The organism is Cellulomonas sp. P5_E12 (assembly GCF_054049315.1).
Window position 1 is genome coordinate 1 of record NZ_JBFUMP010000030.1, and the last position, 55,478, is coordinate 55,478.

Sequence of the window (55,478 nt, forward strand, 5' to 3'; positions counted from 1 at the left end):
GAGCCGTCGAAGCGGCCGCGGGGGCGGCGGCAGGTGCCTGCGCGGCGGCCGGGGCCGGACGCGCGGGAGCCGGACGTGCCGGAGCCGGAGCAGCGGGTGCGGCCGGTGCGGCGGGCGCTGCAGCAGCGGCCGGCGCGGGGCGCGGAGCCTCGACCGGCGCAGCGGGTGCGGGTGCTGTGGGGGCAGCGGCGGCCGGGGCGGGCGCCGGGCGTGCCGGTGCCTTCGGGGCTGGTGCTGCTGCGGGGGCGGAACCTCCGCCACCGACCGGGTAGGTGTCACGCAGCTTGCGGACGACCGGCGGTTCGATGGTCGAGGATGCCGAGCGAACGAACTCACCGAACTCGTTCAGCTTGGTCATGATGGTCTTGCTGTCGACCCCGAGCTCTTTGGCGAGCTCGTAGACGCGGACCTTGGCCACATCTCTCCTGTCTCGGTCCGCCCGGACAGGGTCGGACCGTCGTTAGTGCTGGGTACTCATCGCTGGGTACTCATCGGTGCGTGCTCATCGGGCAGCCATCGGCTTCCAACCCGCTTTCCGTATCGACGATCGGCCTCGTCGCCGGGAACTACCCGACGACGTCCTGCTCCTGGTGCTCGAGGTGGCGGTGGACCGCGCTCGTGTCGGGCTGCCCCGCAACTCGCAGGGCACGCCCGAACGCACGTCGGCGTTCGGCCTTCTCGAGACATCCAGGATCGGGGTGCAGCCATGCCCCCCTGCCCGGCATCCGGCGACCGACGTCCACGACGAGTGCGGAAGCACTGTCCTTCGCGACGACCACCCTCAGCAGGGCTGACCTCGGGCCGGTGGCTCGGCACCCCACGCATGTGCGCACCGGACCCATGCCAGAGACATCGTTCTGCTTCTGTGGGGTCCGCCGGCTCGACGGGAGGAGCCGGACATCCGGCCCAGCCGCGGTCAGTCTACCGCGCCGAGGCACGGACGGCGTCACTCGTGAGGTCACTCACTGCCCGTCCGCGCCGTCATGAGCGCCGTGGGCGCCTTGCGACACGCTCTCTCCCGGCACCTCGGCGTCGGAGCGGATGTCGATGCGCCACCCCGTGAGCTTCGCCGCGAGGCGAGCGTTCTGGCCCTCCTTGCCGATGGCGAGCGACAGCTGGTAGTCCGGCACGACCACGCGCGCGGCGCGCGCCTCGGCGTCGACGACCGTCACGGAGAGCACGCGGGCGGGCGACAGCGCGTGCCCGATCATCTCCGCCGGGTCGTCCGAGTGGTCGACGATGTCGATCTTCTCGCCGTGCAGCTCCGCCATCACGGCGCGCACGCGGCCGCCCATCGGCCCGATGCAGGCGCCCTTGGCGTTGACGCCCGGGACGGTGGCGCGGACGGCCATCTTGGTGCGGTGGCCCGCCTCGCGCGCCATCGCCGTGATCTCGACGGTGCCGTCGGCCACCTCGGGCACCTCGAGCGCGAACAGCTTGCGCACCAGGTTCGGGTGCGTGCGCGACAGCGTCACCTGCGGACCGCGCTGCCCCCGGGCCACCTCGAGGACGTAGCCGCGGATGCGGTCGCCGTGCACGTACTCCTCGCCCGGCACCTGCTCGTGGGCGGGCAGGACGGCTTCGGTCCCACCGACGTCGATGAGCACGGTGCGCGGGTCGCGGCCCTGCTGGATGACGCCGCCGAGGACCTCACCCTCCTTGCCGCGGAAGGCACCCAGCACCTGGTCGTCCTCGGCGTCCCGCAGTCGCTGCACGATGACCTGGCGGGCGGTGGCCGTCGCGATGCGGCCGAACCCGTCGGGGGTGTCGTCGTACTCGGGGCCGTCGGGCCCCGGCGGCGGCAGGATCCCCTCGTCGTCCGGCTCGCCGACCGGCGCGGCCTCGCGGGCCCAGACGGTGACGTGCCCGGTCTTGCGGTCGACCTCCACGCGCGCGCGGGTCTGGGCACCCGGCGTGCGGTGGTAGGCGGACAGCAGCGCCTGCTCGATCGCGGAGACCAGCACGTCGAGGCTGATCTCCCGCTCACGCTCGAGCAGCCGCAGCGTGCTCATGTCGATGTCCATCTCAGCTCTCCTGTCCGGCGTCGTGGCCGGCTCTCTCGTCTTGGTCCACGTCCACAGGGCCGATGCCCGACAGGTCCACCTCGACGTGCGACTCGCGCACCTCGGTCAGGAGCACGCGGACCGGGTCGCCGACCACCGGCTTGCGGCCCTTGCGGCCCGGCGTGACCGGCACGACGACGATCACGTCGCCCTCCGCCTGGTCGGCACGGTCGACCTCGGTCAGCCGGCCGGCCAGCTTGGCGCCGTCCGACAGCGTGACCGTGACCATACGTCCCACGGCGCGCGTGTAGTGCCGGCGCTCCGTGAGCGGCCGGTAGACGCCCGGGCTCATGACGTCGAGCGTGTACTCGCCGACGATGACGTCGGCCGCGTCGAGCGCGTCGGAGACCGCGCGGGTCGCCTCGGCCACCCGGTCGAGGTCCAGCTCGCCCTCGTCGTCCTCGGTCACGTCGACGACCACCTCGACGACGGAACGCGTCCCGGACTTGCGCACGGTGACGTCCTCGAGCACGAGACCCCCGGCCACGACGGCAGGCTCCACGACGTGGCGGACCCGCTCTGCGTGTGCTGGCGCGACCATGTCAGCCTCCTGTCGGTCCAGCGGGTCGTCGGCGAGCGACGTTGCGACCCTGTGATGTTGTGGGTCCAGAGTAACGAGTCCGCGCGTGCCCGACGGCCGCGCGCCCGTGGCGTGGCAGGATCACCGGCGATGAGCGCGCGACCCGACCCTGCCAGCCCGCGGGATCTCGCGCGCCCCCTGGTCCGCGCGCTCGCCGCGGCCGTGATGGTTCTCACGCTCGCGGCCTGCGGCCTGCGGGCCGAGACACCCCCTCCGACGGAGCCCAGCCCCGACGCCGTCGAGCAGGTCCGCGCCCGCACGGTCGCCGACTCGCTCGCCCTCGCGCAGGCCGCGGGGGCCGCCGCCCTGCTGCCCGACGGCGCCGTGGAACCGGTCGCGCCCGTCCTCGCCGACGTTTCCGCGTTCTCGGACCAGCACGCCGACCAGCTGGGCGGCGTCTACGTCTCGGGCCTGCCGGCTCCCACAGGCTCCCCCACGAGCCCACCCCCCACGGCGGCCGCCACGGTGGCCGACGTCCTCGCGGAGCTCGCGACCGCGACCCGCACCGCCCTGGCCGACGCCGACGCCGTCCCCGACGGCCCGCTCGCGCGGCTCGTCGCGTCGGTCGCCACCTCCCGAGGAGAGCTGGCGACCCGCCTGGCACGCGCCGCGGGCGCGGAGGTGCCGCCGCTCGTCCCCGACGAGGCGCCGCCGGTCGACCCGTCGCCCAGCCCGACCGCCGGCGTCGACGGCCTGGGCACGGACGAGCTGGCGACCCTCGCGCTCGTGCACGACCAGGCCGGCTACGGGTTCGAGGTGATCGCCGCCAAGCTCTCCGGCGACCAGCGGACCGCCGCCTCCGCCGCCGCCGCGACGCACCGCGCGCGCAGCGAGGCCTGGGCGGGCGCCGCCGGCATCGACGGGGCCGCGCAGGACCCCCGGCGGGCGTCCTACACGCTCCCCTCGGGGCTCGACGACCCCGCGGTCGCGACCACGCTGGCCCGCACGCTCGAGACCTCGGTCGCCGACGCCTACGCGAACGCGATCGGGCAGGCCCCTCCGGGGAGCCGGGCGACGCTCATCGACGGCCTGCGCGCCGCGACCGACGCCGCCGCCGCGTGGGGCGCGACCCCCGTCCCGTTCCCGGGCCTCCCGGAGCGCGCCCAGCAGCCCACCGGCTGACCACAACGTCCGAGCAGAAGCTGGCCAGGGCCTCTGCTCGGACGTTGCGTGCTGCTCAGGCGGTCAGCAGCTCCGTGACCAGCGCGGAGACCCGGTCCGCGGCCTCGGCGACCGGGACCTGCTCCGTGGTGCCGCCGACGCGCGGGCGCACCTCGACGAGGCCCTCGGCCAGACCGCGGCCGACGACGACCACCAGCGGGACGCCCAGGAGCTCCGCGTCGGCGAACTTCACGCCGGGCGAGACCTTGCCGGGGCGGTCGTCGTAGAGCACCTCGACACCGCGGCCCGACAGCTCGGTGGAGAGCGCCTCGGCGGCCTCGAACACCGCGGGGTCCTTGCCGGTGGCCACGACGTGCACGTGTGCCGGGGCGACGTGGGCCGGCCAGGCCAGCCCGCGCTCGTCGTTGTTCGCCTCCGCCAGGGCGGCGAGCACGCGCGTCACGCCGATGCCGTAGGAGCCCATGGTGACCACCTGCGCCTTGCCGTTCTGGTCCAGCACCGTCAGGCCCAGGGCCTGGGCGTACTTGCGGCCGAGCGCGAAGATGTGGCCGATCTCGATGCCGCGCGCGAGCTCGAGCGGACCGGAGCCGTCGGGCGCCGGGTCGCCGGCGCGCACCTCGGCGGCCTCGACCGTGCCGTCGGCGGTGAAGTCGCGGCCCGCGACGAGGTCGAACACGTGCTTGCCGTGCTCGTTGGCCCCGGTGATCCACCGCGTCCCGTCGACGACCCGGGGGTCGAGCAGGTAGCGGACCGCGGTGCGCGCTGTGTCGTCGGTGCCTTCGGCACGTGGGACGTTCGGACCCAGGACATCGGGTCCCAGGTAACCGCGGACGAGCTCCGGGTGCGCGGCGAAGTCGGCGTCGCCGGCGGCCTCGACCTCGGCAGGCGCAACAGCCGCCTCGAGGCGCTTGAGGTCGACCTCGCGGTCGCCGGGCAGGCCGACGACGAGCAGCTCCCGCTCGCCGCTCGGGTGCACGAGCGCCAGCACGACGTTCTTCAGCGTGTCCGCCGCGGTCCATGCTCGGTCCGGCCGGGCGAAGCGCTCGTTCGCGACCGCGACGAGCGTGTCGATGGTCGGCGTGTCGGGGGTGTCCTCGACGTGGGCCGCCGGGGCGTCGTCGAACGGCACGGCGTCCGGCACGACCGTGGTGACGGCCTCGACGTTCGCCGCGTACCCGCCGGGCGAGCGCACGAAGGTGTCCTCGCCGATCGCGGTCGGCGTGAGGAACTCCTCCGAGCGCGAGCCGCCCATCGCCCCCGAGGTGGCGGCGACGATGACGTACTCGAGGCCGAGGCGGTCGAAGATGCGCTGGTACGCGTCGCGCTGCCGCTGGTACGAGGCCTCCAGGCCGGCGTCGTCGACGTCGAACGAATAGGCGTCCTTCATGATGAACTCGCGCCCGCGGATGAGCCCCGCGCGCGGGCGGGCCTCGTCGCGGTACTTGGTCTGGATCTGGAAGAGCGTCAGCGGCAGGTCCTTGTACGACGAGTACAGGTCCTTGACCAGGAGGGTGAACATCTCCTCGTGCGTCGGCGCGAGCAGGTAGTCGCCACCCTTGCGGTCCTTCAGCCGGAAGATGTTCGGCCCGTACTCCGACCAGCGGCCCGTCGCCTCGTACGGCTCCTTGGGCAGCAGCGCCGGGAAGTGCACCTCCTGGGCCCCGGCCGCGGTCATCTCCTCGCGGACGACCTCTTCCACCTTGGCCAGCACCCGCAGGCCCAGCGGCAGCCAGGTGTAGATGCCGGGGGCCGCGCGGCGGATGTAGCCCGCGCGCACGAGCAGCCGGTGGCTGGCGACCTCGGCGTCGACCGGGTCCTCGCGCAGGGTGCGGAAGAAGAGCTGGGAGAGGCGGATGAGCATAGGGAGGAGCGTAGTTGTCCCCGCCCGGTAGCTCGCACGGGATTGCCTCGTAGGACACGATGGGGACCGTGCCGGAGCTGCCCGAGGTCGAGGCGCTCGCGCAGTTCCTGCGCGGGCGGATGGCCGACCACGCCGTGACCGAGGTGTCGGTCGGGGCGATCAGCGCGCTGAAGACGTTCCGCCCGCCGCCCGACGCGCTCGTCGGCGGCACCGTCGTGGACGCCCAGCGGCACGGCAAGTGGCTGGACCTCATGGTCGCGACCCCGACGGGCGAGCCCCTGCACCTGGTCTGGCACCTCTCGCGCGCCGGCTGGGTGCGCTGGTCCGAGCAGCTGTCCACCAATCCGGTGCGGCCCGGGAAGTCGCCGCTGGCGCTGCGCGTCCGCCTCGACGACGGCTCGGGCTTCGACCTCACCGAGGCGGGGACGCGCAAGCGGCTCGCGGTGCACGTCGTCGAGGACCCGTCCGAGGTGCCGCAGATCGCGACGCTCGGCGTCGAGCCGCTCTCCGACGAGTTCACCGAGGACCGGCTGGCCGAGCTGCTGGCCGCGCGCAACCAGCAGGTCAAGGGCCTGCTGCGCGACCAGGGGACGATCGCCGGCATCGGCAACGCCTACTCGGACGAGATCCTGCTGGCGGCACGGATGAGCCCGTTCGCCATGACGAAGTCGTTCGACGCGGAACGCACCCGCACGCTCTGGGAGGCGATCCGCGAGGTCCTCACGGGTGCGGTGGAGTCGGCCTCCGGCAAGCCCGCCACCGAGCTCAAGGACGCCAAGCGGCGCGGCATGAAGGTGCACGGCCGGACGGGCGAGCCGTGCCCCGGGTGGAACGACGTGCCGTGCGGGGACACGGTGCACGAGGTGTCGTTCGCCGACTCGTCACTGCAGTACTGCCCGACCTGCCAGACCGGCGGCAAGCCGCTGGCCGACCGCCGGATGTCCCGGCTGCTGCGCTGAAGGCCCGACCCTCACACGCTCGCGAGCACCCGGTCGGGTTCGACCGCGGGTGCCGTCGACCGGTCGCCCGGCCACCACAGGTGGCGGCGTGCGAGCATCATCGTCGCGGGCAGCACCACGACCCGGACCAGCGTCGCGTCCAGCAGGATCCCGACCGCGAGCCCGACGCCCAGCTGCCTGAGGTCGACGTAGCTCTGCACCGCGAAGATCGAGAACACCCCGATCATCACGAGCGCCGCACTGGTGACGGTCCCGGCGGTGCGGCTCACCCCGTCGAGGATCGCGTCCCGCGTCGACATCCCGGACATCGCGTTCTCGCGGACCCGGCTCACGACGAACACGTGGTAGTCGATCGACAGGCCGCTGAGGATCACGAACACCAGCATGGGGATGTAGGCGACCACGAGCCGTGAGGTCGGGTCCGCCCACGGGCCCTGGAACGCCGCGGTCAGGATGCCGAACGTGGCGCCCATCGAGAGCACGTTCAGCAGCACGGTCAGGCCGGCCACCGCCAGCGAGCGGAACGCGACCAGCATCACCGCGAACGTCAGAGCGAGGACGACGAGCAGCACGATCGGCGTCGCGCGCTCCAGGTTCGAGGTGAAGTCGACGTCACTCGCCGTATCGCCCCCCACGCCCACGTCGGCGCCGTCGATCGAGCCCAGCGTCACAGGGACCAGCGAGTCGCGGAGCGTGTCGACCGCGCCCGGCCCGGAGTCGGTGGTGGCGAAGGCCACGGGCAGGACCACGGTGCGACCGTCCGTCGAGAACCACGGTGCATCGGTACCGGCGGCGAACACCTCGGGCCGATCCGTGACCGCGTTCTCCAGCGCCTCGACCTGGGTGACGAGCTCGCCCTCCTCGCCCACCGGGACCGTGGCCACGACGACACCGGCCGGCGTGCTCTGCGGGAACGCGGCGACCAGGCGGTCGTACCCCTGCATGGTGGACAGCTCCCGCGGGAAGTCGGCGACGCCCGAGTTGTGCAGCGAGATCCCCAGCAACGGCGCGGCCAGCGCGAGGAGCAACCCGACCGACGCGGTCGTCGCGACGGCGGGGTGCGCCAGCACGGGGCGCAGGACCGCCGGCACGACGCGGGGCTGCCGCGCGGCGCCGCCCAGCCGCCACAGCACCGGCACCCGCGGCCGGTCGACCCACCGTCCGACGACGGCGAGCAGCGCGGGCAGAACGGTCAGCGACGAGACCAGCGAGACCAGGACCACGAGGATCGCGCCGGTGGCGATCGCGGAGAACACGGGGTTGCCCGCGACGTACAGCCCGCCGACCGCGACCATGACCGCGACGCCGGACACCAGCACGGAGTGCCCGGCGGTACGGGCCGCCACCCGGATCGCGTCGACCTCGCCCTGACCGCTGCGGCGCTCCTCGCGGAACCGGCGCAGGTAGAACAGCGAGTAGTCGACCCCGACGGCCAGCCCCATCAGGACGAGCACGTCCGGCACCATGCCGGGATCGGGGATGAGCTGCGACGCCAAGGCCCACAGGCCCAGGCCGGATGCGACCGAGAACAGCGCAAGGACCAGCGGGATGCCCGCCATGACGATCGCGCCGAAGACCACCAGCAGGATCACCAGCGTGACGGGCACGCTGAGCACCGTCGCACCGCCCAGGCTCTGCCCGAGCCACTCCTGGAACTGCGCATCGATCGACGCCGGTCCGACCTCCTCGACCCGCAGGCCGGGGTGGGCCGCCTGGACCTCGGCCACGAGGGCCTGCAGAGCGGGAACGCGCGCGTCGGCCGTGTCCGGGTCGCCGGACATCGTCGCGCGGACCAGGATGGCGGAACCGTCGTCGGACGTGATGGGTCCCTGGACGGCGGACACCTCGTCCAGCGCGCCGAGCCCGGCCGACAGCTCGGCCGCCGCAGCGTCGGCGTCGGTCGCGTCCAGGGTGCCCGAGCGGGCCGTGAGCAGCGCATTCTCGACGAGGGGGTCGACGTGCCCGGCATCGGCGGCGATGCGTGCCGCGACCCCCGACTCGCCGACGCCCAGCTCGAGGGCGGTCGCCGCGTGCGTCGGCGTCAGCACGCTGAACGCCGCCGTCAGCGCGACGGCCGCCAGCCAGAGCCCGATCGCGGTCCACCGGTGCGTCGCGCTCCAGGTCGCGATTCGGGTCAGCGGGCCGTCATGAGTCGTCATGCGTCCATCGTCGAAGACGCGACGGCCCAGGTCAGGAGAGCCTGCACACGTCTTGGGGGTAGGGCTGGCTGGACCATGCCGGGTCCCAGCCGACCCCGACGCGACTCGCTAGAAGAGCACCGTCGCGTACGTGCCGACCTGACGGAAGCCCACCGCGCGGTAGGACGCGAGCGCGCGGGCGTTGTAGTTGTTCACGTACAACGACACCTGCGACGCGACCTCGCTGCGCGCGATCTGCACGACCGCGGCCATCCCCGCCTCGGAGATCCGCTCCCCTCGTCGGTCGGGGGCAACCCAGACGCCCTGCACCTGAGCCACTCCCCCGGCGACCGCGCCGAGCTCGGCCTTGAACACGACCTTGCCGGAGGGCCGCCGCACGAGCCGGCGGTCCTGCTCGACGGGTTCGATGCGGACGAACGACCGGCCCTGCGCGATGAGCCCGGTGACCCGCGTCTCGTAGGGCCCGCCGGGGCCGCTGACCGGCGAGTAGCCGACCTCCTCGGTGAACATGCTCACGCAGGCCGGCAGCACCACGTCGAACTCGTCGGGCCGCGACCGGCGGACCCTCGGGTCGGCGGTGACGAGCGGGGCGCTCTCGATGAGCATCGACGGCTGGTCGTCGCGGACCTCGCGAGCGGCGGGCCAGAAGTAGCGGAGCCGGCCCCACAGTCCGAGCACGGCCTCGGCCGGGCCGACGATCGACGAGCACCGCCTGCCCTGGCTGCGGGCGAGCCCGGCGAACGCGTCGAGCGCGCGGCTCACGGTCCGCGAGTCGTCCACCGGCACCACGGGGACCATGTTGGCGCCGGCGAAGCAGACGGCGAGGAGCTCACCGTCCTCCTCGTACCCCCACAGGGATCCTCCGGCCGCCCGCAACGACGTGCCCACCGCCTGCTCGAGCCGCGCGGTCGCCAGGACGGACCCGACCGCGTCCCGGGCGCAGACCGCCAGGGCGCTCGCGACGTCGACGTCTCCGAGGACTCTGCCCCCGGCCCGGCCGTCGAGCAGCGCAGCGCGGTCTTGCACCATGGGTAGATCCTGCACCACCCCGGCCGCGAACACCTGCTGTCGCGACGCGTCGATCGAGTGACCTGGGCGTCAGCACCCGTCAGCCGACGGTGACCACCGGGGAGCCGTCGCCCGCCTCGACGGGATCCATGCTCTCGGCGAGGCGCATGGCCTCCTCGATGAGGGTCTCGACGATGAGCGCCTCGGGGACGGTCTTGATGACCTCGCCCTTGACGAAGATCTGGCCCTTGCCGTTGCCCGACGCGACGCCGAGGTCGGCCTCGCGCGCCTCGCCCGGCCCGTTGACGACGCAGCCCATGACGGCGACGCGCAGCGGCACCTCCATGCCCTCGAGGCCCGCGGTCACGCGCTCGGCGAGCGTGTACACGTCGACCTGCGCGCGGCCGCACGACGGGCACGACACGATCTCGAGCTTGCGGGGCCGCAGGTTGAGCGACTGCAGGATCTGGATGCCGACCTTGACCTCCTCGACGGGAGGAGCGGACAGGGACACGCGGATGGTGTCGCCGATGCCCTGGCTCAGCAGCGCACCGAAGGCGGTCGCGGACTTGATGGTGCCCTGGAACGCCGGGCCGGCCTCGGTCACGCCGAGGTGCAGCGGCCAGTCGCCGCGCTCGGACAGCAGCTCGTAGGCGCGGACCATGACGACGGGGTCGTTGTGCTTGACCGAGATCTTGAAGTCGCGGAAGCCGTGCTCCTCGAACAGCGACGCCTCCCAGACGGCGGACTCGACGAGCGCCTCCGGGGTGGCCTTGCCGTACTTCGCCAGCAGGCGCGGGTCGAGCGAGCCGGCGTTGACGCCGATCCGGATCGACGTGCCGGCGTCGGTGGCCGCGCGGGCGATCTCCTTGACCTGGTCGTCGAACTTGCGGATATTGCCCGGGTTGACGCGGACCGCGGCGCAGCCCGCGTCGATGGCGGCGAACACGTACTTCGGCTGGAAGTGGATGTCCGCGATCACCGGGATCTGCGACTTGTGCGCGATGGCCGGGAGCGCGTCGGCGTCGTCCTGCGTGGGGACCGCGACGCGCACGATGTCGCAGCCCGCTGCCGTCAGCTCCGCGATCTGCTGCAGGGTCTTGTTGATGTCCGTGGTCTGCGTCGTGCACATGGACTGGACGCTGACCGGGGCGTCGCCGCCGACCTCGATCTTGCCGACCTTGATCTTGCGCGTCTTGCGCCGGGGTGCCAGGACCAGAGGGGGCGCCTCCGGCATGCCGAGGCTGATCGGGATGCTCACGTCGCCATCATCGCACCCGGCACGCGGCACGCCCGCCCGTAGGGGTCCGTGTGCACGAGATCACCATGGGTCGTCCCCGGCTGCGGCGTCAGATCTGCACCGGGTTGACGATGTCGGCGTACACCAGCAGCAGGCCGACCGCACCGAGCACGACGAACACCGAGTACGCCAGCGGGACGAGCTTGGCCGAGTCGAACGGGCCGGGTCGCGGCAGGCCGCGCAGGCGGGCGACCTGGCGGCGTCCGCCCTCCCAGAGTGCGGCGGCGACGTGGCCGCCGTCGAGCGGCGGGAGCGGGATGAGGTTGAACACGAACAGGGCGATGTTCAGCGCGGCGAGCATCTGCAGCAGCGAGGCCGCCTTGATCTGCCAGTCGACGGCGTCACTCGCGGCGATCTCCCCGGCGAACCGGCCGATGCCGACGACGCCCACGACGCTGTTGACGTCGCGGGGCGTGTTCTCGACCTCGGCCTGGACCAGGTCGACCACCCGCGCGGGCAGCGTGGCGACGACCGTGACGGTCTGCCAGGTGGTGCTCGCGACGACCCCGGGCACGCTGAGCACCGACTGCCGCTGGAGCTCGTTCGCGGGCGAGACGCCCAGGAAGCCGACGGGCTTGGTCACCGGCTCGCCGTCCGCGCCGAGGACCACCTCGCCGTTCTCGTCGTACACGGGCCGGTCGGCGACGACCGGCGTGACGGTGAGGTCGACCGTGGCGCCGTCACGCTCGACGACGACCGGGACGGCCTCCTCGCCGGTGGACCGGATGAGCGTCGAGAGCTGGTCCCAGGACTCGATCTCGGTGCCGTCGTAGGACACCACGGTGTCGCCGGGCTCGAGCCCGGCGGCGGCGCCCGGGGCGGCCTCGTCGGCGGCGGTGCACCCGCGGTCCTGCGCGGCGCTCGCGGGGATGACGCACTGCGAGACCGACTCGAGGGTGGTGCTCGTGCCGGGCAGCCCGAAGCCGACGAGCACGATGGTCATGAGCACGAACGCGATGACCAGGTTCATCACCGGCCCGCCGAGCATGACGACCAGCTTCTTCGGCGTCGACAGGTGGTAGAACGCCCGGGAGTCCTCGCCCGGACGGATCTCGTCGGCGCTGGCCTGACGGGCGTCGCGTGCGAGCCGGCCGGGCCACGACGTCGCGGGCGGGTTGCCGACCGCGGCGTCCGGCGGGTACATGCCGACCAGCCGCACGTAGCCGCCCAGCGGGATGGCCTTGAGGCCGTACTCGGTCTCCCCCTTGGTCCGCGACCACAGCGTCGGGCCGAAGCCGACCATGTAGTGGCTGACGCGGACGCCGAACCGCTTGGCGGGCACCATGTGGCCGATCTCGTGGAGCCCGATCGACGCGAGCAGCACCACGAGAACGATCAGCACACCGATCAGGTACGCCATCTACCCCTCCGTCAGGAACCCGCACGGCGCCGGAGCGCGTTCGGGGGCGGGTCCACCGACGGCCCGCGGCGCCCATCCTCTCCCGACAGCCTGGGAACCTTCTGAACGCGTGCCCGAGTCACCCGAACGGCCTTCGGTCGCGCCGCTCATGCCCGCAGCCGGATTCCGTCGGTGTCGTGCTTCCGGAAGCACGAGATCCGCAATAGCGTCCCTCCATGACCACTGTTTCCGCCCCCGTGAACCCCCTCGAGCAGCGGCGCGTCCTGCGCACGGCGATCCCCGGGCCGCGCTCGCTCGCCCTGGGCGAGCGGCGCCGGGCGGCCGTGGCGGCGGGGGTCTCCTCGACGCTCCCGGTGTACGTGTCGCGGGCCGCGGGGGCCGTGATCGAGGACGTGGACGGCAACGTCCTGATCGATCTCGGCGCCGGCATCGCGGTGACGTCGGTGGGTGCCAGCGCCCCGGAGGTCGCGGCCGCGGTGGCCGCGCAGGCGGCGGACTTCACCCACACCTGCTTCATGATCAGCCCGTACGAGGAGTACGTGGCCGTGTGCGAGGGGCTGGCCCGGATCACGCCCGGTGCGCACGAGAAGCGGTCGGTGCTGGTGAACTCGGGCGCCGAGGCCGTCGAGAACGCGGTGAAGATCGCCCGCCGCGCGACCGGCCGGGAGGCCGTGGTGGTGCTCGACCACGCGTACCACGGGCGCACCAACCTCACGATGGCGATGACCGCCCGGGCTATGCCCTACAAGACGGGGTTCGGCCCGTTCGCGGGCGAGGTGTACCGGGTCCCGGCGTCCTACCCGCTGCGGGACCCCGAGGGGATGACCGGCGAGCAGGCGGCGCTGCGCGCGATCGACGTGGCCGAGCGGCAGGTCGGCGCCGACCAGGTGGCCGCGCTCGTGGTCGAGCCGATCCTGGGCGAGGGCGGGTTCGTCGTGCCCGCGCCGGGTTTCCTGCCGACGCTGGCGGCGTGGGCCGCGGACAAGGGGATCGTGTTCGTCGCCGACGAGGTGCAGACCGGCTTCGCGCGCACGGGGGCGATGTTCGCCAGCGAGCACGAGGGCGTGGTCCCCGACCTCGTCGCGCTGGCCAAGGGCATCGCCGGCGGGCTGCCGCTGGGCGCCGTCACCGGCCGCGCGGAGCTGCTCGACGCCGTGCACGCCGGCGGGCTGGGCGGCACGTTCGGCGGCAACCCGATCGCGTGCGCGGCCGCGCTGGCGTCCCTCGAGATCTACGAGCGCGACGACCTGGCCGGCGCCGCCCGCGCCATCGAGGCGGCGGTGGTCCCCCGGCTCCGCGCGGCGTTCGCGGACGTGCCCGCGGTCGCCGAGGTGCGAGGGCGGGGTGCGATGCTCGCGCTCGAGCTGGTCCGGCCGGGCACGCTCGAGCCCGACAAGGCCGCCGCCCAGAAGGTGGCGGCCGCGTGCGCGGCGCAGGGCGTGCTGGTGCTCACCTGCGGCACGTGGGGCAACGTCCTGCGCCTGCTCCCGCCGCTGGTCATCGGCCGCGACCTGCTGGACGAGGCCCTGACCGTCCTGGAGGACGCGGTCCGCCGCCTCTAGGCCGAGGGAACCCGCTCCTCCAGCCCCCACGGCGAGCCGTAGCCCTCGGGCGTCGGCGCGGCGAGGAGCTCGAGGAACGGCACGGCGTCGAACGCCTCCGGCCCGAGCACCCCGCTCCCGCTCCAGGTGCCCGCCGCCAGCAGCTCCAGCGCGACCACCGGGTTGACGGCCGTCTGCCACACGACGCACTGCGCGCCGTACTCGGCCATGGACCAGGCGTTGTCCACGAGGTGGTGCAGGTACACCTCGCGGGGAGCGCCGTCCTTGCCGGTGCCGGTGACCAGCAGGCCCGCGCACGTCGACCCGGTCATGCGGGGGCCGATGGTCGCAGGGTCGGGCAGCGCGGCGGCGACGACGTCGCGGGGGCTCACGGGGACGCCGCGGACGGTCACCGGCTCGGTCCGGTCGAGGCCGAGGCGGTGCAGCGTCTGCAGCACGCCGATGAACTCCTCGCCCAGCCCGTACTTGAACGTCACCTTCCGGGCGTCCACCCAGCGGGGCATGAGGAGCACCTCCTCGTGCTCGACGTGCACGCACTCGACGTCGCCGATCGGCTCCGGGAACCGGAAGACCTCGGGCTCGTGGAACGGGGCGACCGTGAACCAGCCGTCCTCGAGTCCCGCACCCGCCTCCGCCCGATCGGCCGACCAGATCACCGGCGGGTTGAGGCACTCCTCGATCGTGGTCCAGATGGAGAACGAGGGCGCGAAGATCGGCTCGCCGTCGTCGCCGCGCACCTCGAGGTTGGCGCCGTCGCGCACCCCGAGCTCGTCGATCGCGCTGAACAGGTGGTCGGCGGCGTACCGCGCAAAGACGTCGGACAGCCCGGGCTCCACGCCGATGCCGACCAGGGCCAGCTGCCCCGCCTCCGCCCAGCCGGCGGTCTGCGCGAACTGCTCGTCGCCCAGCTTCACGCCCGGCAGCTCGTACGGCCGCTCCGGGTGCGCGTGCGACAGCGACATCGCCATGTCGAGGTAGTGCGCGCCGGCGGCCCGCACGCCCTCGAAGATCGGCAGCACGAACCGCGGGTCGACGGCGTTCAGGACGTGCGTCGCCCCGTGCTCGCGCGCCAGTGCCTCGACCGCGTCCGCGCTCGACGCGTCCACGACCGCCGCGACGAACCGGTCGCCCACGACGTCGTGCGCGCTCGCGGCCTCGACCGTGCGCTGCGCCCGCCCGAGGTCCACGTCGGCCACCACGAGCCGCTCGAAGAACCGCCGGCGCGCGGCGATCCGGGCGACCGCGTCGCCCACCCCGCCGCTACCGACCACCAGGATCCGCACGAGTGTCGCCTCCGACCTCACTGTGTCGTTCGCTGTGCCCCGAGCCGCTTGCCCCGGGCGTAGCCGAGCACCTGGACCAGCACCACGATCACGAGGGCCAGGACGAACATGAACGAGCTGATCACGTTGGCCTGCGGCGGGATGCCGCGGGTCGCGCTCACGTAGACGAACTTCGGGAACGTCGTGTACGAGCCGGACGTGAAGTTGGTGACGATGAAGTCGTCGAAGCTCAGGCTGAATGCGAGCAGCGCCGCGGCGGCGATCCCGGGCAGCAGCAGCGGGAAGGTCACCCGCCAGAAGGCCTGCCACGGCGAGGCGTACAGGTCGGCCGCGGCCTCCTCGAGCGCCGGGTCGAGGCTGGACACCCGGGCCTTCACCGTGACGACGACGAAGCTGATGCAGAACATGACGTGGGCCGCGACGACCGTGCCGAAGCCCAGCGGCACCCGCACGGAGAGGAACTGCGCGAGCAGCGCGGCGCCCAGCACGACCTCGGGCGTCGACATCGGCAGGAAGATCAGCAGGTTGGTCAGCGCTCGCCCCCGGAACCGGAACCGCACGAGCGCGATCGCGATGAGGGTGCCGAGCGCGGTCGCGACCAGCGTCGAGACGAGGCCGACCTGCAGCGAGTTGGCGAAGGCCTCGCAGACCTGCGGCGCACCGCAGGGGTTCTGCCAGTTGTCGAGCGTGAAGCCCTGCCAGACGAGGTTCGTCTTGCCCGCGTCGTTGAACGAGAACACCACGGTGTACGCGACGGGGACGAGCAGGTAGACGAAGGCGAGCGCGGCGAAGATCGGCACGATCATGTCGCCGAGGCGCCGACGCCTCCTGCGCGGTGCGTCGCCGCGCACCGGCGCCGTCGCCGTGACCGGCTCGAGCACCGCCGTCACAGCAGGTCCTCGGTGCCGGCCCGTCGGATGTACGCCCCCACCAGCAGCAGGATCGCCACCATGAGGATGACGGACAGCGACGCCGCGGTCGGGTAGTCGAGCACCTTGAAGAACCGCGCGTCGATGACCTGGCCGACCATCGTCGTGTTGGTGTTGTTGCCCAGCAGCGACGCGTTGACGTAGTCGCCCGCGGCGGGGATGAACGTCAGCAGCGTGCCCGCGACGACGCCGGGCATCGACAGGGGCCACGTCACCGTGCGGAACGTGGTCGTCGGCGAGGCGTAGAGGTCCGCGCCCGCCTCGAGGAGCCGGGAGTCCAGCCGCTCCAGGGCCGCGAAGATCGGCAGCACCATGAAGGGCAGGAAGTTGTACGTCAGGCCGCAGACCACCGCGAACGGCGTCGCCGTGAGCCGGGCGTCCGGCGGCAGCAGGTGCAGCCAGTGCAGGACCGCGACCACGAGCGAGTCGTCGGCGAGGATCTGCTTCCACGCGATGGTCCGCAGGATGAAGCTGGTGAAGAACGGCGCGACGACGAGCACGAGCAGGAGGCCCTGGAGCAGCTTGCGCCCGCGCGCCCGGACCGCGATGACGTACGCCATCGGGTAGCCGATCACCAGCGCGGCACCCGTGGCCAGCAGCGCGAACCAGAACGAGCGCACGATCGTCGGCCAGAACTGGGAGATCGCGTCGACGTAGTTCTGCCAGTGGAAGGCCGGCTGGTACTGGCCCACGTCGCCGCCGGGCACCGGGACGTACAGCGACGTCGCGAGCAGCGCACCGACCGGCACGACGAACAAGAGCACCAGGTAGAGCAGCCCGGGGCCGAGCAGGACGAGGTGGGCGCGCTGGGCCCTGCGACGCGGCGGTGGTCCGTCCGGGCCGCTCGCGACGCTGTCCCCGAGAGCGGCGGCGATGCTCACAGCTCGTCGTCCAGGTCGACGGTGCCCTCGTCGGCAGCCTGCGCGCCGTCCAGCCCGAACGTGAAGTCCACCGCCCAGGCCAGCCGCACCGACGCGCCGACGGCGACGGTCGCGCCGCCCAGCAGGTTCTGCGCGAAGACCCCGAAGGTGCCGAGGCCCGGGACCTCCACCTGGTACTGCGTGCTCACGCCCATGAACGAGACGTCGGTGACCGTCCCGGGGCCGAGCACGTTCTCGTTCTGGCCGGCCGCCTGGTCGCCGACGAGCAGCCGCATCTTCTCGGGCCGCGCGCCGACGAGCACGGCGCCGTCGGTCCGCACGGCGCGCGACTCCGGCACCAGCACCCTCGTGCCCCCGACGTCCACACCCAGCAGGCCGCGCGTGGCCAGCCGCTCGGTCACCGTGCCGGCTGCGAGGTTCGACTGGCCGAGGAAGTTGGCGACGAACGCGGTGCGCGGCAGCTCGTAGAGGTCGGCCGGCGAGCCCATCTGCTCGATCCGGCCGTGGTTCATCACCGCCACCGTGTCGGCCATCGTCATGGCCTCCTCCTGGTCGTGCGTGACGTGCACGAACGTGAGCCCGACCTCCGTCTGGATGCGCTTGAGCTCGAGCTGCATCTGGCGGCGCAGCTTGAGGTCGAGCGCGCCGAGCGGCTCGTCGAGCAGCAGCAGCGCGGGGCGGTTCACCAGCGCCCGAGCGAGGGCGACCCGCTGCTGCTGGCCGCCGGAGAGCTGGGCGGGCTTGCGGTCGGCGAGATGACCGAGCTCGACCAGGTCGAGCCCGGCGGCGACCCGGCGGGCGATGTCGTCGGCGCGCGAGCGCTTGAGCCCGAACGCCACGTTCTCCCCTACCGTGAGGTGCGGAAACAGCGCGTAGCTCTGGAACACCGTGTTGACCGGGCGCTGGTGCGCCCGCGTGCCCGTCACGTCCCGGCCGCCGATCGACACGCTGCCGGAGGTGGGCTGCTCGAGCCCGGCCACCATCCGCAGCGTCGTCGTCTTGCCGCAGCCGGACGGCCCGAGAAGGGCGAAGAACGAGCCCGAGGGGACCGTGAGCGTGAGGTCGTCGACCGCGACGAACGCGCCGAACTCCTTGGTCACGCCCACGATCTCGAGCGCGGCACCGCCGGCCCCCGCCGCGGCGTCTGCCCCGGCATCGGTCGTGGTGCTGGTCATGCGCCGATCACGGTGAGGAACTCGCCGTTGTAGCGCTCCTCCTCGTCGGGCGTCAGCGTCCGGAACACGCTGACCTTGGAGAGGATCTCCTCGGTCGGGAAGATGTACGGGTTCTCCGCGAGGCTCGGGTCGATCTTCTCCATCTCCTCGCGGGCACCCTGGACGGGGGTGATGTAGTTGACCCACGCCGCGACCTGCGCCGCGACGGCCGGGTCGTAGTAGTAGTTCATGAGGTCCTCCGCGCTGCTCCGGTGCGGCGAGCCGACCGGGACCATCATGTTGTCGCTCCAGAGCGTGCCCCCCGAGTCCGGGATGGCGAACTCGAACTTGTCGTCCGCCTCGTAGTTGAGGGACGTGATGTCTCCCGACCACCCGATGACGGCGATCGCGTCGCCCGACGCGAGGTCCTGCGTGTACGCGTTGCCGCGGACCTGGCGGATGTGCCCGGAGTCGATCTTGTCCTTGAGGATCTCGAGCGCGCCGTAGAAGTCGTCGTCGTTCCAGTCGCCCGACGGGTCGACGCCCTGGTCGAGCATGATGATGCCCATCGTGTCGCGCATCTCCGAGAGGACCTCGACGCGGCCGGCCAGCTCCGGCGCCCACAGGTCGCTCAGCGTGTGCACCCCGCCGGACACCTTCTCCTTGTCCCACGCGAAGCCCGCGAAGCCGGACTGCCAGGTCAGCGAGTGCGCGCGGCCGGGGTCGAAATCAACGTCGGCCAGGCTGGGCAGGATGTTCGCGGCATGGGGGATCCGGGACTTGTCCAGCTCCTGGGTGTAGCCCAGGCGGATCAGCCGCGCGGCCATCCAGTCGGTGAGGGTGATGATGTCGTAGCCGATGTCCTGGCCGTTCTTCAGCTGGCCGGAGATCTTGCCGTAGAACGCGTCGTTGTCGTCGATGTCCTCGGCGTAGGTGACCTTCAGGCCGCTCTGCTTCTCGAACTCGACGAGCGTGGGGTACGTGGTCCCGTCGTCGTCCTGGTCGAGGTACTGCGTCCAGTTGGCCCAGCGCACGAGCTTGTCGCTGTCCGAGACATCCTTCGCGGTCTGCGCCGTCCCGGACGGCGATCCCGTCCCGCACGCGGCCAGCAGTGCCCCCGCGCCGGCCGTGCCGAGCGCACCGATGAGGAACGAGCGCCGTGACAGCTGGGCCCGGTTCGCCTGGGCGACGAGCGCGCGCACGCGCGGGTCTGCAGGGGCCGGTCGGCGGAGGCGGCTCATGAGGCTCCTAGGGTGCCGGGTGGTGCCGCCGGAGCGGCGGAGTCCGTGGATCTTCGCAAACAGACAGCCGTCCAGCAAGGAATCCGTGGCGAAAGCACCCGTCCGCAACGAAAATGTTGCACGGATGGAACACTCGGGTCCCGTATCCGTCGACTTACGCGTCAAATGCCGACATGACGTGCTTGATCCGGGTGTAGTCCTCGAACCCGTACATCGAGAGGTCCTTGCCGTACCCGGAGTGCTTGAAGCCGCCATGCGGCATCTCGGCCACGAACGGGATGTGGGTGTTGATCCAGACCACGCCGAAGTCGAGCGCCCGGGACATCCGCAGCGCCCGGCCGTGGTTCTGGGTCCACACCGAGCTCGAGAGCCCGTAGCGCACGCCGTTGGCCAGCCTGATCGCCTCGTCCTCGTCGGTGAACGTCTGGACCGTGATGACCGGGCCGAAGATCTCGTCCTGCACGGCCTCGTCGTCCTGTCGCAGCCCGTCGACGACCGTGGCCTCGACGAAGTAGCCGGCGTCGCCCACGCGGTGGCCGCCCGCGACGATCGACGCGTGGTCGGGCAGGCGTTCCAGGAAGCCGGTCACGCGCTCCAGCTGGAGGGCGTTGTTCACCGGGCCGAACGCGACGTCCGGGTCGTCCGGCTTCCCCGTCCGCTGTCCCGCGGCCGCCTCGGCGAGGGCCGCGACGAAGTCGGCACGGACCGAGGCGTGCACGAGCACGCGGGTGGCGGCCGTGCAGTCCTGGCCGGCGTTGTAGTACCCGGCGCCGGCGATGCCCTCGGCGGCCGCGGCGATGTCGGCGTCGGCGAACACGATCACGGGGGCCTTGCCGCCCAGCTCGAGGTGGACGCGCTTGACGTTCGCGGCGGCGGCCTCGGCCACCTGCGAACCCGCCCGGACCGAGCCCGTGATGGCGACCATGTCGGGGCGCTGGTGGGAGACGAGCGCGCGACCCGTGTCCCGGTCGCCGCAGATCACGTTGAGGACGCCCGGCGGCAGCACCTCGGCCGCGACCTGGCCGAGCAGCAGCGTCGAGGCCGGCGTCGTGTCGGACGGCTTGAGCACGACCGTGTTGCCGGCCGCGAGCGCCGGCGCGATCTTCCAGATCGCCATCATCAGCGGGTAGTTCCACGGCGTGACCTGCCCGACGACGCCGACCGGCTCCCGTCGCACCCAGGAGGTGTGGCCGGCCATGTACTCGCCGGCGCTGAGCCCGTCGAGCACGCGCGCGGCCCCGGCGAAGAACCGCAGCTGGTCCACGCACGGCGGGACCTCGTCCGTGGCGGTGAGGTGCAGCGGCTTTCCGGTGTTGCGCGACTCGACCGCGACGAACTCGTCGGCCCGCGCCTCCACGGCGTCAGCCAGCCGGAGCAGCGCGAGCTGGCGTTCGGCCGGGGTGGTCCGGCCCCACGTCGTGAACGCCTCCGAGGCCGCGCCGTACGCGGCGTCGACGTCCTCGGCCCCCGACAGGGGTGCCCGGGCGTACTCCAGCCCGGTCGAGGGGTCGATGACGGCAGTCGTGCGGCCGTCGGCGGCGGGGCGCTGCGCGCCACCGATCACGTTCCGCAGGTCGAGCGTCTGGTCGGTGGCCTGGCTCACGGGAGTCTCCTCACAGTCGGTGGCCCGCACGCTACGCCGCAACCGGTCCGCACGGGAGCCCTCGCCGAGCCATTCGGCCGATCGGAGGGCGTCGAACGCCGAAATCAGAAGTTCACACGGCCTGTCGCAACGGATTCCTTGCATTGAGCCGCCGGGCCGACCACCATCGGCGGGTGGGCACACGCAGACCAGCACCGGGGCACCCGGCACTCGACGACGTCTCCAAGGCCATCGTCGAACAGCTCCAGGAGGACGGGCGGCGCCCGTACGCCGCCATCGGCAAGGCCATCGGGCTGTCCGAGGCGGCCGTCCGGCAGCGCGTGCAGCGGCTCACGGACTCGGGCGTCATGCAGATCGTCGCCGTCACCGACCCTCTGCAGGTCGGGTTCACGCGTCAGGCGATGATCGGGCTGAAGTGCGAGGGCGACCTGTCGCTGGTCGCCGATGCCCTGGCGGCGCTGCCCGAGGTCGACTACGTCGTCATCACCGCCGGGGGCTTCGACGTGCTGTGCGAGATCGTGTGCGAGGACGACGACCACCTGCTCGAGGTCCTCAACCAGAAGATCCGCACGCTCCCCGGCGTCCGGACCACCGAGACGTTCGTGTACCTGCGGCTGCGCAAGCAGCTCTACAACTGGGGGACCCGATGACCACGACTCCGCGAGGCACCGATCGCTCGGAGGCCGCCAGGTCCCACCTTTGGGGCCACTTCACGCGGCAGAGCGCCTGGGACCACGGCGTCCCGACGATCGTGCGCGGCCAGGGCCACCACATCTGGGACGACCAGGGCCGCCAGTACATCGACGGGCTCTCCGGCCTGTTCGTCGTGCAGGCGGGGCACGGCCGCGCCGAGCTGGCCGAGGCGGCGCGCGTCCAGGCCGAGCAGCTCGCCTTCTTCCCGCTGTGGTCCTACGCCCACCCGCAGGCCATCGACCTCGCCGAGCGCCTCGCCGGGTACGCGCCGGGCGACCTCAACCGGGTCTTCTTCACCACCGGCGGCGGGGAGGCCGTCGAGACCGCGTGGAAGCTGGCCAAGAACTACTTCAAGCTCACCGGCAAGCCCAACAAGTACAAGGTGATCTCGCGGTCGATCGCCTACCACGGCACGCCGCACGGCGCCCTGTCGATCACGGGTCTGCCGGCACTCAAGGAGCAGTTCGAGCCGCTGGTCCCGGGCGCGCACAAGGTGCCCAACACCAACGAGTACCGCGCCCCCGAGCACCTGCGCGGCGACCCGAAGGCGTTCGGTCGCTGGGCCGCCGACCGCATCGGCGAGGCCATCGAGATGGAGGGCCCCGACTCCGTAGCGGCCGTCTTCCTCGAGCCGGTGCAGAACGCGGGCGGGTGCTTCCCGCCACCGCCGGGGTACTTCGAGCGCGTGCGCGAGATCTGCGACCAGTACGACGTCCTGCTGGTCTCCGACGAGGTCATCTGCGCGTTCGGCCGCATCGGCTCGATGTTCGCGTGCGACGACTTCGGCTACGTACCGGACATGATCACGTGCGCCAAGGGCCTGACCTCGGGCTACTCCCCCATCGGCGCGCTCATCGCCTCCGAGCGGCTCTTCGAGCCCTTCGCGAAGGGCAACGCGTCGTTCGCGCACGGATACACGTTCGGCGGCCACCCTGTCTCGGCCGCCGTCGCCAACGCGAACCTCGACCTGTTCGAGCGCGAGGGCCTCAACGCCCACGTGAAGGAGAACGCACCGGCCTTCCGGCGCACGCTGGAGGGGCTGCTGGACCTCCCGATCGTCGGTGACGTCCGCGGAGAGGGCTACTTCTACGGTATCGAGCTGGTCAAGGACAAGGTCACGCGGGAGACGTTCGACGACGACGAGAGCGAGCGGCTGCTGCGCGGGTTCCTCTCCGGTGCGCTGTACGACGCGGGCCTGTACTGCCGGGCCGACGACCGCGGCGACCCCGTCATCCAGCTGGCCCCGCCGCTGACGTGCGGGCAGGCCGAGTTCGACGAGATCACCGGCATCCTGCGCGGCGTGCTGACCGAGGCGTGGGCCCGCCTGTGAACCCTGCCGGCCCCGGTTCCCTCTGGTTCGACCAGGTCCCGTACCGCGACCCGCTCGACCCGCTCGACGGCGACGCGCAGGCCGACGTCGTCGTGGTGGGTGCCGGCCTCACCGGCCTCTGGACCGCGTACTACCTGCTCGAGGCTGACCCGTCCCTCGACGTGCTGATCGTCGAGGCGGAGCTCGCGGGCTTCGGGGCCAGCGGCCGCAACGGCGGCTGGTGCTCGGCGCTGCTGCCGCTGTCCGGCGACGAGCTGGCCCGGCAGCACGGGCACGACGCCGCGGCGGCGATGCGCGCCGCGATGCGGGACACGGTGGTCGAGGTGGGCGGCGTGGCCGCGGCCGAGCAGATCGACTGCGGCTTCGCGTTCGGCGGGACGGTCACGCTGGCCCGCAACGGGCCGCAGCTCGAGCGGGTCGCGGCCGACGTCGCGACGGACGCCCGCTGGGACGACGAGTCGCGCCTCCTGGACGCCGCCGGCGTCGAGGAGCACGTGCGTGCCGCCGGCGTCATCGGCGGCTCGTTCACGCCGGACTGTGCCCGGATCCAGCCCGCCCTGCTGGTCGCCGGACTGCTGGACGTGGTGCTCTCGCGGGGCGCGCGGGTGGTCGAGGGGACCCGCGCGCTGCGGCTCTCGCCGCGTGCCGTGGTGACCGACCACGGCATCGTGCGTGCGCGCTGGGTCGTGCGCGCCACCGAAGCCTGGAGCGCCCACCTGCCCGGGTCGCGCCGCGACGTCGCCCCCGTGTACTCGCACATGGTCGCCACCGAGCCGCTGCCGCCCGAGGTGTGGGCCGAGATCGGGCTCGCCCGCGCGCAGACCTTCACGGACGCGCGCAACCTCATCGTGTACGGCCAGCGGACCACCGACGACCGGCTCGCCTTCGGGGGGCGCGGCGCGCCCTACCACCTGGGCTCGTCCATCCTGCCCGCCTACGACCGCACGGGATCCACCGCCGCGCACCTCGAGCGCGAGCTGGTCGACCTGTTCCCGGTGCTCGACCGGGCCGAGTTCACGCACCACTGGGGCGGGCCGCTGGGCGTGCACCGCGACTGGCACCCCTCGGTCGGGCTCGACCCCGACACGGGGATCGGCTGGGCCGGCGGCTACGTGGGCGACGGCGTCGCGCTGACCAACCTGGCCGGCCGCACGCTCGCCGACCTGATCACCGGCGCCGAGAGCCCCCTCACCCGGCTCCCCTGGGTGAACCACCGCTCCCCCGCCTGGGAGCCCGAGCCCCTGCGGTGGGCCGGCATCACCGCGACCCGCCGGGCCACGGCGTGGGCGGACCGCACAGAAGCCCGCACCGGCCGCCCGAGCCGCCTGACCGGCCTGCTGGACCAGGTCCTGGGGCACTGACGGGGATTCACACGCGCGCGAGGATCTCCTGCGCCCGGGCTCGCGCCCACGTCTCGGCCGCGAGCACCGCCTCGAGGGTGAGCGCGTCGGGCGAGGTGCCGTCGTGCTCGCCGAGCACCCGCTCGACCGTCGACACGATGTCGAGGAAGCCGATCCGGCCGGTGAGGAACGCCTCGACGCACTCCTCGTTGGCCGCGTTGTAGACGGCGGGGTGCGTGGCCGAGGCGGCGACCGCCTCGCGGGCCAGCCGGACCGCGCCGAAGACCTGCTCGTCCAGCGGCTCGAACGTCCACGCGGTCGCCCGGGTCCAGTCGCAGGGCGGCGCGACGTCGGCCACGCGGTCCGGCCAGGACAGCCCGAGGGCGATCGGCAGCCGCATGTCGGGCGGTGACGCCTGCGCGAGCGTGGAGCCGTCGACGAACTCGACCATCGAGTGCACGACCGACTGCGGGTGCACGACGACGGTGATGTCCTCGACCGGGACGTCGAACAGCAGGTGCGCCTCGATGAGCTCGAGGCCCTTGTTCATGAGGGTCGAGGAGTTGATCGTCACCACCGGGCCCATCGACCAGGTGGGGTGCGCGAGCGCCTGCTGCGGGGTCACCGACTTGACGTCGTCGTGCGTCCACCCGCGGAAGGGGCCGCCCGACGCCGTGAGGATGATCCGACGGACCTCGGGGTGCGTCCCGCCGCGCAGCGCCTGCGCGATCGCCGAGTGCTCGGAGTCCACCGGCACGATCTGGTCCGCGCGCTGCCGCGCGGCGTGCACCAGCCGCCCGCCGACGACCAGCGACTCCTTGTTCGCCAGCGCGAGGGTGCTGCCCGCGCGCAGGGCCGCGAGCGTCGGGCCGAGCCCGACCGAGCCGGTGACCCCGTTGAGCACCACGTCCGCGCCCCGGCCGGCCAGCTCGCTCGACGCGTCCGGACCCACGAGCACCTCGATGCCCGGCAGCGCGTCGCGCAGCGGACCCTCGGCGCGCGGATCCGCGACGGCGACCGTCGAGACGCCCAGCTCGCGCGCCTGCCGAGCCAGCAGCGCGACATCCCCGCCACCCGCGGACAGGCCGACCACCGAGAACCGGTCCGGGTTGCGGGTGATGACGTCGACGGCCTGGGTGCCGATCGAGCCGGTGGACCCGAGGAGGACGACGCTGCGCTGTGTCACGCTGCTCATCTTCGTGCATGGCCCGTGGCAGGATCGCCGCATGTCCGCTCCTGCGACGCCCCAGGGCTCCGCGACGCGCCTGCTCGTGCTCGGCTGCGTGCGGATCTTCCAGCCCGTGCACGGCTACTTCCTGCGCCGTGAGCTGGTGAGCTGGGAGGTCGACAGGTGGGCGCACGTGCACCCGGGGTCGATCTACAACGCGCTCAAGTCGCTGACCCGCTCGGGGCTCCTGGAGGAGGTCGGCGTGGTTGCCGACGGCCCCCGCCCGCCGCGCACCACGTACCGGCTCACGGCCGCCGGTGAGGACGAGTTCCTCGCCCTGGTGCGCGCGGGCCTGCTCACGACGGACGACCCCACGCTCTTCCTCACCGCGGTGAACATGGCGTTCGCGCTCGCCCGCGACGAGGTCGTCGCGTCGATCCGCACCCGCATCGGGCTCATCGAGGACTACCTCGCGGTGCTGGCGACGCAGGTCGAGGAGATTCTCGAGGCGAAGGACACCCCCGACACCGCGACCGAGGTCGCTCGCCTGATCAGCGCGCGGTTCCGCGGCGAGCTCGAGTGGGCACGCGACTACCTCGACCGGGTGGTCGGCGGCGCGTACGCGTTCCACGATGAGCCCCCGCTCTGGACGCCGACGCCCGAGCAGATCGAGGTCGCCCGGCTGGCCGGTGTCGGCCCCGGGGTGCTGGTCGCCATGGCGGAGGAAGACGCGTAATAGTCAAGGTTGACGAGTAATAGATCATCTTGAATACTTGGGTCTCCACCCGAAGGAGACCCGCATGATCCATGCCCGCGGCCTGGCCCGCACCTACAAGACCCGCCGAGGAGACGTCGACGCCGTGCGTGGCGTGGACCTCGATGTCGAGGCCGGCGAGATCGTCGGGTTCCTCGGCCCCAACGGGGCCGGCAAGACGACGACGCTCCGCATGCTCACCACGCTCCTGAGGCCCACGCGCGGCGAGGCGACGGTCGCCGGCGCCGACCTGCGGCGCGACCCCGGCGCCGTGCGCCGCCGCATCGGGTACGTCGCCCAGTCGGGCTCGACCTCGGGCGAGGCCCGCGCCGGCGAGGAGGTCATCGACCACGCACTGCTGTACGGCGTCGAGCGCTCCGTCGCCGCCGCCCGCGGCCGCGAGCTGTTCGACCAGCTCGAGCTCGACGGCCTCTGGGACCGCAAGTGCTCGTCCCTGTCCGGCGGCCAGCGCCGCCGGCTCGACATCGCGATGGGCCTGATCCACACACCGCGGCTCGTCTTCCTCGACGAGCCGACCACCGGCCTCGACCCGCAGGCCCGCGCGAACCTCTGGACGCACGTGCGGGAGCTTCGCGACGAGCGCGGCAGCACCGTGTTCCTCACCACGCACTACCTCGACGAGGCCGACGCGCTGTGCGACCGGATCCTCGTGATCGACCACGGCCAGATCGTGGCCCAGGGCTCCCCGGAGGAGCTCAAGCAGCGCGTGAGCGGCGACGCGGTCCTGCTGAGCGCGTCGCAGCCCGCCGACGTCGTCCGCATCGCCGCGATCGCCGCCCAGCTGCCCGGCGCGGACGTGCCCACCGTCGACGGCTCGCTGGTCGAGGTCCGCGTCCCCCAGGGTCGGACCCTGCTCGCCGGGCTGCTGCGCTCGCTCGACGCGGAGGGCATCGATCTCGACGGCGTCGAGCTGCGCCGCCCCACGCTCGACGACGTCTTCCTCACCCTTACCGGCCGCTCCCTGCGGGACGGCGAGAGCCGCCACGAGACCAGCGACACCGACGGAGCAGCAGCATGACCGCCACGACCGCCACCACCAGCACGTTCGCCGACGAGCAGAGCGGCCGGAGCACGTTCGCCCGCGACACGGTCACCGTGTTCCGCCGCGCCATGCGCATCTCGCTGCGCAACCCGGTGTGGTCCGTCATGGGACTCCTGCAGCCGGTGCTCTACCTGTCCCTCTTCGGCCCGCTGCTCGAGCCGCTGGCCCCCCAGCTGGGTGCGACGAACGCGTACCAGCTGTTTGTGCCCGGCCTGCTGGTCCAGCTCGGCATGTTCGGCGCGCTGTTCGTCGGCTTCGGGCTCATCGGCGAGTGGCGCGACGGCGTCATCGAGGCGGAGCGGGTCAGCCCCGCGCCGCGCTCGGCGCTCGTGCTCGGCCGCGTGCTGCGCGACGTGATCGTCGTCGCCGTGCAGGGCGTGGTCCTCGTGTCGGTGGCGTTCCTGTTCGGGCTGGAGGCGCCGTTCTGGGGCATCGTGCTCGGCATCATCACCGCCGCGCTGCTCGCCGCCGCGTTCGCCTCGGCGTCCTACGCCGTCGCGCTCACGCTCAAGAGCGAGGACGCCCTGGCCCCGCTCATGAACGGCATCGCGCTGCCCCTGCTGCTGCTGTCCGGCATCCTCCTGCCGATCACGGCGGCCTCCGCGCCGGCGTGGCTCAACACGCTGTCCAACCTCAACCCGATCAAGCACGTGGTCTCGGGCATCCGCGCCCAGTTCGCCGGCGAGATCGGCACCCCCACGGCCCTGTGGGGTTCGGTGCTGACGATCATCCTCGCGGCGCTGGGCATCTGGTTCGGCGCCCGCACGTTCAAGCGTGAGGACGGCTGACCCCTCGGACAAGAACGGCCGCGCTCCCTCGTCGGGAGCGCGGCCGTCGTCGTCTCAGGGGGTCTCACTCGACGCCGAGCAGCACCTCGACCGCGCGGGCCAGGAAGGCGTCGACCGGTCCCTCGGCGTAGGCGTTGCGGCCCTTGCGCCGCCGGAACGTCGCCGACCGCACCTCGGCAGCCGACAGCGGCGTGCCCTTGTCGAAGTAGGCGACCAGGCGCCGGCACAGCTCGTCGACGTCGGCCGGCTCGTAGCCCTGGTGCCGCCCGTCCGGTGCGGCGAACCGGTCGCCGTCGGGGCGCCCGAGCCGACCGTAGAGCGTGCGTGCCTGCTCGCTCAGCTTGCTCATCCACGCCTGCTGACCCTGCGTCGCGATGTACTCCGCGCGCGACCGCGCCACGAACGCCGCCTCGAGCCGGTCGAGTGCCGCGTCGACCGCCGCCGTCACGTACCCGCCGCGGACCATGTCGAACGCGACGCCGCGCACGTCCTTGCTGGCCAGGCCGCCGGCGGGGCCCTGCTCGTAGACCGCCCGAGCGTGCGAGAAGAAGTCGTCGACCTCGTCCGGGTCGTACCCCTGCTTCAGGCCCGAGACGGTCCGGAACATCCCGTCGCTCACTCGTCCTCCTCTGCCGCGAGCTGCCCGCAGGCACCGTCGATCTCACTGCCGCGGGTGTCCCGGATCGTCGTCGGGATCCCGTGCGCACGCAAGCGTGCCACGAACTCCTGCTCGACCCGCGGATCGCTCGCCGTCCACTTCGAACCCGGCGTCGGGTTCAGCGGGATCGGGTTGCAGTGCACCCAGCCGCGCCCGCGGGCGTTGAGCTTCTCGCCCAGCAGGTCGGCCCGCCAGGCGTGGTCGTTGATGTCCCGGATCAGCGCGTACTCGATGGAGACCCGGCGGCCGGTCACCTCGAAGTAGCGGTGGGCCGAGTCCAGCGCCTCGTCGACGCTCCACCGCGTGTTGACCGGGACGAGCTCGCTGCGGAGCTCGTCGTCGGGCGCGTGGAGGGACAGCGCCAGGGTGACGGGGATGCCCTCCTTGGCCAGCCTGTCCATGGCCGGCACCATCCCGACGGTCGACACCGTCACGTTGCGCGCGGACATGCCCAGACCGTCGGGCGTCGGCGCCACCAGGCGGCGGACCGTCTCCATGACCGACTTGTAGTTGGCCAGCGGCTCGCCCATGCCCATGAACACGACGTTGGACAGGCGCGTCGGGCCGCCGGGCACCTCACCGTCGGCCAGCGACCGGGCGGCCGCGCGCACCTGCTCCACGATCTCCGCGGTCGACAGGTTGCGGGTCAGGCCGAGCTGGCCCGTCGCGCAGAACGAGCACGCGAGCCCGCAGCCGGCCTGGCTCGACACGCACAGGGTGGTGCGGTTGGCGTAGCGCATGAGGACCGACTCGACCTTGGCGCCGTCGAACAGGTGCCACAGCGTCTTGACCGTCGTGCCCTTGTCGGCCGTCTGCGTGCGGTGCGCCGTGAGCAGCTGCGGGAACAGGCCCTCGACCAGCTTGTCGCGCGTCGCCTTGGGCAGGTCGGTCATCTGCGCGGGGTCGTTGGTCAGGTGCGTGAAGTAGTGGGTCGCCAGCTGCTTGGCGCGGAACGGCTTCTCCCCCAGCTCCGTGACGGCGTCGACGCGCTGCTCGGGCGTGAGGTCGACGAAGTGCTTGGGCGGCTTGCCGCGAGGTCCCCGGCTGGGCGAGGACAGGTCGAGGCGGACGGGTGTACCGGTCACGGGTACCCCCCTTCAGGTTGGACTGCGATCAGGCGGGCTGGAGGACCGTGAGGACGACGTACACGGCGGGGGCGGTGAGGACGAGGGAGTCGAGCCGGTCCAGGAGGCCGCCGTGCCCCGGCACCAGCCGCCCCATGTCCTTGAGCTCGAGGTCGCGCTTGAGCATCGACTCGGCCAGGTCGCCGAGCGTCGCGGTCACCACCGTCGCCAGGCCGAGGAACACGCCGACCAGCGGCTCGCCGTCGAACGCGACCTGGATGCCGACGACGCCGACCACGCACGCCAGCACGATGGAGCCGGCCAGACCCTCCCAGGTCTTCTTCGGACTCACCGACGGGGCGAGCGGGTGCCGGCCGAGCAGCACGCCGACCGTGTAGCCGCCGACGTCGCTGGCCACGCACAGCAGGATGAACAGCATCACGCGCGACGGCCCGTCGGGCTCGGCGAGCATGAGCATGACGAACCCGCCGAGGAACGGCAGGTACGCGGCCGCGAAGGCGCCGGCCGTGGCGTCCCGCAGGGCGGGCTGGCCGCTGCCGTCGAGCACGCGCCAGACGACGACACCGCCGACCGTCAGCATGAAGGCGACGAACAGCGCCTCGGGCCCGGCCGTGTAGGCCGAGACGAGGATGCCGATCGCGCCGACCAGCAGCGGGAGCAGGGGCAGGTGGATGTTGCGGCGCGTGAACGCCTGCGCCAGCTCCCACAGCCCGGCGCACACGGCCAGCACGGCGACGACGGCGAACGCTTCCTTGCGGATGAACAGCGACGCGACCACCGCCACGAGCATGGCGACGCCGACGACGATCGCGACCGGCAGGTCACGACCGGGGCGAGGGGTCCGGGTGGCGGCGATGGCTGTCTGGCTCATCAGACCTCGAGGAGCTCGTTCTCCTTGGACGAGAGCAGGTGGTCGATGAGATCCACATGCTTCTTCGTCAGGGACTCGAGCTCCTTCTCCGCACGACCGACCTCGTCCTCGCCGGCCTCGCCGTCCTTGACGATGCGGTCCAGCTCCTCCTTGGCCCGACGGCGCACGTTGCGCACCGAGATGCGCGCGTCCTCGGCCTTGGTCCGGGCGAGCTTCACGAAGTCCTTGCGCCGCTCCTGCGTCAGGGCGGGCAGGACGATCCGGATGACGTTGCCGTCGTTCGTCGGGTTGACCCCGAGGTCCGAGTCGCGCAGCGCCTTCTCGATCGCCGTCGTCGACGACTTGTCGAACGGCGACACGAGGATGGTGCGCGCCTCGGTGACGTTGAACGACGCGAGCTGCTGCAGGGGCGTCGGGCTGCCGTAGTAGTCGACGAACACCTTGGAGAACATCGCGGCGTTGGCGCGGCCGGTGCGGATCGTCGAGAAGTCCTCCTTGGCAACCTCGACGGCCTTGTCCATCTTCTCTTCAGCCTCGAAGAGGGTCTCGTCGATCACCGGAGCTCCTTCGTCTGCATGCGTAGTGGGGCGGTGCTGGCTGCTGGCGCTGATGCTCAGCTGGCCGTGATCAGCGTGCCGATCTTCTCACCCTGCAGCGCGCGCGTGACGTTGCCGGCCTCCTCGAGGCCGAACACGCGCATGCGCACGTCGTTGTCGCGGCACAGGCTGAGCGCCGAGCCGTCCATGACACCCAGGTCGTTGACGAGCGCGTCGGTGTAGGTCAGGTGGTCCAGCTTCACCGCGTCGGGGTCCTTGCGCGGGTCCGCCGAGTACACGCCGTCCACGCCGTTCTTGCCCATGAGCACCTCGTGGCAGTGCGTCTCGAGGGCGCGCTGGACGCTGACCGTGTCCGTCGAGAAGTACGGCATGCCCGCGCCGGCGCCGAAGATCACGACGCGGCCCTTCTCCAGGTGCCGGATGGCGCGCAGCGGGATGTACGGCTCGGCCACCTGGCCCATCGCGATCGCGGTCTGCACGCGGGTGCTGACCCCGGCCTGCTCGAGGAAGTCCTGGAGCGCCAGGCAGTTCATGACCGTGCCGAGCATGCCCATGTAGTCGGCGCGAGCCCGGTCGAGGCCGCGCTGCGACAGCTCGGCGCCGCGGAAGAAGTTGCCCCCGCCGACCACGATGGCCACCTGCACACCGGCCCGGACGGCCACCGCGATCTCCGCGGCGACGCGCTGGACGACGTCGGCCGCAAGGCCCACGTCACCGCCCCCGAACGTCTCGCCGGAGAGCTTGAGCAGGACACGCCGCTCCGGCACGGCCCCACGGGTCGACTCGGGGTCCTGGGTCACGGCGCCTCCACAAGAGTTGGGTCGATCTGGTGCCGACGACGGCCCCGGTCCCCGCAAGGGCCGGGGCCGTCGTCGATCACATGGGGTCAGGCTCCCACGCGGTAACGGACGAAGCCCGTCAGCGTGCCGCCGGCCTCGGAGAGAACCTGCGCGACCGTCTTCTTGTTGTCCTTGGCGAACGCCTGCTCGAGCAGGACGTTCTCCTTGAAGAAGCCGTTCAGGCGCCCCTCGATGATCTTCGGCAGCGCAGCCTCGGGCTTGCCCTCGTTGCGGGCCGTCTCCTCGGCGATGTGGCGCTCGTTCGCGACGATGTCGGCCGAGACCTCCTCGCGCGTGAGGTAGGTGGGCGAGAACGCCGCGATGTGTGTCGCGATGTCCCGCGCCACACCCGCACCGGCCGCGTCGGTCGCGACGAGCACGCCGACCTGCGGGGGCAGGTCCTTGCTGACCTTGTGCAGGTAGACCTCGACGTGCTCGCCGGCCACGCGGGCCAGGCGGCGGACGACGACGCGCTCACCCAGGGTGGCGGCCGTCTCGTCGACGATCGTCTGCACGCTGGAGCCGTCGACGTCCGTCGCGAGCAGCGCGTCGGCGTCGCGCGCCGGGCTGGCGACCGCGGCCGCGAGGACGCGGTCCGCGAGGGCGACGAAGTTCGGGCTCTTCGCGACGAAGTCGGTCTCCGAGTTGATCTCGACCAGCACGCCGGTCTGACCCTCACCGTCGGCCGTCGGGCCGACGTGAGCGACGACGAGGCCGTCCGAGGCCGCGCGACCCTCACGCTTGCCGACGCCCTTCAGGCCCTTGACGCGGATGAGCTCGAGAGCCTTCTCGGAGTCGCCCTCCGCCTCCTCGAGCGCCTTCTTGACGTCCATCATTCCGGCACCGGTCTTCTCGCGCAGCGCCTTGATGTCTGCGAGCGAGTAGTTCGCCATCAGTCGTGTCCGTTCCTGTTGAGTCGTGATGTGTCGAGCGGGACCCGTCCGGGTCCGGTGACGTGCTGCAGTGCCGGTGGCCCCTGAGGGGGTGCTGCTGTGCCGGTGGCCCCTGAGGGGCCACCGGCACCGGCTGGGTCACTTGGAGTCGGCGTCGCCCTCGGCGGCAGCCTCGTCGGCGATCTCCTCGGCGACGACCTCGGCGGCAGCCTCCTCGGCGACCTCCTCGGCCACGACCTCAGCGACGATCTCCTCGGCGAGCGCCTCGACCACGGCCTCGGCCACGACCTCCTCGGCGACCTCCTCCGCGATCTCGGCCTTCGCCTCGGCGACGGCGTCGGTCGCGTCAGCGGCGACCTCGGTGCTCGCCAGGTCGGCCTCGGCGCCGGCGAGGAGCTCGCGCTCCCACTCGGCCAGCGGCTCGGCGTCGGTCGTGGTGCCCTCGGCGGCCGCGGTGCGACCCGAGTGGCGCTTGAGCAGACCGTCGGCCGCGGCGTCCGCGATGACGCGGGTCAGCAGCTGCACGGCGCGGATCGCGTCGTCGTTGCCCGGGATCGGGTAGTCGACGACGTCGGGGTCGCAGTTGGTGTCGAGGATCGCGACGACCGGGATGCCGAGCTTGCGCGCCTCGTTGACGGCGAGGTGCTCCTTGTTCGTGTCGACGATCCACACGGCCGAGGGAACCTTGGCCATGTCGCGGATGCCGCCGAGCGTCTTCGCGAGCTTGTCCTTCTCGCGGCGCAGGACGAGCAGCTCCTTCTTCGTGAGGTTCGAGCCCGCCACGTCGTCGAAGTCGATCTGCTCCAGCTCCTTGAGGCGCTGGAGGCGCTTGTGCACCGTGCTGAAGTTGGTGAGCATGCCACCGAGCCAGCGCTGGTTGACGTACGGCATGCCGACGCGAGCGGCCTGGTCGGCGACCGGCTCCTGCGCCTGCTTCTTCGTGCCGACGAACAGGATCGTCCCGCCGTGCGCGACGGTCTGGCTCACGAAGTCGTACGCGTTGTCGATGTACGACAGCGACTGCTGCAGGTCGACGATGTAGATGCCATTGCGCTCGGTGAAGATGAAGCGCTTCATCTTGGGGTTCCAGCGGCGGGTCTGGTGCCCGAAGTGGACACCGCTCTCGAGCAGCTGGCGCATGGTCACGACGGCCATGGCACGTCCTTCCGGCGCGCACCGCAGGGTGCACGCGTCAACGGCGGACCCTCGTGGGGCCCGCATCTCGGTTGTCGGCTCCGACCAGCTGGTCGGCGCCCCTGGCGTCATGTCGTCGTCCGCTCCGGGGACTGCCACTGGTGCAGGAGCCCGGACCGCTGCGGAGATCGACCCCGTCCTGGTGCTCGTCGGCACGCTGGCCGGCGGGTCCCTGATCGGGTGGATGACACGCGAAGTCGACCGGTACGGACCGGTCGCACCAGAAGTTTAGCCGATCGCCGGGGCTGCTCCGCACCGGCGACCCGCCCACAGCCCCGACGCACGCGCCGGCGTCCCCAGATCCGTGCGCGAGCCTCCCCCGGGCGCGCCTTCCCCTCGACGATCGCCGTCATGACCCGAGCACCCCACATCACCCACCCAGCGCCGTCGTCAGGCGCCCCCGCCGGCCGGCTCGCCCGGCGCCGCGCCGCCTCGCCACCAGAGACGGACCGCACCGACGCATCGCCGGTGCCAGACGGCGCGTCGAGGATCGGCGCTGATCGCTCCGAACCGTCACCAGGCGAGAGCGGCCCGCGGACGACTGGCGCTCGTCGCGCAGCACCTTCGCTGCCCGGCACCGCATGCGCCTGCGGGGCCCGTCCTCTGCCGGCGGCCGAGCAGTCCAGGACCGTCTCGCGCCGGACCCGTCCCCTGCCGGCGACCGTGCCGTCCGGGACCGTCTCGCGCCGGACCAGCCGCCTCCGGGCCACGCTCGGGGGCGGCGCCGTGGCAGGCCTCGTCGCCCTGACGATGGCGGTGCTGGCCTCGGCCGGCTCCGCGGTGCCGAGTCTTCCCGTCGCGCCGGCCGGGACCTACCGTCTCCCGCTCGCAGGTCCGGCCGACGTCGCTCGTGGGTTCGAGCCTCCACCGCAGCCCTGGGCGGCGGGTCACCGCGGCGTCGATCTGCGCACGGCTGCCGGCGCGCAGGCCGTCTCCCCCGTCGCCGGCACGGTCACCTACGCAGGTGCGGTCGCGGGCCGCGGGGTCGTGACGGTGACCGACGCGGACGGCCGCCGGTCGAGTGTCGAGCCGGTGCTCGCCGCCGTGCGGGCCGGAGACGTCGTCGGTGCGGGCCAGCTCGTCGGAGTCGTCATGGCGGACGGCTCGCACTGCGCGCCCAGGACGTGCCTGCACTGGGGCGTCCGGGTGGGCGACGACTACGTCGACCCGCTGACGCTGCTGCCGGGCGCGGGTCCCGTGGTGCTCCTGCCGATCGGGGAAGGAGCCTGACCAGCCCGCCGGCGCTCCCCCGACGGCTCGATCGGGCCGACGCCCCGACCGTCTTGAAAGAGCCCGCCACAGCGGCTCGGCCGGGCAGGTGCTCCTCCCTCTTCGGGACGGAGCCGAACCCGCCAACCGCAGTTGCTCGGTCGGGCGGCCCTGCGATCAGTCGGTCAGACGCGTTCGGCCTCGAGCAGCCGGGTCCGGAGGCGGACCATCGCGGCCGTGTGCATCTGCGAGATGCGCGACTCGGTGACACCGAGCACGCGGCCGATCTCCGCGAGCGTCATGCCCTCGTAGTAGTAGAGGACGACGACGATGCGCTCGCGCTCACCGAGACACTCGATCGCGCGGGCCAGCAGGAACTTGGTCTCGGCAGCCTCCATCGAGCTGGCCGGGTCGAGCGTGCGGTCGTCACCGAGGGTGTCGCCGAGCGAGACGCCGCCCGGGCGGTCGTCGCCGCCGCCGAGCAGCTCGTCGAGCGCGGCCACGTTCACCGTCGACAGCTGGGAGTAGATGGCGCGGAGGTCCTCCACCGGCATCTCCAGGTGGCGGGCGACCTCGTCCTCGGTCGGGGTGCGGTGCAGCTTGGCCTCGAGCTCCGCGTAGGCGCGGTCGACCGCGCGGGCCTTGGTGCGGACCGAGCGCGGGACCCAGTCCATCGCGCGCAGCTCGTCGATGATCGCGCCACGGATCCGGGACGACGCGTACGACTCGAACTTCACCGCGCGGTCGGTCTGGTACTTCTCGATGGCGTCGATGAGGCCGAACATGCCGTAGGAGACAAGGTCGGCCTGCTCGACGGTGCTGGGCAGCCGCATCCCGACGCGGCCGGCGACGGCCGACACCAGCGGCGCGTAGTGCAGGATCAGGCCCTCACGCGCCCGCGGGGACTGCGACGACTTGTAGTCCTCCCACAGGGCGTCGACCTCCTCGACGGAGCGGCTCGGCGCGACCGGTCCGCGCGGCGCCGGCACCCCGCGGGTGATCGGGACCGTCGGGGACGCGACCTCCGTGGCGGCGGCGGGCCACGGCTGGGGGACGACTCCCTCGGGGGCCGTGCTGGTCATCCGGGTGCGCACCGGGAAGGCGGCGTCCAGCTTCGTCGTCATCGTCGACTCCAAGTTGTGCGTCATGCTCGCGGGTGCGCTTGCTGGAAGGCCGACCGCAGGCGGTCGGCTGAGACGTGGGTATAGCGCTGCGTCGTGGCCAGGCTGGCGTGGCCGAGGATCTCCTGGACGCTGCGCAGGTCCGAGCCACCCTCGAGGAGGTGGGTCGCGGCAGTGTGGCGCAGCGCGTGCGGCGCCACGTCGTCGACGCCCGCGAGGGCGGCGGCCTGGTGGACGACCGTGCGCGCTTGGCGCTGGTCGAGACGCCCCCCGCGCAGGCCGAGGAAGACGGCCGACGGCGACGAGGGGTGGACGAGCTGCGGGCGGCCACGCTCGAGCCACGCGCTCAGCGCGGTCGCGGCGGGCTTGCCGAACGGGACGACGCGCTCCTTGTCGCCCTTGCCGACGACCCGCAGCGTGCGCTCGTGCACGTCCAGGTTGCCGAGGTCCGCACCGCAGACCTCACCGACGCGGACACCCGTCGCGTAGAGGAGCTCGAGGAGCGCCCAGTCCCGCAGGGCGACCGCGTCACCGTCAGCGGCGCGGTCACGCGCCAGGTCCAGCATCTGGGAGACGGGCTCCACGCGCAGCACGGTCGGCAGCGACGACCCGGTCCGTGCGGTGGCGAGACGCAGGGCCGGGTCGACCGGGACACGGTGCGTGCGGTTGGCCCAGGCGAAGAACGTGCGGACGGCGGCCCCGCGTCGTGCGAGCGTCGCGCGGCTGCGGTGGGTGGTCGCCATCGAGGCGAGCCAGCCGCGCAGGACGGAAAGGTCGATCGAGTCGAGCGTGGTGCGGCCGTGCCGCGAGGCGTACCCGAGAAGCAGGTCGACATCTCCGACATAGGCGCGGTTGGTGTTCGACGACAATCCCCGCTGAGCGCTCAGGTGTGCCGAGAACTCCGACAGGAGGCGGCCGCGATTCGGCGCCCCTGCGGTGATCTCGACCACGTCCATGTGAGTACGGTGACCTGAAACACAGCCGGGAACAAGGACGACTTTCACCTGCCCGGCCTAACGCTGGGCGAATCCCGGCGCAATGTCCGATTCGCCGACCAAGAAATGCCCGATCGCGCGTTTTTTTCACCCGCAGATCACCTCACCCTCGTGTTCTTCGCCCAGTTCTCGGCGCGCCTTCTTTACAAGCACCGGGCTCATGGTGTGAGACGACTCACAGCGAGCCACCCACCGGACCGTCGGGCGGCCCATCCATCGAGCTCGAGAAGCCCCAGCGAGCTCCGCGCCTCGGCGAGGGAGACCCCGGCGACGCTGGCGACTCGCTCGAGCTCTGCCGGCATTCGACGTGGAAGGGCGTCGAGGACGCGCCGCACGAGCGGGTCCAGTCCGTCCCCGGCGCGAGCGGCGCGCTCGTCGGCCGCACGCTCGGCCGCGACGGCGGCACCCAGGTCCGAGCCGACCATCGCTGCGAGCTCGCGCACCTCGGCGGCGTCGGTCACGCAGACGGCGACCCCGTCGCGCAGCAGTCGGTGGCACCCCGCGGACGCCATCGACGTCACCGGGCCGGGCACGGCGCCGACCGGGCGCAGGAGCCGCGCGGCGTGGTGCGCCGTGCTCATGGCCCCCGAGCGCCACGCCGCCTCCACGACGACCGTGGCCCGGGACGCCGCGGCGATCAACCGGTTCCGCTGGAGGAACCGGCTCTTCGTGGGCAAGGTCGCAGGCGGCACCTCCGAGACGAGCGCCCCGCCCGTGGCCACGACGGACTCGAGCAGGCGGGTGTTCCCGGCGGGGTACGCCCGGTCGACCCCACCCGCGAGCACGACGAGCGTCGGCCCGCCGCGCGCCAGGGCCCCGCGGTGCGCGGCCGCGTCGATGCCGTACGCCCCGCCCGAGACGACGCACCCGCCGGCATCGGCGAGGCCGTCGGCCAGGTCGAACGCCACGCGCTCGCCGTAGGACGTGGCGGCTCGCGACCCGACGACCGCGACGGACCGTGCCGAGGCCGCGGCGAGATCGAGGTCCCCGCGAACCCACAGGCAGAACGGCGCCTCGACGCCGAGGTCGTCGACGGCTGTCGACCACCGGGGGTCCCCCGGCACCAGGACCGCGCCGCCGACCTTGTCGAGGCGGTCGACGTCGCGTCGCGGTTCGCAGTCGGGCAGCCGCGCCGCCCACCGCGCCAACGCCCGGCCGATCCGCACGACCTCGCCCGGCGCGAGCCGCCCCCGCCCCTCCTCGAGCCGCCCGACGTCCGGCCGGCCCGCCTGGACCGCCGCCCGCACCCAGGCGAGCGCCTCGGCGGCGCCCAGCAGCTGGACGAGGGCACCGGCGACGACGTCTCCCGGCTCCACGAGCGCACTCCACGTCGCGCGCGCCAGCACGTCGACCTCGGCGCCGCTCATGCGCCGTGCCCGCGGGTGCGCAGCAGCAGCGCCTGCCCGACGTCGGCGCGCCCCGGCGCCGTCCGCCCTGCCAGGTCCGCGAGCGTCCACGCGACCCGCAGCACGCGATCCACCCCGCGCAGGCTCAAGGTGCCGCGGTCGAGCGCGCGGTCGAGGTCGGAGACCAACGAGCGATCGGGGCCCAGCCGCTCCCGGAGCCAGCCACCCGGGACGTCCCCGTTGGTGCGCCACGGGGTACTCCGCAGCCGCTCCGTCTGCGCGTCGCGCGCGCTGGCCACCCGCGCGGCGACCGCCGTCGAGGACTCCCCCGCCGCCGCGCCCGCACGCGACGGAGCCAGCTCGACCTGCAGGTCGACGCGGTCGAGCAGCGGTCCGGAGAGCTTGCCGAAGTACCGCCGCCGCTGCTGCTCCGGCCGGCACGTGCATGCCAGCCCCTTGCCGACGGCCTGGCCGCACGGGCACGGGTTCGCCGCCAGCACCAGCTGGAAGCGCGCCGGGTACCGTGCCGTGCCGGCCGCCCGGTGAAGCACCAGCTCGCCGTGCTCGAGCGGCTGGCGGAGCGTCTGCAGGACCGCGGTCGAGAACTCCGGCGCCTCGTCGAGGAAGAGCACGCCGCGGTGCGCTCGCGACGCGGCACCCGGACGCGGCATGCCCGAGCCGCCGCCCACCACGCTGGCGGGCGTGGCGGTGTGGTGCGGGTCCTCGAACGGCGGCCGACGCAGCAGCCCACCGCCGGGGTCGAAGGCCCCGGCCACCGAGTGCACCGCGGTGACCTCCACCGCGTCCGCCTCGGACAGGTCGGGCAACAACCCCGGCAGGCGCGCCGCCAGCATGGTCTTGCCGGTGCCCGGCGGGCCCACCATCAGCAGGTGGTGCCCGCCCGCCGCCGCGACCTCGAGGCACGCGCGCGCGTCCGCCTGGCCGACGACGTCGGCGAGGTCGAGAGCGGCGGCTCCCGGGCGGGCGGCGACCGCCTCGACCGCGACGGGCGGCACCGTGGGCACCTCGAGAGTCGCGCCGTAGCCTGCGGCCACCTGCGCGAGGCTGGTGGCGCCGACCACCTGCGCACCCGGGACCAGCCGCGCCTCCGCGGCGTTCGCCGCCGCGACCACCACGCGGCGGTGCCCGGCGGCGACCGCGGCGGCGACCGCCGGCAGCACGCCGCGGATCGGCCGGAGCCGACCGTCGAGTCCGAGCTCGCCGAGGTGCACCACCGCCTGCGTCGCGGCCGGGTCGATCGCCTCCGCGCCCGCCAGGGTGGCGACCGCGATGGCCAGGTCGAAGCCGGACCCCGACTTGGGCAGGGTGGCGGGCGAGAGGTTGACGGTGATGCGCCGGTTGGGCCACCCCAGACCCGAGGACGTCACGGCGGCACGCACGCGGTCCCGAGACTCGGCCAGCGACGCGTCCGGGAGCCCGACGAGGGTGAAGGCCGGCAGGGACGGCGCGAGGTGGGCCTCGACCTCGACCACGTGCCCGGTCAGCCCGACCAGCGCGACGCCCAGCGTGCTCCCGAGCACCACTCAGACCACCCCGACGAGGTGGTCGACCTCGGCGGCGCCGCGCGCGGGCAGCACCACCGCGATGACGTCGACGCGCACCGAGCTCGGGTGCACGTCGTGCGCGGTCAGCCACTGCGCCGCGAGGCGCCGGACCCGAGCCAGCTTGCGGGGCGTCACCGCCTCCGCGGGGTGCCCGAACGCGATCGACCGGCGGGTCTTGACCTCCACCACCACGAGCTCGTCCCCGTCGAGCGCGACGAGGTCCAGCTCACCGTCCCGCGTCCGCCAGTTGCGGTCCAGCACGTCCCACCCACGACCGCGGACGTGCGCCTCTGCCACGTCCTCGCCGTACCGCCCCACTGCGTCCTTCGCGCGCACCGGACCACCTCCGCGCACGACGCTGCCAGGGCGGGAGGGTGCTGGGGTGGCGAGCTCACCGCCTCGGGGACGGAGCCGCGTCCGCACGGGGCTGTGGGCGGCTCACCGTGGCGAGCGGAACCCCCGGACGAGGGCGCGGAAGGTCAGCGGGCGAAGCCCGCACTGCCGCCGAGATCGAGCTCGGCCTTGGCCAGCTCCTCGACGTTCACGTCCTTGAACGTGACGACGCGCACCGACTTCACGAACCGGGCGGAGCGGTAGACGTCCCACACCCACGCGTCGGCGAGCGTCAGCTCGAAGTACACCTCACCCGCGGCCGACCGGACCTGCAGGTCCACCTGGTTGGCCAGGTAGAACCGTCGCTCGGTCTCGACGACGTAGGAGAAGAGCCCCACGACGTCGCGGTACTCGCGGTACAGCGCGAGCTCCATGTCGGTCTCGTAGTTCTCCAGGTCCTCCGCGCTCACCGGGACATCATCCCCCATGAGCAGGGTCGGGACCGCGCGACGCCACGGTGGACGAGCGGTCAGGCCCGCGAGGCGCCGACCTGGACCTCGTCCGGCATCGGCTCGTCGACCAGCAGCGCGTCGTCGTCGCCCTCGTCGACAAGGACGTCCGCGTCGTCAGCGAGCAGCGCGTCATCGTCGAGAACGTCGTCCGCGACGTCGTCGAGGAACGCGTCGTCGTCGATCCCCGTCCCGGGCAGCCGCCACGAGCGTCGGTGCAGCACGCTCGGACCCAGCTCGCGCAGCGCCGCGATGTGCTCGGGCGAGGCGTAGCCCTTGTTCTCGTCCCACCGGTAGGCGGGGTGCTCGGCGGCGAGCGCGACCATGAGCGCATCCCGCTCGCACTTGGCGAGCACGCTCGCGGCCGCCACAGACGCGCAGGTGCGGTCGGCCTTGACCCGCATGTGCACGCGCGGCGCCGGCACCTCCGACACGTCGTCGACGGTGAAGAGATCCGGCTGCGCGGGGCTGCTGAGCCAGTCGTGCGACCCGTCGAGCAGGACGACGTCCACCGGCCCGATGGTCACGGCGATCGTGGCCAGCGCGCGGGTGCCCGCGAGCCGCAGCGCCGCGATGATCCCGATCTCGTCGATCTCGTCGGCGCTCGCGTGGCCCACCGCACGCGCGAGCCCCCAGCGGTTGAGCGCCGGCAGCAGCCGCGTCCGGGCCGCCGGGGCGAGGAGCTTGGAGTCCGCGACACCCTTGGGTGCGGACCTCGTCGTGACGTCGACGACGACCACGCCGACGCTCACCGGACCCGCCAGCGAGCCGCGGCCGACCTCATCCATCCCCGCCAGCAGCCGGGCGCCGTCCCGCAGCAGCACGCGCTCGTGCCGCAGGTGGGGCGCCGTGCGAGTCAGGGTGGCCCGGCGGGCCGCCGCGACCGTGGTCACGGCTGGTCGGGCACGTCCGCGAACGTGCTGGTCGGGTTGTGCAGGATGCCGACGCGCTCGATGGGCCACACCGTCACGAACGCCACGCCGACGACGTTCGCGATGGGCACGGAGCCCCCGCCGGGCTTGCCCTGGTTGTAGCGCGAGTCCGACGAGTGCGACCGGTTGTCGCCCATGACCCAGATGCTGTTCTCGGGCACGGTGATGTCGAACGCGATGTCGCTGGGCAGGACACCCTCCGCGAGGTACGGCTCGTCGAGCGGTTCGCCGTTGACCGTCACGGGCTCCCCCGGACCGGCACAGGCGACGTGGTCGCCCGGCAGCCCGATGAGCCTCTTGACCAGGTGCTCGTTGGCGTCGGCAGGGTAGAGCCCGATGAACGTCAGGGCGTCGTTGATCGCGCCCCGCACCGGGCCCGGGTCGGGGGTGACGCCCGCGGGCAGCCAGCCGCCGGGGTCCTTGAAGACGACGATGTCACCGCGGCGCAGGTCGAACGGTCCGGGGGTCAGCTTGCTGACCAGGATGCGGTCGTGCTCGATCAGGGTGTCGTGCATCGACTGGCTCGGGATGAAGAACGCCTGCACCAGGAACGTCTTGACCAGCAGCGACAGCACGATCGCGCTGACGAGGATGATGACCGTCTCGCGCAGCAGCGACCCGGCGCCGCTCGGGCGTCGTGCGGCCGCGTGCCGACGGCTGGCCGCGTGGGGTGGCTCCGACCCGTCATCGGCACCCGTCACGTCGGGCATCCGCCGGCCCGCCCCGGCCTCGTCGGGCGCCTCGCGGCCCGGCCACGACGTGGGCGACGAGTCCTCGTCGAGATCTCGGGCGGGTCGGTCGATCACCCGCACACTCTCGCATGCGAGGGACCCGTTCGCGCACACGACCGGCGGCCGAGATCGGGTCCTGCTGCGCACGTCACCGGCATCGTGACCCGCGCCACGGGCCGACGGCGCACGTGACCTGCGGCAGCGCCGTCCGGAGACGCCGACGGGCGACCACCGGATCGGTGGCCGCCCGTCAGGACGTCGCGTGCGGGAAGGCTCAGGCCTTCTTCGCGGCGGGGGCGAAGTCGCGCTTCTCCTTGATCTTCGCCTTCTTGCCGCGGAGCTTGCGCAGGTAGTACAGCTTCGCGCGGCGCACGTCGCCGCGCGTCACGACCTCGATCGACTCCAGGCTCGGGGAGTGCACGGGGAACGTGCGCTCGACGCCGACCTGGAAGCTGACCTTGCGGACGGTGAACGTCTCGCGGACGCCGTCACCCTGGCGACCGATGACGACACCCTGGAACGCCTGGATGCGGGAGCGGTTGCCCTCGACGACCTTGACGTTGACCTTGAGCGTGTCGCCGGCGCGGAACTCCGGGATGTCGGAGCGCAGCGATGCTGCGTCGACACTGTCGAGCGTGTGCATGTGATGTCACTTCCCCGCCCTGCCACAGGTCAGGAACGTCGTCGAGGGCGTCACGGCTGCCTGTGCAGGCAGGACCGGCGTCCTTGGTCTGATGGTCCGGTGCGTCGGGGGTCGAACCCCGGGTGGTCGTGATTCGTCTCCCCTGTGGCAGAGACGCGACCTGCGCGCACCAACGGGCAAGTCTGCCACACCGGCGGCACCCACGGACAATCGGGTGCGCAACCTCACGACGACCGGCCGAGGCGCCCTTCGACGGTCGACCAGCCCAGCGTGGCGAGCAGCGCGAGGTCGTGCTTGTCCAGCTCGTCGACCGGCAGGGCCGCGATGAGGTCCGGGCGGCGCGCGGCCGTCCGCTTCAGCGCGGTGTCCCGACGCCAGCGGGCGATCCGCGCGTGGTGCCCGGACAGCAGCACCTCGGGCACCTCCAGCCCGGACCACGCCGGCGGCTTCGTGTAGACCGGGTACTCGAGCAGCCCGGCGGCCCCGTGCGACTCCTCGACCAGCGACTCGGGGTTCCCGACCACACCGGGCAGCAGGCGCGCGACGGCCTCGACCACGACGAGCGCGGCGACCTCACCCCCGTTGAGCACGTAGTCCCCGAGCGAGAACTCGGTGACCCGCCCCCGCGACCGGTAGTGCTCGGCCACGCGCGCGTCGATCCCCTCGTACCGCCCGCACGCCAGCACCAGGTGGCTCTCGCCGGCCAGCGCCTCGGCCGTCCGCTGCGTGAACGGCTCCCCCGACGGCGTCGGCACCAGCAGATGCGCGTCCGCGTCGAGCAGCTCGTCGAGCGCGGCGCCCCACACGTCGGGGCGCATCACCATGCCGGCACCCCCGCCGAACGGGGTGTCGTCGACGGTGCGGTGGCGGTCCGTGGTCCAGTCGCGCAGGTCGTGCACGCGCAGGTCGAGCAGGCCGCTCGTGCGGGCCTTGCCGACGAGCGACAGGTCCAGCGGCGCCAGGTACTCGGGAAAGATCGAGACGACGTCGATGCGCACGTCAGTCGTCGTCTCCGACGGTCTCCTCGGAGACCACGAGGTTGGCGGCGTCGGAGGCCAGGAGCCCGCCGGGCGGGTCGAGCACGACGCGCCCGCCGGCGACGTCGACCACCGGGACGATCGCGCGGACGAACGGCACGAGCGTGCGAGCGCCGTCCGGCTCCCGCAGCACGAGCATGTCGTGCGCGGGCAGGTGCTCCAGGCCGACGATCTCGCCGAGCACGCGACCGTCGACGTGCTCCGCACGCAGGCCCGCGAGCTCGTGCGGGTACCAGGCGTCGTCCTCGTCGGACGAGTCCTCGTCGACCACCAGCTCGGTGCCGCGCATCGCCTCCGCCGTCGTCCTGTCGTTGATCTGCGCGAACGTGACGTACCAGCGACCCTGCTGGACGCGCGTGCTGACGACGGTCAACGGCCCTCGGGCCGTGGGCTCGGTCGCCAGCACGGCACCGTCCCCGAACCGGTCCTCGGGGGTGTCGGTCCGCAGGTCGAGGGCGACCTCTCCGCGCAGGCCGTGGGCACGGCCGATCCGCGCGACGGTCAGCTGCATGGGAGTCCTCACGATCGGGGGGTGGGAATGACGAAGGCCCGGTCCCCAGGCTAGGGGACCGGGCCTTCGGCGATGACTCAGCGCCGGTCGACGTCCACGACGTCGACGCGGACCGCGCCGTCCGTCGAGAGCGCGCCGACGACGGTGCGCAGCGCGCGTGCCGTGCGACCGCCGCGGCCGATGACCCGGCCGAGGTCGTCGGGGTGCACGCGCACCTCGAGCAGGTCCCCACGACGCAGCGTCGACGCGTTCACGCGGACGTCGTCCGGGTGGTCGACGATGCCACGCACCAGGTGCTCGAGGGCGTCGGCGAGCATCAGGCCTGCTCGTCCTCGACCGTCTCGGCCGGAGCCTCGACAGCGGCCGACTTCTTCTCGGACGCCTTGGCCTTGGCCTTCTCGGCGTCGAGCGCGACCTTGTCGATCGCGGCCTTCGGGTCGACCTTGTCGGCCTTCGTGCGCAGGGTGCCCTCCTGGCCGGGGAGGTTCTTGAACTTCTGCCAGTCACCGGTGATCTTGAGGAGCACCTCGACCTGCTCGGTCGGCTGCGCGCCGACGCCGAGCCAGTACTGAGCGCGCTCCGAGGAGATCTCGATGAGCGACGGCTCCTCGGTGGGGTGGTACTTGCCGATCTCCTCGATCACGCGGCCGTCGCGCTTGGTGCGCGAGTCGGCGACGACGACGCGGTAGTACGGCTGACGGATCTTGCCGAAACGCTTGAGACGAATCTTGGTGGCCACGGTGTGGTCTTCTCCTGAGGTCTGCTGGGTGGCCTGCCCGCGCATTGCCCGTGGGGTGGGCGCGCCGGGAAGGTCAGGGACACGACGAACGCAGGTAGAGGGGCTGCAGACGTCGGGTACAGCCGACCATTGTGCCAGATGCCGGAGGGGACTCCCAACCGTGTCCCGCAGGTCACAGACCTCCGGCGACGACCGTCCCGCGGAGCACCACGGCGCGCGGCGCGGCGAGCACGCCGACGTCCGTCCGCGGGTCCGCGTCGTACACCACGACGTCGGCGCTCTCCCCCTCGGCGATCCCGGGGACCCCGAGCCACGCGCGCGTGCGCCAGCTCGCGGCCGCCACCACGTCGCGCGCCGGCAGGCCGGCCAGGACCAGCTCGGCGGCCTCGTCGGCGATCCGCCCGTGGGCGAGCGTCCCGCCGGCGTCCGTGCCGACGAGCACGGGCACCCCCGCCTCGTGCAGGTCGCGGACCAGGGCGTACCGGTGGGCGTGCAGCGCACGCATGCGTGCGGCGAACAGCGGGTAGCGGGAGGCCTGGGCGGCGATGGCCTCGAACTGGCCGATCTGCAGCAGGGTCGCGGTGACCGGGATCCCGGAGGCGGCGATGCGGTCGATCTGGTCCGGCGTGGCGCCCGTGGCGTGCTCGAGGCAGTCGACGCCGGCGTCGAGCAGGGCGTCGAGCGACTCCGTGGCGAACGTGTGGGCGGTCACGCGAGCGCCGGCGGAATGCGCGACCGCGACCGCGTCGGCGAGGACGTCCGACGGCCAGAGCGGGCGCAGGTCACCCTCGGCGCCCAGGTCGCGATCGATCCAGTCGGCGACGAGCTTGACCCAGCCGTCGCCGCGCTCGGCCTCTTCGCGGACGGCGTCGGGAAGGTCGGCGACGTCCGCGAGCTCACGCCCGTAGTGCCGCAGGTAGCGCTTGGGGCGCGCGAGGTGGCGGCCCGCACGGATCAGGCGGGGCAGGTCGTCGCGGTCGTGCACCCAGCCGGTGTCGGCCGGCGAACCGGCGTCGCGGACGAGCAGCACGCCGGAGTCGCGGTCGGCGAGGGCCTGCTTCTCCGCGGTCCCGTCGTCGACCGGCCCGTCCGACGCCAGGCCGATGTGGCAGTGCACGTCGACGAGCCCTGGCAGGACCCAGCCCTCGAGCACGGCGTCGGGTGCCGACGACGGCCGCACGAAGGTGATCCGGCCGTCGACGACCCACGCCTCGCCGACCTCGCGCTCGTCGTCGAGCACGACGGTGCCCCGCAGGTGCAGGAGCACGGGCCCTCAGCGTCCGCCGAGGTAGCGGTCGAGACCGGCGGGCAGCTCGAGCTCAGTCGGCTCAGGCGTCGCCGTCGGGGTGATCCCGAACGAGGACCCCGCGGGGGCCGACGGACGGCTGGTGATTCCCCGCTCCTGCTCGGCGCGGCGTGCCGGGTTCCCGGACTTGCCCTTGACCTTGCGGGCCGGCGCCTGGCGTCCGCGCGACTTCTTGCCGCCCATGCCCGGCAGGTTGCCCATGCCGGGGGGCATGCCGGGGATGCCGCCGCCCTTGGCCATCTGCTTCATCATCTTCTGCGCGCCGTCGAAGCGCTCCAGCAGCTGGTTGACGTCGCTCGGCTTGGTGCCCGACCCGGCGGCGATGCGCGAGCGGCGCGAGCCGTTGATGATCTTCGGCGTCCGGCGCTCGGCGGGGGTCATCGAGCGGATGATCGCCTCGATGCGGTCCACCTCGCGCTCGTCGAAGTTGTCGAGCGCCTCCCGCATCTGCCCCATGCCGGGCAGCATGCCCATCATCTTCTTCAGCGGGCCGGCGTTGCGCAGCTGCTGCATCTGGACGAGGAAGTCCTCGAGCGTGAGGTCCTGGCCGGCGGCGAGCTTGCCCGCCATCTCCTCGGCCTGGCCGGCGTCGAACGCCTTCTCGGCCTGCTCGATGAGCGTGAGGATGTCGCCCATGTCGAGGATCCGCGACGCCATGCGGTCGGGGTGGAAGACCTCGAACTCGGTGAGCTTCTCACCGGTCGACGCGTACATGATCGGCTTGCCGGTGACGCTGGCGACCGAGAGCGCGGCACCACCGCGTGCGTCGCCGTCGAGCTTGGTCAGGACGACGCCGGTGAAGCCGACCCCGTCCTGGAAGGCCTGAGCCGTGGCGACGGCGTCCTGGCCGATCATCGCGTCGATGACGAAGAGGACCTCGTCGGGGTCGAGCGCGTCGCGGATGTCCGACGCCTGCTGCATGAGCTCCGCGTCGACGCCGAGGCGGCCGGCCGTGTCCACGATGAGCACGTCGTGCAGCTTGGTCTTGGCCGTCTCCAGGCCCTGGCGCGCCACGGCGACCGGATCGGCGCCGAACGGCATCACGTCCTCGCTGCCCTGGTTGCCGGGGTGCGGGGCGAACACGGGGACGCCTGCGCGCTCCCCCACCACCTGCAGCTGCGTGACGGCGTTGGGGCGCTGCAGGTCCGCGGCGACCAGCAGCGGCGTGTGGCCCTGGCCCTTGAGGTGCAGCGCGAGCTTGCCGGCGAGCGTGGTCTTGCCCGCACCCTGCAGACCGGCCAGGAGGATGACGGTCGGCGGGTTCTTGGCGAGGCTCAGCGTGCGCGTCTGGCCACCGAGGATCGAGACGAGCTCCTCGTTGACGATCTTGACGACCTGCTGCGCCGGGTTGAGCGCACCGGACACCTCGGCCGACAGCGCGCGCTCGCGCACGGCACCGGTGAACGAACGGACGACCGGGACGGCGACGTCGGCGTCGAGCAGCGCCCGGCGGATCTCGCGCACGGTGGCGTCGATGTCCGCCTCGGACAGACGGCCCTTGGTGCGCAGGTTCTTGAAGGTCGACGTCAGTCGGTCGGACAGGGTGGCGAACACCTGGCGGTCCTCACGCTTCGGGGATTCTGACGATGTCAGGGACGTCCTAGGGTACCTGCCAGCACACGGGTGGCCCGTGCCGTGAGGTCGTCCACCAGCGTCGCGCGCCACGTGCTCCAGGCCTGCGGGCCGGCGGCGCCCGCGTCGGCCTCGGTCAGTGCCCGCAGCAGCACCAGCATGTCGGGTCGGTGGTCCACGGCGTCGAGCAGGCGGGCCATCGTCGCCGGGTCGTCCGGGTCCGCGGTGGTGGCCAGCTCCGCGAGCGTCAGGTGCTCGCGCACCAGCCGGGTGACGTCGGCCGCGACCTGCTCGTCGAAACCCATCCGCAGCACGATCGGTCCCGCGAGCCGCGCGCCCTCGGTCGAGTGGTCGCCCGCGCCGGCCCGCTTGCCGATGTCGTGCAGGAGCGCCGCGAGCAGCAGGGTGTCGCCGTGCTCCACCCGCTTGTCCCGACCCGCCCGGGCCACGGTCTCGACCAGGTGGCGGTCGACGGTGTGCCGGTGGATGGCCGAGCGCTGCGGCCGGTTGCGGACACCCGCCCACTCGGGGATCCAGGTGGTGACGACGCCGGCCAGGTCGAGCGCCTCCCAGATGGGCACCTGGGCTGCCCCGGAGCCGAGCAGCTGCAGGAGGTGGGTGCGCGCGGCCCTGGGCCACGGCGTCGGCAACGCCGGTGTGGCGGTCAGGCTGGCGACCGTGACGGGCGACAGGCTGAGCCCGGTCCGTGCGGCCGTCGCGGCGGCCCGCAGGGAGAGCAGCGGGTCGTCCGCCGGACGCGCCTCGACGGCCAGCACGATCTCGCCGTCGTGCTCGACCAGGTCCTCGGCGATGGTTCGCAGGCGGGGGGCGCTACGTCGACCGCGGACCAGCATGGTCGTGCGAGCCGGTCGCTGCAGGGCCTGGCGCGCGTTGCGCACCGTGGTGTCGAGCGCGTAGGAGATGACCCGCGCCGCCTCGGCGATGCTCGCCAGCAGGTCGTCGCGGTCGTCGAAGCCGACGAGGGCGGCAACCTCGTCCTGGTCGGCGAGCAGCAGCCGGTTGGTGTGCCGGCGCGTCACCACCTGGACCGTGTCGCGCACGTCCAGCAGGTGCGCGTAGGCCATGTCGACCGCGCCGTGCGGGCGGTCGGTGAGCCAGGTGGCGGCGAGCGCGCTCAGCACGACCGCGTCGCGGATCCCGCCGCGGGACTCCTTGAGCTCGGGCTCGATGAGATAGGCGAGCTCGCCGTGGCGCTCGGCCCGCTGCCGGGTGGAGGCCAGCAGCTCGGGCAGCCGACGACGCGCGGCGGAGCGCCAGTCCTCGAGCAGCGCGGACTTGGCGCGGGCGATGACGACGGCGTCGCCGGAGACCGGCTGGAGGTCGAGCAGCCCGACCGCCGCCGGGAGGTCCTTGGACGCGACCTGGCGGCACTGCGCCAGCGACCGGACGGAGTGGTCCAGGTCCAGGCCGGCGTCCCAGATGGGGTACCAGAGCTTCTGCGCCAGCGCGGAGAGCTCCTCGGGCGAGTGCCCGCGCCCCTCGTGCACCAGCAGCAGGTCGAGGTCGCTGACCGGGCTGGCGTCTCCGCGCCCGACGCTGCCGACGGCGCCGAGCGCGACGCCGGCCACGTCCTCGCCCTCGGTCGCGATCTCCCACTGCTCGCGCAGCCGGCCGACGACGAGCTCGACGATGGCGGCCCGGCGGGCGATGCCGTCGGCCCCGGGTCCGGTCAGCCCGGCAGCGAGCTCGAGCCGTTCGACGCGGAGGTCCCGCACCCCGATCGCGGGGTGCGGGACCTCGGGCGACCCGTTCGCGGCCACGCCCCCCGCGGGCGGCCGTTCCTGTGTCATGTGTGGCGGTCGACCGTCCTGATCAGAGGGCGTCGTCGCCGTGCTCGCCGGTGCGGACGCGAGCCACGTCCTCGACCGGCACGACCCAGACCTTGCCGTCGCCGATCTTGCCGGTCTGCGCGGCGCGGACGATCACGTCCGTGACGCCCACCACGTCCTCGTCCGAGACGAGCACGTCGATCTTGACCTTGGGGACCAGGTCGACCGTGTACTCGGCACCGCGGTAGACCTCGGTGTGACCGCGCTGACGGCCGTAGCCGCTCGCCTCGCTCACGGTCAGACCCCGCACGCCGGCTGCCTCGAGCGCCGACTTTACATCGTCCAGCCGGTGCGGCTGGATGACCGCCGTCACGAGCTTCGTCATCACTTCACCTCCGTCACGACACGGGCGCCGACGCCCAGCGTCTCGTATGCGGTCTCAGCGTGCACAGCCAGGTCGATCCCGCTGACCTCGACCTCGTCGGACACCCGCAGACCGATGGTCGCCTTGAGGATGGACGCGATGACGTAGGTCGCCGTGAAGCTGAACAGCACGGCGGCGCCCGCGACGATGGCCTGGGTGGCGAGCTGCGTGAGCCCGCCGCCGTAGAACAGGCCGTTCATGGCCCCGTCCGGGTACCAACCACCGTTCTGGTCGGTGGCGAAGAAGCCGATCAGGAGCGTTCCGACGAGACCGCCGACGGCGTGGACGCCGACGACGTCGAGCGAGTCGTCGAAGCCGAACTTGAACTTCAGACCGACCGCCAGGGCGCAGAGCACGCCTGCAACGAGGCCGATGGCGATCGCACCCCACGTGTCGACCGCCGCGGCGGCCGGGGTGATGGCGACCAGGCCGGCGACGACGCCCGACGCCGCGCCGAGCGAGGTGGCGTGACCGTCACGCAGCTTCTCCGTGGCGAGCCAGGCGAGCATCGCGACGCACGTGGCGAGCAGGGTGTTGAGCCAGGCGCGACCGGCCGTGCTGTCGGCACCGAACTCCGAGCCGGCGTTGAAGCCGAACCAGCCGAACCACAGGAGAGCGGCGCCGAGCATGACGAACGGCAGGTTGTGGGGCCGCATGGGCTCCCTGGGCCAGCCCTTGCGCCTGCCCAGCAGGATCGCGATGGCCAGGCCGGCCACACCGGCGTCGATGTGGACCACGGTTCCACCCGCGAAGTCGATCGGCGTCGAGAGTCCCTCGGTGATGCCCGTCGCGCTGAGCAGGCCACCACCCCACACCCAGTGCGCCAGCGGCATGTAGACGACCGTGACCCAGATGGCCGAGAAGATCAGCCACGCACTGAACTTCATGCGGTCGGCGATCGCCCCGGAGATGAGCGCGACCGTGATGATCGCGAACGTCGCCTGGTAGCCCGCGGCCACGAGGAAGGGCACACCGGTCGACGCCATCAGGCTGTCGTCGTCGGTGAAGCCCTGCAGGCCGAAGTACGTGAACGGGTTGCCGAGCCAGCCGCCGCCGAGGTCAGGTCCGAACGTGCCCGAGTACCCGTAGAGCACCCAGATGAGCCCGACGACGCCGATCGCCGCGAAGCTCATCATCATCATGTTCAGGACGCTCTTGCCGCGCACCATGCCGCCGTAGAAGAACGCCAGCCCCGGCGTCATCAGCAGCACGAGCGACGCGGCGGTGAGCATCCACGCCGTGTTCCCGCTGTCCAAAGCGAATTCCATCGAGATCGCCTCTCCACTCGCCAGCCGGGGGTGGCTGGTCGGGATTACAGTCGAGGAGGCGGGTTTCGGACATGCACGAGAGGCGTTACGACGACGTGACAAACCTCACCGTCAGGTAAACGTTCCGTTTCGTGGTGATCGGCCGTCCAGGTCGCGTCCGACCGCGCCGATCCCGGTTCACCCCTCGAGCCGAGGGTCGGGGGGACCTCCGCTGCGCTCCGGTTCACCCCTCGAGCCCACGGTCGGGGCGAACCTGCGCTCCGCTACGGGCGCGTGCCGCTGGCGCGACGCCGCCCTCGTCGCTGGCGCGACCCACACCCTCCGCTGCGCTCCGGTTCACCCCTCGAGCAGCGCGTCGACGAAGGCTTCCGGGTCGAACGGCGCCAGGTCGTCGGGGCCCTCGCCGAGGCCCACGAGCTTGACCGGCACACCCAGCTCGCGCTGCACGGCGACGACGATGCCGCCCTTGGCCGTGCCGTCCAGCTTGGTCAGGACGATGCCCGTCACGCCGGCGACCTCGCTGAAGACGCGTGCCTGGTTGAGACCGTTCTGGCCCGTGGTCGCGTCGAGCACCAGGAGCACCTCGGACAGCGGCGCCTCCCGCGTGATGACACGGGTGATCTTGCCCAGCTCGTCCATGAGGCCGGCCTTGTTCTGCAGGCGCCCGGCGGTGTCGACTAGCACGACGTCGATCCCCTCGGCGCGGCCCTGGCGCACGGCGTCGAACGCGACGGCGGCGGGGTCGGCACCGTCGCGGTCCGACCGCACGGTGTGCACGCCGACGCGGGATCCCCAGGTCTGCAGCTGGTCGGCCGCCGCGGCGCGGAACGTGTCCGCGGCGCCCAGGACGACCGTGCGGCCCTCGGCGACGAGCACGCGCGCGAGCTTGCCCACCGTGGTGGTCTTGCCGGTGCCGTTGACGCCCACGACGAGGACGACGGCAGGCACCGCGGAGCCGTCGGGGGCCGCGCCCGGCGCGGTGTTCAGGCTGCGGTCGAGGGACGGGTCGACGAGCGCGAGCAGCTGCTCGCGCAGCAGGGCACGCACCTGCGCGGGGTCCTTGAGGCCCTCCACCCGGACTCGGGTGCGGAGGGCGTCGATGAGCTCGCCGGACGGTCCCGCGCCGACGTCCGCCAGCAGCAGCGTCTCTTCGAGCTCGTCCCAGTCGTCTTCCGTCAGGTGGTCTTTGGACAGGACCGCGAGCAGCCGGGCACCGAGCGGGGAGCCGGACCGGGCGAGCCGGCCGCGCAGCCGGGCGAGCCGCCCCGCGACGGGGGCGGGGACCTCGAGCTCCGGGGCGGCCTCGGCCTCCTCGGGCAGGACCTCTTCGGGCAGGGTCTCCGGGACGGTCGGCGCCTCGGCCGCGCTCTCGACCTCGGGGGCCGGCGCGGGGCTCGGCACGTCGACCTCGGGGGGCGCCACCTCGTCGGTGGTCGAGGTGCGGCGTCGGCGGACGAACACAGTCGCCAGCGCGACGACGATGGCCGTCGGGATGCCGGCGGCCAGGAGGATCTCGAGCGTCTCGTTGGTCACCGGGACAGTCTGTCGGGCGGCGGGCCGCCGAAGCGAGCCGACGCGTCAGCCGGACCTCGCGGGTCCGGCTGTCGAGGGCTCAGCGGCCGTGGTTCCCGGGCAGGACGCCGACGGCCTTGTCGCGCGCCCGCTGCAGCGTGGCGGCGAGGTCATCGACCTGCAGGTACGCCTCGCCCTCGTCGACCGTCTCGCGCAGGAACTGGGCCAGCGACATGTCGACGGGCTCCGCGGAGGCGGCCGCCGCGGCGGCGCGCTGGTCGGCGTCGGGGTTCTTGCGGGCCGCCCAGCCGGCGCGGAACGCCTGGAGCGGGGACTCGCCCTTGTCCCGGGTCGAGCTGGACACGCTCGCGGCGAGCAGGACACCGGCGGCGACGAGGAGGGCGAGAACGATCGCGACGAGGATGGCCATGCACCCAGTGTCGGCGCCGAACCTGGACGCGCGGGTGCCCCACGCACAGGGAACGGCAAACCGCACACAATCTCCACACGCCGGGCGGCGAGCCCGCACGGCGCCGCGACTGCGTCGGGTCGGTCAGGTCAGACGGCGACGTCCTCGCGCATCCGCTGGCTGATGACCGTGGTGACACCGTCGCCCCGCATGGTCACGCCGTACAGGGCGTCGGCGATCTCCATGGTCCGCTTCTGGTGGGTCACGACGATGAGCTGCGAGTCCTCCTGGAGCTCCCGGAAGATCTCGAGCAGCCGGCCCAGGTTGGCGTCGTCCAGGGCAGCCTCGACCTCGTCCATCACGTAGAACGGGCTGGGCCGCGCCTTGAAGATGGCCACGAGCAGCGCGACGGCGGTCAGCGACCGCTCGCCGCCCGAGAGCAGGGAGAGCCGCTTCACCTTCTTGCCGGCCGGGCGCGCCTCGACCTCGATGCCCGTGGTGAGCATGTTGTCGGGGTCGGTCAGCACCAGCCGACCCTCTCCCCCGGGGAACAGCCGCGGGAAGACCACGTCGAACGCGGCCGCCGTGTCGCGGTAGGCCTCGGCGAACACCTGCTCGACGCGCTCGTCGATCTCCTTGACGATCTCGAGCAGGTCCGCGCGGGACTTCTTCAGGTCCGCCAGCTGCTCGACCAGGAACTGGTGGCGCTCCTCGAGCGCGGCGAACTCCTCGAGCGCGAGCGGGTTGACGCGGCCGAGCAGCGACAGCGCCCGCTCGGCCGCGCGGAGCCGCTTCTCCTGCTGCTCGCGCACGTACGGGACGGCCGTCGGGGCGTCGGGGTCGACCTCGGCGCCCGGCACCAGGATCACGGGGACGTCCTGGTGCGGGCCGTACTCGTCGAGCAGGACGGTCGGGTCGAGGCCCAGGTCGTCGACGGCGCGCGCCTGGAGCGCCTCGATCCGGAGCCGCTGCTGGGTGCGGGCGACCTCGTCGCGGTGCGCGACGTCGGTGAGCTGCGCGAGCTCCGCGGCCCGGACGTCGACCTCGGCGCGCGCTGCCGTGACCGCGCGGTCCCGCTCGCCCCGGGCGGTCTCTGCCGCGTCGCGCTCAGCGGACGCCCGCCGCAGCGACTCGTCGAGGACGACGAGCGCCTGGTTCGCACCGTCGCGCACGGCCTGCGCGACCGTGGCCTGCCGCGACCGGGCGCGCTCGCGCTCGGCCGCACGCT

At 72.7% G+C, this 55,478-nt stretch carries 54 protein-coding genes; 10 read left to right on the plus strand and 44 right to left on the minus strand.

Features of this window, described 5'->3' with window-relative positions:
* From ACXJKA_RS18070 to ACXJKA_RS18085, 4 genes are all read right to left on the minus strand, one after another.
* Window positions 1–418: translation initiation factor IF-2 N-terminal domain-containing protein (locus ACXJKA_RS18070; RefSeq protein ID WP_456826581.1), on the minus strand; the 418-nt coding region annotated here is incomplete at its 3' end.
* 148 nt (window positions 419–566) lie between these two features.
* The gene (locus tag ACXJKA_RS18075; protein WP_456826582.1) at window positions 567–842 is read right to left on the minus strand and encodes a YlxR family protein; all 276 of its coding nucleotides are present in this window, start codon (window positions 840–842) and stop codon (window positions 567–569) included.
* A 120-nt stretch (window positions 843–962) separates the two neighbouring features.
* Window positions 963–2,024, minus strand: coding sequence for a transcription termination factor NusA (gene nusA, locus ACXJKA_RS18080; RefSeq protein WP_456826583.1), 1,062 nt, complete (start codon window positions 2,022–2,024; stop codon window positions 963–965).
* 1 nt (window position 2,025) lies between these two features.
* The gene (locus ACXJKA_RS18085; protein ID WP_456826584.1) at window positions 2,026–2,604 is read right to left on the minus strand and encodes a ribosome maturation factor RimP; all 579 of its coding nucleotides are present in this window, start codon (window positions 2,602–2,604) and stop codon (window positions 2,026–2,028) included.
* 129 nt (window positions 2,605–2,733) lie between these two features.
* Here ACXJKA_RS18085 and ACXJKA_RS18090 point away from each other — a divergent pair, with 129 nt between their 5' ends.
* Window positions 2,734–3,765, plus strand: coding sequence for a DUF4439 domain-containing protein (locus tag ACXJKA_RS18090; protein WP_456826585.1), 1,032 nt, complete (start codon window positions 2,734–2,736; stop codon window positions 3,763–3,765).
* Window positions 3,766–3,820: 55 nt separating this feature from the next.
* Here the strand turns inward: ACXJKA_RS18090 and ACXJKA_RS18095 are convergent, their stop codons facing one another.
* The gene (locus tag ACXJKA_RS18095) at window positions 3,821–5,626 is read right to left on the minus strand and encodes a proline--tRNA ligase (protein ID WP_456826586.1); all 1,806 of its coding nucleotides are present in this window, start codon (window positions 5,624–5,626) and stop codon (window positions 3,821–3,823) included.
* 68 nt (window positions 5,627–5,694) lie between these two features.
* On the opposite strand from ACXJKA_RS18095, the gene ACXJKA_RS18100 reads away from it, so the two are divergent.
* Window positions 5,695–6,585 (plus strand): Fpg/Nei family DNA glycosylase, encoded by an 891-nt coding sequence (locus ACXJKA_RS18100; protein WP_456826587.1) that lies wholly within the window; start codon window positions 5,695–5,697, stop codon window positions 6,583–6,585.
* 11 nt (window positions 6,586–6,596) lie between these two features.
* Here ACXJKA_RS18100 and ACXJKA_RS18105 read toward each other — a convergent pair whose 3' ends face one another.
* From ACXJKA_RS18105 to ACXJKA_RS18120, 4 genes are all read right to left on the minus strand, one after another.
* Window positions 6,597–8,744, minus strand: coding sequence for an MMPL family transporter (locus ACXJKA_RS18105; protein ID WP_456826588.1), 2,148 nt, complete (start codon window positions 8,742–8,744; stop codon window positions 6,597–6,599).
* Between the two features lie 108 nt (window positions 8,745–8,852).
* The gene (locus ACXJKA_RS18110) at window positions 8,853–9,773 is read right to left on the minus strand and encodes a GNAT family N-acetyltransferase (RefSeq protein ID WP_456826589.1); all 921 of its coding nucleotides are present in this window, start codon (window positions 9,771–9,773) and stop codon (window positions 8,853–8,855) included.
* A 79-nt stretch (window positions 9,774–9,852) separates the two neighbouring features.
* Window positions 9,853–10,989, minus strand: coding sequence for a flavodoxin-dependent (E)-4-hydroxy-3-methylbut-2-enyl-diphosphate synthase (ispG, locus tag ACXJKA_RS18115; protein WP_456826627.1), 1,137 nt, complete (start codon window positions 10,987–10,989; stop codon window positions 9,853–9,855).
* Between the two features lie 112 nt (window positions 10,990–11,101).
* A complete protein-coding gene (locus ACXJKA_RS18120; protein ID WP_456826590.1) occupies window positions 11,102–12,412 on the minus strand; it encodes a M50 family metallopeptidase in 1,311 nt (436 codons plus the stop codon).
* A 215-nt stretch (window positions 12,413–12,627) separates the two neighbouring features.
* Between ACXJKA_RS18120 and gabT the strand changes: the two genes are divergently transcribed.
* Entirely contained in the window at window positions 12,628–13,974 is a 1,347-nt protein-coding gene (gabT, locus tag ACXJKA_RS18125) for a 4-aminobutyrate--2-oxoglutarate transaminase (RefSeq protein ID WP_456826591.1), read from the plus strand.
* Here gabT and ACXJKA_RS18130 read toward each other — a convergent pair.
* The 6 genes from ACXJKA_RS18130 to ACXJKA_RS18155 form a co-directional block, all read right to left on the minus strand.
* Complete coding sequence (locus ACXJKA_RS18130) at window positions 13,971–15,257, minus strand: saccharopine dehydrogenase family protein (RefSeq protein WP_456826592.1); 1,287 nt, start codon at window positions 15,255–15,257, stop codon at window positions 13,971–13,973. The two genes, gabT and ACXJKA_RS18130, sit on opposite strands and share 4 nt — an antisense overlap.
* Before the next feature lie 17 nt (window positions 15,258–15,274).
* On the minus strand, window positions 15,275–16,063 hold the full coding sequence (locus ACXJKA_RS18135; protein WP_456826628.1) for an ABC transporter permease: 789 nt from the start codon (window positions 16,061–16,063) through the stop codon (window positions 15,275–15,277).
* Window positions 16,064–16,143: 80 nt separating this feature from the next.
* Window positions 16,144–17,061 (minus strand): ABC transporter permease, encoded by a 918-nt coding sequence (locus ACXJKA_RS18140; protein ID WP_456826629.1) that lies wholly within the window; start codon window positions 17,059–17,061, stop codon window positions 16,144–16,146.
* Between the two features lie 2 nt (window positions 17,062–17,063).
* A complete protein-coding gene (locus ACXJKA_RS18145) occupies window positions 17,064–18,242 on the minus strand; it encodes an ABC transporter ATP-binding protein (RefSeq protein ID WP_456826593.1) in 1,179 nt (392 codons plus the stop codon).
* Complete coding sequence (locus ACXJKA_RS18150) at window positions 18,239–19,462, minus strand: ABC transporter substrate-binding protein (protein ID WP_456826594.1); 1,224 nt, start codon at window positions 19,460–19,462, stop codon at window positions 18,239–18,241. The genes ACXJKA_RS18145 and ACXJKA_RS18150 overlap by 4 nt, the downstream gene beginning before the upstream one ends.
* 154 nt (window positions 19,463–19,616) lie before the next feature.
* Window positions 19,617–21,065, minus strand: coding sequence for a gamma-aminobutyraldehyde dehydrogenase (locus tag ACXJKA_RS18155; protein ID WP_456826595.1), 1,449 nt, complete (start codon window positions 21,063–21,065; stop codon window positions 19,617–19,619).
* A gap of 173 nt (window positions 21,066–21,238) precedes the next feature.
* Between ACXJKA_RS18155 and ACXJKA_RS18160 the strand changes: the two genes are divergently transcribed.
* Genes ACXJKA_RS18160 through ACXJKA_RS18170 form a run of 3 tightly spaced genes read left to right on the plus strand, consistent with a single transcriptional unit; the run spans window position 21,239 to window position 24,449 of the window.
* Window positions 21,239–21,715: an Lrp/AsnC family transcriptional regulator gene (locus ACXJKA_RS18160; protein ID WP_456826596.1), complete on the plus strand. Its 477-nt coding sequence runs from the start codon at window positions 21,239–21,241 to the stop codon at window positions 21,713–21,715.
* A complete protein-coding gene (locus tag ACXJKA_RS18165) occupies window positions 21,712–23,088 on the plus strand; it encodes an aspartate aminotransferase family protein (protein WP_456826597.1) in 1,377 nt (458 codons plus the stop codon). The genes ACXJKA_RS18160 and ACXJKA_RS18165 overlap by 4 nt, the downstream gene beginning before the upstream one ends.
* Window positions 23,073–24,449: an NAD(P)/FAD-dependent oxidoreductase gene (locus ACXJKA_RS18170; protein WP_456826598.1), complete on the plus strand. Its 1,377-nt coding sequence runs from the start codon at window positions 23,073–23,075 to the stop codon at window positions 24,447–24,449. The genes ACXJKA_RS18165 and ACXJKA_RS18170 overlap by 16 nt, the downstream gene beginning before the upstream one ends.
* 7 nt (window positions 24,450–24,456) lie before the next feature.
* On the opposite strand, the gene dxr is transcribed toward ACXJKA_RS18170, so the two are convergent.
* Complete coding sequence (gene dxr, locus ACXJKA_RS18175) at window positions 24,457–25,623, minus strand: 1-deoxy-D-xylulose-5-phosphate reductoisomerase (RefSeq protein WP_456826599.1); 1,167 nt, start codon at window positions 25,621–25,623, stop codon at window positions 24,457–24,459.
* Window positions 25,624–25,654: 31 nt separating this feature from the next.
* Here dxr and ACXJKA_RS18180 point away from each other — a divergent pair, with 31 nt between their 5' ends.
* The 3 genes from ACXJKA_RS18180 to ACXJKA_RS18190 all read left to right on the plus strand — a co-directional run bounded on the left by ACXJKA_RS18180 (window position 25,655) and on the right by ACXJKA_RS18190 (window position 28,201).
* Window positions 25,655–26,332 carry a PadR family transcriptional regulator gene (locus tag ACXJKA_RS18180; protein ID WP_456826600.1) on the plus strand — a complete coding sequence of 226 codons (678 nt, stop codon included), beginning with the start codon at window positions 25,655–25,657 and terminating at the stop codon, window positions 26,330–26,332.
* Window positions 26,333–26,396: 64 nt separating this feature from the next.
* On the plus strand, window positions 26,397–27,389 hold the full coding sequence (locus ACXJKA_RS18185; RefSeq protein ID WP_456826601.1) for an ATP-binding cassette domain-containing protein: 993 nt from the start codon (window positions 26,397–26,399) through the stop codon (window positions 27,387–27,389).
* Window positions 27,386–28,201 carry an ABC transporter permease gene (locus ACXJKA_RS18190; protein WP_456826602.1) on the plus strand — a complete coding sequence of 272 codons (816 nt, stop codon included), beginning with the start codon at window positions 27,386–27,388 and terminating at the stop codon, window positions 28,199–28,201. Before ACXJKA_RS18185 ends, ACXJKA_RS18190 begins: the two co-directional genes overlap by 4 nt.
* Window positions 28,202–28,265: 64 nt before the next feature.
* Here ACXJKA_RS18190 and ACXJKA_RS18195 read toward each other — a convergent pair whose 3' ends face one another.
* The 7 genes from ACXJKA_RS18195 to rpsB form a co-directional block, all read right to left on the minus strand.
* Window positions 28,266–28,820 (minus strand): DivIVA domain-containing protein, encoded by a 555-nt coding sequence (locus ACXJKA_RS18195; protein ID WP_456826603.1) that lies wholly within the window; start codon window positions 28,818–28,820, stop codon window positions 28,266–28,268.
* The gene (gene rlmN, locus ACXJKA_RS18200; protein ID WP_456826604.1) at window positions 28,817–29,944 is read right to left on the minus strand and encodes a 23S rRNA (adenine(2503)-C(2))-methyltransferase RlmN; all 1,128 of its coding nucleotides are present in this window, start codon (window positions 29,942–29,944) and stop codon (window positions 28,817–28,819) included. The genes ACXJKA_RS18195 and rlmN overlap by 4 nt, the downstream gene beginning before the upstream one ends.
* 28 nt (window positions 29,945–29,972) lie before the next feature.
* A complete protein-coding gene (locus ACXJKA_RS18205) occupies window positions 29,973–30,815 on the minus strand; it encodes a phosphatidate cytidylyltransferase (protein ID WP_456826605.1) in 843 nt (280 codons plus the stop codon).
* Window positions 30,815–31,372, minus strand: coding sequence for a ribosome recycling factor (frr, locus tag ACXJKA_RS18210; protein ID WP_315095924.1), 558 nt, complete (start codon window positions 31,370–31,372; stop codon window positions 30,815–30,817). Before frr ends, ACXJKA_RS18205 begins: the two co-directional genes overlap by 1 nt.
* Window positions 31,373–31,428: 56 nt before the next feature.
* Window positions 31,429–32,172: a UMP kinase gene (gene pyrH / locus ACXJKA_RS18215; RefSeq protein ID WP_456826606.1), complete on the minus strand. Its 744-nt coding sequence runs from the start codon at window positions 32,170–32,172 to the stop codon at window positions 31,429–31,431.
* Window positions 32,173–32,258: 86 nt separating this feature from the next.
* Window positions 32,259–33,104 carry a translation elongation factor Ts gene (gene tsf / locus ACXJKA_RS18220; RefSeq protein ID WP_456826607.1) on the minus strand — a complete coding sequence of 282 codons (846 nt, stop codon included), beginning with the start codon at window positions 33,102–33,104 and terminating at the stop codon, window positions 32,259–32,261.
* Between the two features lie 138 nt (window positions 33,105–33,242).
* Window positions 33,243–34,259, minus strand: coding sequence for a 30S ribosomal protein S2 (rpsB, locus tag ACXJKA_RS18225; RefSeq protein WP_456826608.1), 1,017 nt, complete (start codon window positions 34,257–34,259; stop codon window positions 33,243–33,245).
* A 765-nt stretch (window positions 34,260–35,024) separates the two neighbouring features.
* On the opposite strand from rpsB, the gene ACXJKA_RS18230 reads away from it, so the two are divergent.
* Window positions 35,025–35,528, plus strand: a complete 504-nt coding sequence (locus ACXJKA_RS18230; RefSeq protein WP_456826609.1) for a murein hydrolase activator EnvC family protein — start codon at window positions 35,025–35,027, stop codon at window positions 35,526–35,528.
* 164 nt (window positions 35,529–35,692) lie between these two features.
* On the opposite strand, the gene whiG is transcribed toward ACXJKA_RS18230, so the two are convergent.
* The 21 genes from whiG to ACXJKA_RS18335 form a co-directional block, all read right to left on the minus strand.
* On the minus strand, window positions 35,693–36,631 hold the full coding sequence (gene whiG / locus ACXJKA_RS18235; RefSeq protein ID WP_456826610.1) for an RNA polymerase sigma factor WhiG: 939 nt from the start codon (window positions 36,629–36,631) through the stop codon (window positions 35,693–35,695).
* A gap of 20 nt (window positions 36,632–36,651) precedes the next feature.
* Window positions 36,652–37,584, minus strand: coding sequence for a tyrosine recombinase XerC (locus ACXJKA_RS18240; RefSeq protein WP_456826611.1), 933 nt, complete (start codon window positions 37,582–37,584; stop codon window positions 36,652–36,654).
* Window positions 37,585–37,781: 197 nt separating this feature from the next.
* Window positions 37,782–38,990 carry a DNA-processing protein DprA gene (gene dprA / locus ACXJKA_RS18245; protein WP_456826612.1) on the minus strand — a complete coding sequence of 403 codons (1,209 nt, stop codon included), beginning with the start codon at window positions 38,988–38,990 and terminating at the stop codon, window positions 37,782–37,784.
* Entirely contained in the window at window positions 38,987–40,513 is a 1,527-nt protein-coding gene (locus ACXJKA_RS18250) for a YifB family Mg chelatase-like AAA ATPase (RefSeq protein ID WP_456826613.1), read from the minus strand. Before ACXJKA_RS18250 ends, dprA begins: the two co-directional genes overlap by 4 nt.
* Complete coding sequence (locus ACXJKA_RS18255) at window positions 40,514–40,870, minus strand: YraN family protein (RefSeq protein ID WP_456826614.1); 357 nt, start codon at window positions 40,868–40,870, stop codon at window positions 40,514–40,516.
* Between the two features lie 143 nt (window positions 40,871–41,013).
* The gene (locus ACXJKA_RS18260) at window positions 41,014–41,337 is read right to left on the minus strand and encodes a DUF2469 domain-containing protein (RefSeq protein ID WP_055922267.1); all 324 of its coding nucleotides are present in this window, start codon (window positions 41,335–41,337) and stop codon (window positions 41,014–41,016) included.
* Window positions 41,338–41,396: 59 nt separating this feature from the next.
* A complete protein-coding gene (locus ACXJKA_RS18265; protein ID WP_456826615.1) occupies window positions 41,397–42,269 on the minus strand; it encodes a ribonuclease HII in 873 nt (290 codons plus the stop codon).
* On the minus strand, window positions 42,266–43,114 hold the full coding sequence (gene lepB / locus ACXJKA_RS18270; protein WP_456826616.1) for a signal peptidase I: 849 nt from the start codon (window positions 43,112–43,114) through the stop codon (window positions 42,266–42,268). The genes ACXJKA_RS18265 and lepB overlap by 4 nt, the downstream gene beginning before the upstream one ends.
* A gap of 199 nt (window positions 43,115–43,313) precedes the next feature.
* Window positions 43,314–43,682, minus strand: coding sequence for a 50S ribosomal protein L19 (rplS, locus tag ACXJKA_RS18275; RefSeq protein ID WP_456826617.1), 369 nt, complete (start codon window positions 43,680–43,682; stop codon window positions 43,314–43,316).
* A gap of 224 nt (window positions 43,683–43,906) precedes the next feature.
* On the minus strand, window positions 43,907–44,680 hold the full coding sequence (gene trmD / locus ACXJKA_RS18280) for a tRNA (guanosine(37)-N1)-methyltransferase TrmD (RefSeq protein WP_456826618.1): 774 nt from the start codon (window positions 44,678–44,680) through the stop codon (window positions 43,907–43,909).
* 1 nt (window position 44,681) lies between these two features.
* Entirely contained in the window at window positions 44,682–45,230 is a 549-nt protein-coding gene (gene rimM / locus ACXJKA_RS18285) for a ribosome maturation factor RimM (protein ID WP_456826630.1), read from the minus strand.
* 77 nt (window positions 45,231–45,307) lie between these two features.
* Window positions 45,308–45,547 (minus strand): RNA-binding protein, encoded by a 240-nt coding sequence (locus ACXJKA_RS18290; RefSeq protein ID WP_055922281.1) that lies wholly within the window; start codon window positions 45,545–45,547, stop codon window positions 45,308–45,310.
* On the minus strand, window positions 45,547–45,969 hold the full coding sequence (rpsP, locus tag ACXJKA_RS18295) for a 30S ribosomal protein S16 (RefSeq protein ID WP_456826619.1): 423 nt from the start codon (window positions 45,967–45,969) through the stop codon (window positions 45,547–45,549). Before rpsP ends, ACXJKA_RS18290 begins: the two co-directional genes overlap by 1 nt.
* A 172-nt stretch (window positions 45,970–46,141) precedes the next feature.
* On the minus strand, window positions 46,142–47,236 hold the full coding sequence (locus ACXJKA_RS18300; protein ID WP_456826620.1) for an amidohydrolase family protein: 1,095 nt from the start codon (window positions 47,234–47,236) through the stop codon (window positions 46,142–46,144).
* Window positions 47,237–47,242: 6 nt separating this feature from the next.
* Complete coding sequence (gene ffh / locus ACXJKA_RS18305; RefSeq protein ID WP_456826621.1) at window positions 47,243–48,829, minus strand: signal recognition particle protein; 1,587 nt, start codon at window positions 48,827–48,829, stop codon at window positions 47,243–47,245.
* A gap of 35 nt (window positions 48,830–48,864) precedes the next feature.
* Window positions 48,865–50,658 carry a [protein-PII] uridylyltransferase gene (locus ACXJKA_RS18310; protein ID WP_456826622.1) on the minus strand — a complete coding sequence of 598 codons (1,794 nt, stop codon included), beginning with the start codon at window positions 50,656–50,658 and terminating at the stop codon, window positions 48,865–48,867.
* 22 nt (window positions 50,659–50,680) lie between these two features.
* Window positions 50,681–51,022, minus strand: a complete 342-nt coding sequence (locus ACXJKA_RS18315; RefSeq protein WP_208213931.1) for a P-II family nitrogen regulator — start codon at window positions 51,020–51,022, stop codon at window positions 50,681–50,683.
* Window positions 51,022–52,329 (minus strand): ammonium transporter, encoded by a 1,308-nt coding sequence (locus ACXJKA_RS18320; protein WP_456826623.1) that lies wholly within the window; start codon window positions 52,327–52,329, stop codon window positions 51,022–51,024. The genes ACXJKA_RS18315 and ACXJKA_RS18320 overlap by 1 nt, the downstream gene beginning before the upstream one ends.
* Window positions 52,330–52,665: 336 nt before the next feature.
* On the minus strand, window positions 52,666–53,862 hold the full coding sequence (gene ftsY, locus ACXJKA_RS18325; protein WP_456826624.1) for a signal recognition particle-docking protein FtsY: 1,197 nt from the start codon (window positions 53,860–53,862) through the stop codon (window positions 52,666–52,668).
* A gap of 79 nt (window positions 53,863–53,941) precedes the next feature.
* Complete coding sequence (locus ACXJKA_RS18330; protein WP_456826625.1) at window positions 53,942–54,271, minus strand: hypothetical protein; 330 nt, start codon at window positions 54,269–54,271, stop codon at window positions 53,942–53,944.
* A gap of 128 nt (window positions 54,272–54,399) precedes the next feature.
* Window positions 54,400–55,478 (minus strand): AAA family ATPase (locus tag ACXJKA_RS18335; RefSeq protein ID WP_456826626.1); only part of this gene is annotated, 1,079 nt, incomplete at its 5' end.

Bases quoted from the DNA above. Each gene is read 5' to 3' on its own strand.
- ACXJKA_RS18075 (WP_456826582.1), bottom strand. From the start codon at position 842: ATGGGTCCGGTGCGCACATGCGTGGGGTGCCGAGCCACCGGCCCGAGG.
- nusA (WP_456826583.1), bottom strand. From the start codon at position 2,024: ATGGACATCGACATGAGCACGCTGCGGCTGCTCGAGCGTGAGCGGGAG.
- ACXJKA_RS18085 (WP_456826584.1), bottom strand. From the start codon at position 2,604: ATGGTCGCGCCAGCACACGCAGAGCGGGTCCGCCACGTCGTGGAGCCT.
- ACXJKA_RS18090 (WP_456826585.1), top strand. From the start codon at position 2,734: ATGAGCGCGCGACCCGACCCTGCCAGCCCGCGGGATCTCGCGCGCCCC.
- ACXJKA_RS18095 (WP_456826586.1), bottom strand. From the start codon at position 5,626: ATGCTCATCCGCCTCTCCCAGCTCTTCTTCCGCACCCTGCGCGAGGAC.
- ACXJKA_RS18105 (WP_456826588.1), bottom strand. From the start codon at position 8,744: ATGACGACTCATGACGGCCCGCTGACCCGAATCGCGACCTGGAGCGCG.
- ACXJKA_RS18110 (WP_456826589.1), bottom strand. From the start codon at position 9,773: ATGGTGCAAGACCGCGCTGCGCTGCTCGACGGCCGGGCCGGGGGCAGA.
- ispG (WP_456826627.1), bottom strand. From the start codon at position 10,989: ATGCCGGAGGCGCCCCCTCTGGTCCTGGCACCCCGGCGCAAGACGCGC.
- ACXJKA_RS18120 (WP_456826590.1), bottom strand. From the start codon at position 12,412: ATGGCGTACCTGATCGGTGTGCTGATCGTTCTCGTGGTGCTGCTCGCG.
- gabT (WP_456826591.1), top strand. From the start codon at position 12,628: ATGACCACTGTTTCCGCCCCCGTGAACCCCCTCGAGCAGCGGCGCGTC.
- ACXJKA_RS18135 (WP_456826628.1), bottom strand. From the start codon at position 16,063: ATGATCGTGCCGATCTTCGCCGCGCTCGCCTTCGTCTACCTGCTCGTC.
- ACXJKA_RS18145 (WP_456826593.1), bottom strand. From the start codon at position 18,242: ATGACCAGCACCACGACCGATGCCGGGGCAGACGCCGCGGCGGGGGCC.
- ACXJKA_RS18150 (WP_456826594.1), bottom strand. From the start codon at position 19,462: ATGAGCCGCCTCCGCCGACCGGCCCCTGCAGACCCGCGCGTGCGCGCG.
- ACXJKA_RS18165 (WP_456826597.1), top strand. From the start codon at position 21,712: ATGACCACGACTCCGCGAGGCACCGATCGCTCGGAGGCCGCCAGGTCC.
- dxr (WP_456826599.1), bottom strand. From the start codon at position 25,623: ATGAGCAGCGTGACACAGCGCAGCGTCGTCCTCCTCGGGTCCACCGGC.
- ACXJKA_RS18180 (WP_456826600.1), top strand. From the start codon at position 25,655: ATGTCCGCTCCTGCGACGCCCCAGGGCTCCGCGACGCGCCTGCTCGTG.
- ACXJKA_RS18185 (WP_456826601.1), top strand. From the start codon at position 26,397: ATGATCCATGCCCGCGGCCTGGCCCGCACCTACAAGACCCGCCGAGGA.
- ACXJKA_RS18190 (WP_456826602.1), top strand. From the start codon at position 27,386: ATGACCGCCACGACCGCCACCACCAGCACGTTCGCCGACGAGCAGAGC.
- ACXJKA_RS18205 (WP_456826605.1), bottom strand. From the start codon at position 30,815: ATGAGCCAGACAGCCATCGCCGCCACCCGGACCCCTCGCCCCGGTCGT.
- tsf (WP_456826607.1), bottom strand. From the start codon at position 33,104: ATGGCGAACTACTCGCTCGCAGACATCAAGGCGCTGCGCGAGAAGACC.
- rpsB (WP_456826608.1), bottom strand. From the start codon at position 34,259: ATGGCCGTCGTGACCATGCGCCAGCTGCTCGAGAGCGGTGTCCACTTC.
- whiG (WP_456826610.1), bottom strand. From the start codon at position 36,631: ATGACGACGAAGCTGGACGCCGCCTTCCCGGTGCGCACCCGGATGACC.
- ACXJKA_RS18240 (WP_456826611.1), bottom strand. From the start codon at position 37,584: ATGGACGTGGTCGAGATCACCGCAGGGGCGCCGAATCGCGGCCGCCTC.
- dprA (WP_456826612.1), bottom strand. From the start codon at position 38,990: ATGAGCGGCGCCGAGGTCGACGTGCTGGCGCGCGCGACGTGGAGTGCG.
- rplS (WP_456826617.1), bottom strand. From the start codon at position 43,682: ATGCACACGCTCGACAGTGTCGACGCAGCATCGCTGCGCTCCGACATC.
- rimM (WP_456826630.1), bottom strand. From the start codon at position 45,230: ATGCAGCTGACCGTCGCGCGGATCGGCCGTGCCCACGGCCTGCGCGGA.
- ACXJKA_RS18290 (WP_055922281.1), bottom strand. From the start codon at position 45,547: ATGCTCGCCGACGCCCTCGAGCACCTGGTGCGTGGCATCGTCGACCAC.
- ACXJKA_RS18310 (WP_456826622.1), bottom strand. From the start codon at position 50,658: ATGACACAGGAACGGCCGCCCGCGGGGGGCGTGGCCGCGAACGGGTCG.
- ACXJKA_RS18315 (WP_208213931.1), bottom strand. From the start codon at position 51,022: ATGACGAAGCTCGTGACGGCGGTCATCCAGCCGCACCGGCTGGACGAT.
- ACXJKA_RS18320 (WP_456826623.1), bottom strand. From the start codon at position 52,329: ATGGAATTCGCTTTGGACAGCGGGAACACGGCGTGGATGCTCACCGCC.
- ACXJKA_RS18330 (WP_456826625.1), bottom strand. From the start codon at position 54,271: ATGGCCATCCTCGTCGCGATCGTTCTCGCCCTCCTCGTCGCCGCCGGT.